We start from the raw sequence: 56,471 nt of genomic DNA on the forward strand, positions 1-56,471 counted from the left end.
CCCATCATCATGACGGGCGGCGCGCTCGGCTCGCTGATTGCGCAATGCTTCAAAGTCACGTCCGCGGAACGCAAGACGCTGCTCGTGGCAGGCGCAGCAGCGGGCATGACCGCCGTGTTCGGCACGCCCGTGGCGGCGGTCTTGCTGGCCGTGGAATTACTGCTCTTCGAATGGCGGCCGCGCAGTTTTCTGCCCGTGGCCGTGGCCTGCGCGGTGGCCGGTTTCGCTCGCGCGGCGTTCTTCGGCACAGGTCCGTTGTTTCCGCTCGAAACAGCCGCGCCAGATGGGTGGTCGCTATTTTCTTGCCTGATTGCAGGGCTTTTGTCCGGCGCGCTCGCGTCGGGACTATCCGCCGCGCTCTACAAAACCGAAGACCTGTTCGGCAAGCTGCCAATCCACTGGATGTGGTGGCCCGCACTCGGTGGCGTCGTAGTGGGCATCGGCGGGTGGCTGGAGCCGCGAGCACTTGGTGTAGGTTACGACGTGATCGGCGACCTCCTGCATCAACACATTGCATTGCAGATCGCCATCGTGTTGCTCGCGGTGAAAGCCATCATGTGGGTCGTCGCGCTCGGATCGGGTACATCCGGTGGCGTGCTCGCCCCGCTGCTGATGCTCGGCGCGGGACTCGGCACCGTTCTCTCACACTGGCTGCCCGGCAATCAACCTGCACTATGGCCGCTCGTCTGTATGGCCGCAACGCTCGGCGCGACACTCGGTGCGCCGTTGACCGCCATCGTCTTTGCGTTCGGCCTCACGCACGACAGCAACGCGCTGTTGCCCTTGCTCACTGCTACGCTAGTCGCTCACGGCTTTGCCACGGTCACCATGCGCCGCTCGATCATGACGGAAAAAATCGCGCGACGCGGCTATCACATCTACCGCGAATACGGGGTGGACCCTCTCGAGCGCCATCATGTGGACGAGGTGATGACAACCTCCGTCGAGTCGATCGAAGCCGACATGACGGTCGGCGCGGCGCTCGACAGATTCTTCGGTGCAAAGCAGGCGCGTCGCGCGTACCCGGTGGTGCGTGGCGCCGTGGTAATCGGCGTGGCCGATCGCGCGCTGCTCGAACAGTTTCGCGACGAGGACCCGAACCTGCGGCCCGCCATGAGCGTCGCGGACGTCTTCGTTCAGCGTTCACTGGCGTTCGCGTTGCCCTCGGAGACCTGTCGTCTCGTAGCGACGAGACTGGCAGTGCACGACCTCGAACGATTGCCCGTTGTAGCCGATGCAAAGTCGATGCGTCTTGTCGGCATCGTCTCGCGCAGCGATCTCGTCAAGCCATCGCTCAGTCACTTTGAAGAAGAGCACAAGAAAGAGCGGTTCCGCCGTCTGACGCCGGCGCGTGGCAAACGGCGGTTTGCGCCCATCGGCAAAGCGGGCTAATTGAAACCGGTCCGCTTCAATGCTAAGCGGACTGCGCCGGATAGACGAGCAAACCGTCGGGCTGCACGCTGGCACCCGGCGTGATAGTCGCCGGGTTCACGTGATGCGCATCCATGATGTGCATTACCGTTTCACCGTGCATCAGCAGATAGTCCGTAATGATGCGCCGGTGACAACGCCACCACACTGCTTCCGAGCACATGATCGCGCAGCGCCTGCAATGTCCGAGTTCGCGAAGTTCTGCCAGGCCCTTTTGAAAAGGGTCCGTCATCGCGTAATCGGCATAGTTTCGAAACGCGGGGTGCGTCCAGTACCCGTTTGGAGACGGGCCCTCATCTTTGCGCCGGCCACGACGCCCTCCGAGTTCCGCCAGATGCAGGTACTTGATATGTGCCGGCGCCAACGACTCCGGTAGCGTATCGCGGTTGAACTGCGGGTTAGTGCGAGAACGTGGAATGCTGCGCACGTCGACTAATGTTTCGACTTCCGAAGTATTGAGCAAATCAATCAGTTCGGACAGCGTGCGCGTGGAGTGCCCAATTGTGAAGAACGGCCGTGCCATCATGACCTCGTCGGCTTCGTCGTGTCATCGGATTGTAGCGTTACCAAGGCGTAAGCCAACCGCCTTCCCGCCTGCACTTCCGCCACGCATTCTGCATGCCCGCACAATCTCAACCCACAGCGCACCGGTCACATAGCAGGTCAATTATTCGACGACACTGCCGTCACCGTTTCAGGAACGTCCCAGCCGCCGCCCAGCGAACGATATAAGGCAACGGCGGCAAGCGCATGCTCGCGCCTTGCCTGGTTCAGCGATTCGGCGTCGCGCAAGTACGCCTCCTGCGCAGCGAGGACATCGAGGAAACTGGACGCACCGCCTTTGTAAAGGTCACTCGACAAACGCAACGCCTGATTCGACGCATCCAGCGCGCCGCCGAGGCGCTCGACTTGTACAGTGCCATTCACCAGTTCGCTGCGCGTGTCTTCGATCTCTTTTAGCGCTTGCAGCATCGTCTGCTGCAGGCCAAGTTGCGATTCGCGCATGCGGCTCTCGCTCGCGTCGATATTCGCGGTGATTCGGCCGGCGTTGAAAATCGGGCTCGTCGCGCTCAATGCGGCGCTAAACAGGTTATCGGTCAGCGTGGGCAGCCCAAGGTACGAAGAGGCCAGCAAACCATCGGCGAGATTCAACCTGAACTTGGGGTAGCGCTCTGCTTTCGAAACGCCCACTTCTGCGGCGCGCCGCTCGACGGTGGCATACGCGGTGCGCACGTCGGGCCGCTGCAACAATGCTTCTGATGGCAGCACTTGCGGCACTCGTTGTGCAGGCACGGGAATGTCGCGCGCATCGGCGAGCAACAGGCTATCCACGCTCTCCGGTGTGCGTCCCGAGTAAACAGCGATCAAACTCAGTTGATGCTGCACGGCCGTCTGCATGCGTGGAATCTGCGCCTGCAAGTCCTGCAACTGGTTCTGCGCGCGCGCAACGTCGAGTTGTGACGACAGGCCGTAATGCAGACGCTGCTGCGTGAGCTTCAGCGCACGAGCGCGTATCTGCTCGTTCTCGTTGAGAATCTGCAACTGCGCCTGAGCCCAACGCAGATCGATATAGGCTGCTGCCGCATTGGCGGCGAGCGCAAGCCGTACCTCGTTCAACGCCGACTGCCGGCCCGACACCTGTGCTTGCGCCGCCAGAACGGCCAGACGCTCGCCGCCGAATACATCGGGCGCCCAGCTGGCCGTGAGGCCGGCACCCGCCTGGCGCACGTATCCGAGCGGCGGCGGCGTGTTTTGACGCGAATACGAGGCGTTGGCGCCGGCATTCAACTCAGGGAGCAAAGCAGCGCGATTCTGCGTGACCAGGTCCTGCGCCTGCCTGACGCGCTCCACTGCCGCCTGCACATCGAGATTGCCGGTCAATACCGACTCGACCAGCCGATGCATGACAGGGTCGCCAAACTGGTCCCACCACACGTTGGCACTCACGCTGTCTTGCGGCGCGTCCACGCTCCATGCTTGCGGCGCGAGCACGCTCACCGTCTGCGGCAGATCCGCGTGCGTCGCCGGCTGCACGGCGCACGCGGCAAGCGCCAACGTTAGAGCGCTTGTCAGTACTTTGAGAGCGGTCGTTTTCATCATCAGGTCCTCAATGAGCATCGGGCGGGGGCGCGGCATTTCCGAATGGGCGCGAGAAAAACACGCTCAGCAAGCCCACGACAAAACACAGCGACACGGCGAGAAAAGTGTCGGAGAAAGTGAGCACCAAGGCTTCTCGCATCAGAACCGCATGCAATGCGCCGAGCCCTGCATTGGCTGCATTCAACGCGTTTCCACCGAGTGCCGCGAAATGCGCGGCTTGCTGTTGCAAGATCGATTCGACTACCGGACGACCCGCCGTCAAGTGTTCGTCGAGCCGCTCGTAGTGCAAATTGAGCCGGTCGTTCAGCATCGTGCTGCTCACTGCAATGCCGATTGCGCCACCCAGATTACGCATCAGATTGAAGAGGCCGCTCGCGGACCGAAGTCTCGACGGCGGTAGTGAGCCGAGCGCCATCGTGACGATTGGGGGAATGCAGAACTGTTGACCGATGCCCCGCAGCGCCTGCGGAATCAGCAACTCCTGCCAGCCCCATTCATGAGTGAGCGGCACATACAGATAGCAACCAAGGCCGAACAACACGAGACCAAACACCATCAGGAGGCGCATATCGACAAAGCGCGCGAGCGTCGAGTACGCGACGAGCGCCAGCAACTGGAAACAGCCTACCGACAACAACGCAAGGCCGATCTGCAGCGAGTCGAAACCGCGAACGCGCGACAGGAATACCGGCGTCAGGAAAACGGTGCAGAAGATCCCAATGCCCGTGATAAACGACAGCAAACTGCCGATGCCGAAATTGCGAACCGCCAACGCGCGCAAATCGACAATCGGTTCCTTTGCGGTAAACGCATGCACCAGGAAAAGAAATCCGCAGATAGCCGATATCCATGTGCACAGAACGATTACGTCGTCGCCGAACCAGTTCTTGCGCGGCCCTTCTTCGAGCACATATTCGAGGCAGCCGAGAAAGCCGGACATGAGCGCTATGCCAAGGTAGTCGCCTTTTTTCAACAGCGACAAATCGGCTTTGTCGACATGCACGTACTTCGGCACCGTCAACGCGACGACAAGACCGGGCGCCAGGTTCAAATAGAACAGCCAGTGCCACGACCATTGCGACGTTATCCATCCGCCGATTACAGGCCCCACAGTCGGCGCGAGCGACGCAAGCGCGCCGATCGTGGTCGACGCGATCAGGCGTTGTTTGCCCGGAAACAACACGAACGCCGTCGTGAATACGGTCGGAATCATCGCTGCGCCGAGCGCACCTTGCAGGCCGCGGAACAGGATCATCGAATTGATGTCCCATGCGAGTCCGCACAACATGCTCGTGACAGTGAAGCCAAGTGCCGAGAACGCGAAGAGCCAGCGCGTGGAAAACACGCGCGTAAGCCAGCCGGACATCGGAATCACGAGAATTTCAGCGATCAGATACGACGTCTGCACCCACGACAGTTCGTCCTGACTAGCGGACAAGCCGCCGCCGATATCCTTGAGCGACGACGCGACGATCTGGATATCGAGCGTCGCCATGAAAAAGCCGAGGCACATCAGCGCGAACGCAAAAACCTTCGTGCGCGTCGGCTGGTCGGCGGGATTCGCGAAAGCGTCGGTCATGATGGTTTATCCGCGAGCCGGTGCGTTTTGCGCGCCGGCGTGATCGACGTGGTCCACGTGGTCGAGGTGAACCTTTACCGTCGCCGAGAGGCCGGGACGCAGCACGCCTTGCATGTTCTGCGGCACGGCCAGGCGCACTCTCACCGGCACGCGCTGCACGATCTTCGTGAAGTTGCCAGTCGCATTCTCGGCGGGCAGCACACTGAAGGTTGCGCCGGTTGCCGGAGCGAGGCTATCCACCACGCCGCGAATGCGTGTGCTGGAAGCATCCAGATCGACATCGACCGTGTCGCCGACGCTCATCTTCTTCAGCTGGTCTTCCTTGAAGTTCGCGTCGATCCACAATCCGCTCGCGGGCACCACCGTCAGCAGCGAAACGCCGGTGTTTGCGAGCAGTCCGACGCGCGCGGTGCGGTTGCCTACGTAGCCGTCGATCGGGGAACGAATGGTGGTGTACTCGACGTTCAACGCCGCCACGCGCTGCGCCGCTTCCGCAGTGGCAATGCGGGCCAGTGCGTCGCCGATCTGCGCGTCGAGCACGGTTATTTGCCGCTGCGCCGCGATCAACGACGCGCCGCTGCGATCCGCCGCGGCATGCGCCTTGGTGAGATCCGCATTAGCACGCTCCACCACCTGATTCGATACCGCGTCGTCTTTCACGAGTTCGCGATAGCGAGCCTGATCCGCTGCGCTGCGCGTCAGTTCTGCACCGTTGGCGCGAACTTCCGCCTTCTGTTCGTCGATCGTTGCAAGCTGCAAGGATTTCTTCGCCTGCAATTCGGTCACGGCGGCCTGGGCGCTGCGGACCTCTGCCGTGGCTTGCGCGAGGCGTGCGTCGTAGTCCCGCGAGTCCAGCTTCACGAGTACTTGCCCCGCGTGCACGAACTGGTTGTCCTTCACTAGCACGTCAGCCACGAATCCATTCACCTTCGGCGCCATGACCGTGACGTCGCCGCCCACGTAGGCATCGTCCGTCGTTTCGACGAAGCGTCCCACGAAGAACCAGTACGACGCGGCGAGCGCCAGCACGGCAAGCACCGTGATGATCGCGAGCAGCATCCACGGAACGCGCCTGGCCGGTTTGGCGGCCTGCGCGGCGCCCGCTGGCGCAACAGTCGAAGGTGTAGTGGACATGATGGTTATATGTGTGCGTATGCACTGGTGAAGTTGAAAAAATAGCGCCGATTCATGGCGCCCGTTCATTGCGTTCATTGCGTTGATTGCTATCGGCCGGTCATGGCTCTGTGCTCAATTCACAAGTGGCCGGTGATCGCGAACAATTCGCCGCGCAACGCTTGCGCACGTTGCCCGCCAAAGCTGTGCTCGAATTCAGCCTGCGCGGCGTGCCAGTGCTTACGCCCCGCCTCGAGCCGTGCCTCACCTTCTGGTGTGAGCGTGACCGACAGCGCTCGTGCGTCTGGGCCGTGTGCCTCGCTCAACAGCAGCCCGCTGCGGCGTAGCGGCTGGATCGTGCGGACCAGCGTGGTGCGCTGCATTCGCATGGCTTCAGCCAGTTGCTTCATCGTCATTGGGCCAGTGCGCTTGAGGCGGCCAAGCAAGGAGAACTGTGTGATCGTCAAGCCCACGCTTGCCAGATGGCGATCGTAGATCTGCGAGACATAACGCGCCGCCTGGCGGATCGCGAAACAATCGTCGTCGAATGGCTCTTCCATCGCTGCAACTCCAATGAGTGCATACGCACACACGTAGCTATAAAAAAGCTCGCAAACGACAACTATTTGCGAGCCATGCTTCGGCCTTAGCCGGTAATTGTGAACAACTCGGCGCGTAATGCTTTGGCGCGATCGCGTCCGAACTTCTCTTCGAACTCAGTTTGCGCGGCACGCCATGCGATAGCCGCCTGATCGAAAGTCTTCTCGCCTTTCTCCGTCAGGCTGAACAGATACGTTCTGCCGTCGTGTTCAGCCGATTCAGCAACCACCAGCCCGTCTCGTTGCAGCGGTTTCATGGCGCGCACGAGCGTGGTGCGCTCCATCACCATTGCGTCTGCCAGATCCAGGATCGGCAAGTTCGGCGTGCGCGCGAGTTTCGCGAGAATGGTGAATTGCGCTGCCGTGACCCCCACCGTGCTGAGATGGCGCTCGTACAGCTGCGTGATGTGCCGCGCCGCCTGGCGCAGCGCAAAGCAATTGCATTCGTCGTAAGAGAGAGGACGGTTCATGCTTCGCAGTCTAGGTGTGCATATGCACTTCGTCAAGTACTTTTACGCAGCAGAGGCCCGGTGTTAAAGCCCGAGAACCGTCACGCCCACTTCGACGCGATGCGCGCCCCCACCGAGGATCATGCCGCGCAATAACGACACGTCGCTGTAATCGCGGCCAATAGCGAGCGTGACATGGTCGGTATCGGCGAGCACGTCGTTGGTTGGGTCAAGGTCGATCCAGCCGCTGCCGGGACAATGCACCGACACCCAGGCATGCGACGCATCCGCGCCGATCAGCCGCGGCTGCCCCGCTGGCGGATCATTTCGCAGATAGCCGCTCACGTAGCGCGCGGGCAAACCAAGCGAGCGCAAGCAGCCGATCATCACCTGTGCGAAGTCCTGGCACACGCCGCTCTTCAATTCGAACGCACGCTCGGCCGGCGTATCGAACATGGTCGCCGAAGGCTTGTACGCGAAGTCCTCGTGAATGCGGTGCATCAGATCGATCGCACCGGCGGCAACCGGCGTGCCGGGCGCAAAACTCGGCAACGCATAATCGCGCAGCGACGGCCGCGGCACGATATTTGGCGACGCGAAACAGAACTCCGCCTCGGCCCGAAACTCTCCGCCCACGCGAAATTCGAGCGCGTCGGCCACTTCTTCCCACGCCGGTGTGGCCTGAGGATCGAGATCGGCCCAGCGCGGCGTGAGCGCCACGGTCGTTTCGCTGACGAGTTGCAGCCGCTCATGCGGCGTGTCGAGCGCGAAATAGAGAACGTCGTTGCCAAACGCATCGATACGGCTATTCAGATACGAAGGCCGCGGCTCGATGCGTTCGTCGTGCGACACGACCCGCTGCCAGGCGCAGACAATAGGCCGGATAGTCGCAAGATGCTGCGCGGTCTCGACATAGGTTGAGTAGTGATACGTGGTGCGGTGCGAAACCGACAGCACGACCGGCGCGTTTTTCATGACCACACCTGCGAAGCGACCGTGCTGGCGTGGCTGAAATAGCGCGCGCTGATTTCATGCGCCGCCGCGCCGACGAACCCGCCGATCTGATCGCATACCGCAGTCAGACTGCAATATTCGCCTTCCCGGTCAACCTCGCACAGCGACGCAAGCGTAGGCAACGACGCGGCAGGCGGCATCAATTCCGCAAACGGACGATGCCGCGTGCTGCCCGCAGCCACCGCGATTTCGTCGAGCTTCTTGCGCAACCGCTCGTACACACCATAAATTCCGCGCGGATTGGTCGGCTCGATTACAAGCAGATCGAGCAGAGCCGGCACTTCAAAGCGTCCCGGATAAAGCGAGCGGTAGGTGAGCGTGCTGTCGAACAATTGCAGCAGCAGATCGAAACCGGCCGGCGTTGCCAGTTGGCCTTTGTCGGCGGCCACGCGCACAAACGTGGTCATGGCCGACACGCGTTCGATATGCCGCCCGACGAACAGGAGCCGCCACGCCTCGTCGCGTGTCATACGGTCGCCCTGCGCGCCGCTGATCGCCGACAATTGCACCGACAGCCGTTCGAGCGCGTTCATCAGCGTGACGCGGTCGTAACGGCTGCTGCCATTCGTAGCACGGCCGTTCAGCGCTGCTGGTGGAGAAGCGTCGCTGATACCGGCAGCCGGCATCAGCGTCTGCAATGCGTCGCGGAAGTCGTTGCGCGCGGCAAGAATGATGCGCCAATGATCGTTCGACAACCGCCCGCGCACTTCGCCATTCGAGCGAGCCTGACAGTTCAGGTTCTGGCCGATGCTCGCGGCGCCCGTGCTCTCGCTCAGGTTGGCGACCAGCGCGCGCTCGAATGCTTGCGGCGTGTGCGGCACAGTGATGTCGCCTGCCTGCAGGAGTCCGCAGTGCAGCGCAAGTTCGACGAGTGTCGAGAGCATCGTGTCGGCATCGCTGCCTTCGAGCGAGCCCAGAATGAAGCGCAGCAAACGCACGTTGTTTTCCGCGCGTTCGCCGTAACGTCCGGCCCAGAAGAGGTTCTCCGCAGCGCGGCTCGACACGGTGCGATGCTTGCGCGCGAGGTCCGCAGGCTGCATCGGCGAAGGCAGCAGCGTAAAGGTCGACGTGGGCTGGCTGGACAGCACCCACGTGTCGACGCTGCTGCCGCCGTACTGCATGGATACCGTGGCCTGCCGCTCGGCGCCCATGCGTGTGAAGCCGCCGGGCATGACGTGCCAGCCGCCGTTTGCATCGGCGATCGCATACGCGCGCAACACGGAAGGACGCCCGCCAATCGTGCCGTCCTCGTAACGCGGCGTGCAGGAAAGACGCTGCGCCTGCTGGATCGTGAAGTTGCCGGGCGTCGCCTCGATACGCTCGCGCCACGCCGACAGCCGCTGCCTGCCCTGCTCGACGCCCGGCGGCGCATCGCGGGCCGCAACCGGCCACGTGGGCACGATAAAGGCTTCTTCGAGATGCGCGAACGCGTGCTCGCGCGCCGCCTGTTCGCCGCACCACCAGGTGGCTACACTCGGCAAAACGAGGTCTTCGTCGAACAGCGTTTCGGCTATGCCGGGCAAAAATCCGTGCAAGGCGGGCGACTCGACAAAGCCGGAGCCCGGCACGTTCGAAACGATCACGTTGCCGGCACGCATGACCTGCAGCAGGCCCGGCACGCCGATGGTCGAGTCGGCTCGTAATTCCACGGGATCGCAAAACGCATCGTCCAGACGGCGCAGCACGACATGCACGCGTTCCAGACCGGCGAGCGTCTTCAGATAAAGCATGTCGCCGCGCACCGTGAGGTCCTTGCCTTCCACCAGCGTGACGCCCAGGTAGCGCGCGAGAAACACGTGCTCGAAGTAAGTCTCGCTGAAGGGCCCCGGCGTGAGCAACGCAATATGAGGCGAAGCATCGGCGCGAGGCGAATCGTGACGCATGGTCGCCTGCGCCGCCTGAACCAGCGTCGACATCAACTGCGAATAGGTCGGCGCGAGGCGGCTTACATGCATCGAACGGAACGGATCGGCAAATAGCGCCGAAACGATCAGCCGGTTTTCCAGCGCATAGCCGAGGCCGGAGGGCGCTTCGGTGCGATGCGCCATCACCGTCCACTCGCCGTTGGGCGCGCGCGCGAGGTCCACTGCGACCACTTGCAGGAACTGCCCGCCAGGCGGCGCATAGCCCTTCACGGGGCGCAGATAGCCGGGATGACCGAACACCAGCGCGGGAGGCAACTGTCCGCGCTGGAGCAAGGTTTGCGACCCATAGATGTCGGCGACAATCGCATTGAGCAGATGCGCGCGCTGTATGACGCCTCGCTCGATATGCGCCCACTCGGCTTCGCTGATCAGGAACGGCAGCAGATCGAGCGCCCACGCGCGCGGCTCGCCGTTATCCGCGTACACGTTGTAGCTGATGTCGTTGTCGCGGATCTGCTGCGCGACCGAAGCGCGGTGACCTTCGAGCCGCGCGATGCCGTCTTCGCCGAGCCGTTCGAAGAACTGCCGCCACGGGGCGCGCAGCGCGCCGGACGCGTCGCGCAACTCGTCCCAGTGTCCCTCGTGAGCGGGTAAAAGCCGCAACAGGGACGAAGCGTCCGCGCGGGTCGCGGACGTTTCGAAGGGAAAAGTCGATTGAAAAGCCAAGGTCGTGTCGTTATTGAAGGTGAGCTGTCTTACCAGTAGCGCAGATCGAGCGTGAACGGAAATTCGAGGCTGCGTTGCGGCGCATCGACTGCAAGCGGCCCCGGCGTATGGCCCGACGCGAAGAACCGTGCGCGCCGCCGGCTTTCGGCTTCGTAGGCGTTCACGGGGAACGTCTCGTAGTTGCGCCCGCCCGGATGTGCGACATGATACTGGCATCCGCCCACCGAGCGGCCATTCCATGTATCGACCAGATCGAACGTGAGCGGCGCGTCCACGCCGATGGTCGGATGCAACGCCGAAGGCTGCGACCACGCGCGAAACCGCACGCCCGCCACATATTCGCTGACGCGGCCGGTCGGCTGCAACGGCACGGGCACGCCGTTGACCGTCAGCACATGGCGGTTCTCGTTAAGCCCCAGCGCGCGCACCTCGAGACGCTCCACCGACGAATCCACATAACGCACCGTGCCGCCCGGCGAGCCCTCCTCGCCCATCACATGCCATGGTTCGAGCGCATTGCGAATGGTCAGCGACACGCCGCTCACCGTGGTCTCGCCGACCAGCGGAAAGCGGAACTCGAAGTGCGGTGCGAACCAGCTGCTGTCGAACGCGAAACCCGCGCGGTTCAGTTCGTCCAGCACGTCGTCGAAATCCATCTTCACGAAGGTGCCGAGCAGGAACCGGTCATGCAGTTCCGTGCCCCAGCGCGTGAGCCGCTGCGTGTACGGCGTGTGCCAGAAACGGGCGACGAGCGCGCGCAGCAGCAACTGCTGCACGAGGCTCATGCGCGCGTGCGGCGGCATTTCGAAACCGCGCAATTCGAGCAGGCCGAGGCGCCCCGTGGGTCCATCGGGCGAGTACAGCTTGTCGATGCAAAATTCCGCGCGATGCGTATTGCCCGTAACGTCGATCAGAATGTTGCGCAACGAGCGGTCGATCATCCACGCGGGCAGATTCGCACTGTCGCGTCCGCCGAGCAGATCGATCTGCCGCTGCAATTCGCGCAACGCCACTTCGAGTTCATAGACCTGATCGTTGCGCGCTTCGTCGATGCGCGGCGCCTGGCTCGTCGGGCCAATAAAAAGCCCTGAAAACAGGTACGAAAGCGACGGATGGTTATGCCAGTACGCGATCAGACTCGCGAGCAGATCCGGACGCCGCAGGAACGGACTGTCGGCGGGCGTCGCGCCGCCGAGCACGAGGTGATTGCCGCCGCCGGTGCCGGTGTGGCGCCCGTCGGTCATGAACTTCTCGCTGCTCAGATAGCTCTGCGCCGCCGACTGATAGAGATATTCGGTGTGATCGACCAGTTGATCCCAGTCCGCTGCCGGATGAATGTTCACCTCGATCACGCCCGGGTCGGGCGTGACCTGCAACATCTTCAGGCGAGCATCGCGCGGCGGCGGATAGCCTTCGAGCACGACCTGCATGCGCAATTCAGAAGCCGTTGCTTCGACGGCGGCCAGCAGATCGAGATAGTCGTCCAGTTCGGTGAGCGGCGGCATGAACACGTGCAGGAGCGAGCGGCCGCTGCCGAGCCCATCGGCTTCCGCTTTGGGACCGGCCGCGCGCTTCGGATCGCGCGCCTCGACGCAAATCGCGGTGCGAAGCGTTTCCTTCGACGACTCGCCGCGCGCGGGCGCAACAGACGCGCCGGTATCGCCACGCTGCGGCGCATACGCGAGGACGGCACTGCCGGGCATGCCGCTCAACAGATCGCCGGCCGACGACGACAACGCCGCAGCGCGCCGCGCGTCAGCACCAGTCATTTCGTGCCGCTCGCCGTCGTACTGCATGCGCAACTGCGCGGCCGAACGCAACGGCACCGGCGGCGCGAACGGATCGTGTGCGTGCTGATACGGATAGTCGGTCTTCGACACCCACGGCAGCGAATCGAGCGGCAGGCGATAACCCATCGGCGAATCGCCCGGAATCAGATACATGCGTTCGTCGCGAAAGAACCAGCGGCCGCTGACCCACTTCGGCGCCTCGTGCGGCACATCGCGCTCGCGCGCAAGCGGCAGCACATAGCCGGTCGCGCCGCCGAGTCCCGCGTCGAACACGCGGCGCAAACGCACGCGTTCGAGTTCGTCGTCGAGTCGCGCATCGAGTGGATCGACGTTGACGGGCAGACGCCGCTCGCGCCACAGGTAGTACCAGACATCTTCGAAGCCGGGCAGGATGCAGTCTTCGTCGAGCGACAGCTTCGTGGCGAGGTGCGTGAGAAAGCGTTGCGCGTCGGCGGCCGTGTAGGTGCCGGGTTCGCGTTCGTCGGCGAACAGCTCGGGGTTCTGCCAGCACGGCTCGCCGTCGGCACGCCAGTACAACGACATTGCCCAGCGCGGCAACTGCTCGCCCGGATACCACTTGCCCTGGCCGATATGCAGGAAGCCGTTCGCGCCGTAGCGTGAGCGCAGCTTGTCCATCAACGCGACGGCGTAGCCGCGTTTGGTCGGGCCGAGCGCGTCCGTGTTCCATTCGGCGGCGTCGCGGTCACGCACCGACACGAACGTCGGCTCGCCGCCCATCGTGAGGCGCACGTCCATGTCCGTGAGTCGACGGTCGACGTGCGCGCCCATGGCGAGGACGTCGCTCCAGACTTCGTCGCTATAGGGCTTGGTCACACGCGGCGTTTCGAGCACGCGGCTGATCGACATGGTGTGACTGAACTCGACCTCGGATTCGTCCACCGCGCCCGAAATCGGCGCGGCGCTGCCGGGTTCCGGTGTGCAGGCGACCGGAATGTGACCTTCGCCCGCAAGCAGACCCGAAGTCGGGTCGAGCCCGATCCAGCCGGCGCCTGGCAGATAGACCTCGCACCATGCGTGCAGGTCGGTGAAGTCGACTTCAGTGCCGCTCGGGCCGTCGATCGATTTGATATCGGGAGCAAGCTGCAGCAGATAGCCCGACACGAAGCGCGCTGCAAGGCCCAGCTGGCGCAACGTCTCGACTAGCAGCCAGCCCGAATCGCGGCACGATCCGGCGGCGCTCACGAGCGTTTCCTCGGGCGTCTGGACGCCGGGCTCCATCCGGATCAGGTAGCGGATTTCGCGTTGCAGCCGTTGATTCAACGCGACGAGGAAGTCCGCGGTCGCGGTCGGCGCGCGGTCGATACTTTCAACGAACTCGGCGAAGCGCGGCGTCATGGGGCGCTTCACGCGATACGGCGCGAGTTCGAGAGCGAGGTCAGGCGAATAGTCGAACGGAAATTTTTCGGCCGACGGCTCGAGAAAGAAATCGAACGGATTGTAGACGGCCATTTCGGCGACCAGATCGACAGTCACCTTGAACTCACGCGTCTTCTCCGGGAAAACGAGCCGCGCCTGATAGTTGGCGAACGCGTCCTGCTGCCAGTTGATGAAGTGTTGCGCCGGCTCGACCCGCATCGAATAAGAAAGGATCGGAGTCCGGCAATGCGGCGCAGGCTTCAGACGCACGACCTGGGGCGACAGCGCAACCAGCCTGTCGTAACGGTAATGTGTGACGTGGTTCAACGCGACGCGTATGGACACACCGGACTCCTGGTCTATGGTTGGCAGCCCGCCAAAAGCAAGCTTTATGCCGTTCGTCTGAAAGCCGCATGCGGCCACGGTACTGCTGTTGGCAGCGCCGTGCACCAAATAGAGGCGGCGCCGATGCACGATCATGCCCATACTGTGCGTTAAAGCGGTGACGTCTGGCAAATGCGGCATGAACATTGCGCGACGTCCACGCTCCTTACCGTCACTCACCGCTCAGGCTTCGTCCATGAAAACGTTCCACTGCAATCGCTGCTCGCACCTCGTGTTCTTCGAGAACGTCCTGTGCGAGCGCTGCGAGGCGCTACTCGGCTATGTGCCGGAACTGCGTGAGATCAGCGCTTTCGAAGACGCGGGCGAAAGGCGCTGGCGCAGCCTGCACCCGGAAGCGGACGGCGCGCTTTACCGGCAATGCCATAACTACTCCGTTGAAAACGTCTGTAACTGGATGATCCCCGCCGATTCGGAGGACACGTTGTGCCAGTCATGCCAGCTGACACACACCATTCCCAATCTCGGCGAGCCCGATAACCGGCTTTACTGGTATCGGCTGGAAGTGGCGAAACGCCGGCTGTTGTACACGCTGGCCGAATTTGGCCTCGATATCGAGTCGCGCCAGGAAGATCCCGAGCACGGTCTCGCGTTCGAATTTCTGGAGGACGGCGGCGACGGTTCACGTGTGATGACCGGGCATGACAACGGACTCATCACGCTGAATATCGCCGAGGCCGACGACGCCCACCGCGAAAAAGTGCGCACCGCGATGGGCGAGCCGTACCGCACGCTGCTCGGCCACTTCCGCCACGAAATCGGCCACTACTACTTCAGTCAACTGGTGGAGAACAACCCGCGTTGGCTCGAACCGTTCCGCAAGCTTTTTGGCGACGAACGCGCCGATTATGGCGAAGCACTCGACGCGTACTATCGCGACGGCGCGCCGGCCGACTGGCAGGCGTCGTACATCAGCGCGTATGCGACGATGCATCCGTGGGAAGACTGGGCGGAGACGTGGGCGCACTACATGTTGATCGTCGACGTGCTGGACACATCGACCTCGTACGGCGTCGCGCTGCTACCTGACGATCCCAGCGAACCGACGCTGACCGACCGCACGCCGGTTGAAGACGCAAGCTTCGATAATCTGATGAAGCGCTGGTATCCGCTCACCTACGCATTGAACAGCCTGAACCGCAGCCTCGGCATGGCAGACGGTTATCCGTTCACTTTGGCCGTGCCCGTAGTGGACAAACTGCGCTTCGTGCATCGCGTGATTGCGGACGCGGGCAATAAATCGTCGACTTCGCAAAGCTCGAAAAGTCCGGCGAAGGAAGCGGCGTCGAAGCAGGCAACGTAGAAGCGTGCGCTGACGCACATTGCGCCGCATTCGGGGCGGCCTCAAAACAAGAAAAAGCCGCGAACGGCTCGACGGAATCCGACGGCCATTCGCGGCATTGGCGCTGTGCAACACCTGCCGCAGAGAAGAGATTCAGCACTCTTGCGCGTTACTTCTTCGGCTGTTGCTGTTGCAGAAGCGAGCGCAATTCCTGCACGTTTTCTTCCACGCGCTTGGCGATCACCGCATACGACTCGGCTTGCGTCTGATACGCCGCCTGTGCGAGCTGCTGCATATCCGCGAGCGACTTGTGCAAGCTTTGCTGGATCAGCTCGGCTGTCTTCGCCGAAGGCGTGGAACCGCTCGCCGCCAGCTGCCCCGTTAGCGACTGCAACTCGGTGAGCGTCGTGCGCAGCATCTCGGCCTGTTTCTGCGCGAGCGACTGCATGCCCTGGAACGCTGTCTGATTCGCCTGAACCAGTGCTTCGACGTCCTTGCGCCGTGCTTCCATGATGGCGGGCACGTCGAAACCGGGCAGCTTGAACTGCTCCAGCATTTTGGTGAAATCGCCAAACGGATTGGCGGTATCAGGTCGGTCCATGCGAAATCCTCCTTTACGGTTGAACAATCGCCACGGGCGCCTCGCCGCAAGGTTCACGCGATGCAGGCGCCCGCGGTATCCGGTGCGCCGCGCCCCGCCACAGCGTTGCGCGGTTGTGGGGTCGGACGGCACATTGCGTCAATCATGCGCCATCCCACGCTATTGCGCCAGCGCATGCGCCATTCCCGCACGCCGCGCGACGCGAATCGCTCGCCTGGCGAAAGGCATGGGCGCAAGACTTCGTAAGCGTCGAGAAGCCAGTGTGTAACCCGGCACAACGGCGTCTCGTCTATCGTTAGGATGAGTCGGCGCACTGTCGCGCCGGCGCTCTGTCGATAGGAGCGACCTCATGAAAAAACAGATTTTTGGCGCGGCGGTGGCCGCCGTGCTGACCGTGGCCGCAATGGCCGCCTATGCGGAAGACAATCTGCCGGCGCCGCCTACCTTTCATCATGGCGAAGCGCCACATAGCGACGGCGCGCGAGAACCGCATGACGCTATGGGTCCGATGGGGCCGATGGGTCCAATGCCTCCCATCGGCCCCGGTTTCGCCGTGATCAACGACCTCGAACAGTTGCGCCGACTGTACGCGCTGAGCGGACGCCCGGGCGACATCGTCGCCGTGTATCACGACGTGCTCAACAGGACGCAGGACCCGATGCTGCGTCACTACGTGTACGACTCGCTCGCCCGCGAACAGTTGAAGCCCGCCAATCCCGACCAGGCGATCGCGACGTTGCGCACGAGCCTGTCGGAAGACCTCGCCGCGGCCAGCAAGCCGCCGCGCATGTTATTCGAAAACGCGCCGCAGACGAAGCCGCAGCAACCCTCGCAGTAACGTTATTCCCACTGGAAGCGCTGCCGCGAACAGGCCCTCGCCGACGTTCGTCGCGCAGCGTTAGTTCTCGCACATTGCCGCTAACTGGCCGCTTTTTCGTCTTCCGTCAGGTGATTACGATAAAGGCTGTCTAAACGCCCGTGCGAGTGAAGATGCGTTATCCAGTCGATGTGGCCGTTGCCGCCGCTTTGCTTGTGTTCGTGCTCTGCTGCATCGTGACGCTTGCGTTGAACTGAACCCTTCTGCACGTTGCGCCGACCATGTCCGCGCGACGCTTCTCAGCCGTCCACGGTGCATTGCTCCCACGCAAAAACGCCCGCCTGGCGCGTGACATTGCGCGAAATAATTGTTCGATGGAGTTGGACAAGCGCCTCCCCCATACTTCGTTTCGCTGCCGGTGCGTACGAAACAGAACGCAAGCGATCAAGAGTGCTTTACGTGCGATACCTGTCGCCGATGATCACGATCCCCCGGTTGCCGGTCATCGGAAGATAGGTTCGAACACTACGGCACCGCGTGCCGACAACGAGACAACCATGCTCAATTCAATCAAGCTCATCAAGAAGAACACTGCCCGTGTTGCCTGCATCGCACTTGTCAGCGTCAGCGCGTTGCTGACGGGCTGCGCGGGCGGCAGCGTCACCAATACGAGCGCAGCGACCGCGCAGCCGACCGTGCGTCCGGACAACATCTACGTCTACACGTTCGATACGCAAGCCGACCAGGTGAAGCTCGACGGCGGCATGCTGCAGAAACTGAAGACGCATATTGGCGGTTCATCGGCAGCGCAAGAGCAAGCCAACGACGCAACCGAAGTTCGCGAGCAGGTCGCGAACGAAATCGTGCACCAGTTGCAGTCGATGGGCCTGCGCGCGATCCGCTCCGACATACCCGCGCCCGCCGATCAGAACGTGCTGATGGTGCAAGGCAGCTTCGATAAGATCGACGCGGGAAACCGCCGCCGTCGGACACTGATCGGTCTCGGGGCCGGCAAGAGCGAGGTGAGCAGTTCGGTGCAGATCTTCTATAAGCCCGCAGGCGGCGCGCCGCGGCTGGTGCAAACCTTCGACGCAAGCGCCGACAGCGGCAAGACGCCTGGCATGGCCGAGACGGCGGGCGTGGGCGCGGCGGCGGGAGGTATCGTGACGTCGGCGGCCGTGGGCGGCGGTTTGCACGCGGTCTCCGAAACGAAGCGCGCTGGCGTGTCCGCCGACGCAACGCGGCTGGCCGATGCGGTGGCGAAGCAGATCGCGCAGATCGGCGTGAGCGGCGGCTGGCTCTCGAGCAGCCACGTCAAAGGCTGACGAAGGCCGTGCGGCTCGCGCATCAACCGGGCCGCACGAACTGCATGGGCAGCGCTCTCATCTTTATCGGTCGCGCGCCCTCAAAAACCGCAACGGCCGCTTCACCAAAGACAACTAATTTGTCTCTCGCCAGAGAATTCGCATCAGCGCAAGCAAAGCGGTCGGCGCGGTGCCCTTCCGGCAGTAGCCGTCGAAATTGTGACGGCCACGCCCGGTTTCCCGTACATGGTCTTCGTCGAGCGAGGTAAATGCGACAATGCCAAGACTCGGCGTGGGCAGATAGGTGCGCAGCGCGCTTGCCGTTTCATAGCCGTCGCGCTCCGGCATCATGATGTCTAGCACCACCACGTCGGGCACCCAGTCTTTCACGCAGCGCAGCGCCTCATTACAACCAATCGCCGCACGCGCTTCTACACCCTCGTACGAAAGATAGGTAGCAAGCGCTTCCGCGGCGCCCGCGTTGTCGTCGACCACGAGGACGCGCGGCACCTCGTGCAATACCCGCACCTGGCGGGCGCTCCATCTCTGGCAGCTACTCGTTGTCTGGGACATGTGTCACGATTTGCAATAAAAAACTATCGCAGCGCAGCAAGTCGCATTCCACGGCGGGCTTGCAGGAGGGTCGTCGCGTCGCTCTCCTGCGTCGCGCCGCGCAGGCAGGGACAGCGTGCCGCACTTGCCTGTCCCGGCCGGCTCCGCACGCGAACTCCGGTTGTGCTAGCCGAATGTAAATGCGTACGCGCTCACCCCTGAATCGAGAAACTGGATCTCGAACGTTCGGTCCTGAACCGGCCCGCTTTGCCGCACGAGCTGATAAAGCCGGTCTTCATTGACAACGCCGACGCCGTTCGCGTCCGTGTCCGCGCCATGCGAAGCGCCCGGCGGTTTCCCGTCGATCGTGACTTTGAACCTCACCGGCTTGCCGTCCGCCATCGGCCCCAGCACAAGATGCAGGTCGCGCGCGTGGAACCGGTAGGCGATCTTTCCACCGCTTTTGGCCAATTGCGCGCGCTCGCCGCCGACATTCCACTCGCCGTCGAGGCTCCAGCTTCCGGAAGGCAGTCGTGCGGGCGACGTGTAAGTGCGAAGCACGTCCGGCGCGAGCGTTTCCGGCGACGCAAAACCTTCCGCCTGCCGATAACCGACGTAGGTCTCGCCGGAGCGCAAATCGCGCGGGTCGGCGGCAGCTTCGATTCCCGTCGCCTTCGCCGCACCCGCCGGCGCCGGCAACTTCGTATGCCCCGCGTCCGCCAGCAATTGACGGATGACTTCTTCCGACTGCTCGTACCCGCCCTCTCCGAAATGGTGATAGCGAATGTCGCCGTGCGCATCGACGATATAAAAGGCCGGCCAATACTGATTGTCGAACGCCTGCCACACGGCGAGCTTGTTATCGATCGCGATCGGATAATCGACACCCAGATCCGCCGCGGCTCGCTTCACGTTCGCAATGTTGTGTTCGAACGCGAATTCCGGTGCGTGCACACCGATGACCACGAGCCCCTGATCGCGGTAACGGCTCGACCACGTCTTCAGATACGGCAACGTACGCAGACAGTTGATGCACGAATAGGTCCAGAAATTGACGATCACCACTTTGCCACGCAGATCGGCCGTTTTCAGCGGGGGCGAATTCAGCCAGTCCACCGCGCCCGACAGCGACGGCATTGCGCCTTCGACAGGCAGCGCAAGCGGCGCGGCACCCCGCATCGGATTAGATACTTCGCTGCCCTCAGCGCTCGCGCTGACCTTCAGCAACGCGCCGTGGTCCGGGCGCTGCGCACTCGCCCTGGGGGACCAGCGCTGAACCAGTTTTCCTTCGATGCCGGTGGTATTCAGCAAAGGCACATAGGCCAACGCGCGCGTATCCACGCCGAGCGCAATTGCCCCAGCGGAAACGAGCACCGCCACGCCGAGCACCTGGCGCACGCGCTCGCTCACTCCGTACGAGCGCTTGAGCGTGGTGAGCAGCCGCCCGCCGATTGCGAGGACGATGGCAAGCGAAGTCGCCGCGCCCGCTGCGAACGCGAGCAACGGCAAGACACTCGCTCCGCCTGGCCGATGCAGAATTACGCCGGTCATCACGAGACCGAGAATCGGGCCCGCGCACGGAGCCCACAGCAGCCCGGTCGCGACGCCAAGCAGCACCGACGACACCACGCGAGGTTCGCCGCCGTCGCGGCGCAGCGCGCCGTCGAGACGATTGCCGGCACTGACGAGCGGATGCGTGAGCCGCTCGGCCAGCGTCGGGAACAGCAGCGCAGCGCCGAATACGCCAAAGAACGCGAGCGCGATCCACCGGCCGTATTCGTTGACGTGTGCGACCCAGGTGCCCCCGGCCACGGCGAGACTCGCGACGGCCGCGAAGGTCAGCGCCATGCCGGCCAGCAGCGACAACCCGTGCCGGACGAATGACTGATCGACGCGCGCAAACACGAGGGGCACGACCGGGAGAATGCACGGACTGAGAATGGTGAGCATGCCGCCGGCAAAGGCGAGAAGTATGAGCAGCATAACGATGTCCTTTCGTTCAATGAGTTCGTCGGCCAGGTCAGCAGACCAAGGCGGAACGCTTACATGCATTGAACTACCGGCACGTATCGGGCTTGTGTCGGCGCACGCGGCGAAGTGCAAGCTCATGTATCGGCGGCTGCCTGGATACAGTGCGACACAAAAGTCGTTGGGCCTCGCGGGACGGGCGTGACTTTGTATCTCAGCGTATCGGGCGGCAGTGCTGACACAAAACATTGCGCACGAGCTCGGGCAGCGACACATGCCAGATACGTCGGCGGCGCCTAATGACGTCATGTCTACCGATCAACCCTTGCGCGCAACCTGCGTCTTCTAAAAGGACATTCGATCATGCACGCCCGACTCAAAACGATCGCCACTGCCGGCTCATTTATCGCGCTTGCGCTGCTTGCCAGTCTGCTTGCGACGCGCGGCAGCGCGCTTACCGCCGCCGAACGCAATCCACCGGCCGCGCCTCAGATAACCGGCATCGACAAGTGGCTCAACAGCCCGCCGCTCACACTGCCGCAACTGCGCGGCAAGGTCGTGCTGGTGGACTTCTGGACGTATTCATGTATCAACTGCGTCAACACGCTGCCGTACGTGAAGAGCTGGTACAAGCAATACGGCAATCAGGGACTGGAAGTGATCGGCGTTCACACTCCGGAATACCCGTTCGAACGCGACGCCGGGCACGTGAGCGCGGCACTCAAGAAGTTCGACATTCAATATCCGGTGGCGCTCGACAACCAGTACGCAACGTGGAATGCCTTCAATAACCAGTACTGGCCCGCGCTGTACCTGTTCGACAAGACAGGTCACGTCGTCTACAGCCACTTCGGCGAAGGCGATTATGCACAGACGGAGGCAAAGATTCGCGAGTTGCTGGCGCAACCGGGTTGACGTCATGCGGCGCCGCCGCATTCCGGTATTGACGACGTCAGGTCGGCCTGCCAGCATGCGTCAATCTTAACCAATCAGGCTTGGCGACGGCCCATGCGAGCACCCAATCATCTGAATGCACTGCGCGCTTTCGAGGCGGTCGGCCGGCATCTGAGTTATGTCGCCGCTGCGGAAGAACTGCACGTGACGCCCGCCGCGATCGGCCAGATGATTCGCGGGCTGGAGGAAACGTTGGAAATCGAGCTGTTTCATCGCTCGACGTCGGGCGCGTCGCGGCTCATGCTGACCGACGCGGCCCGCGCGGCCATGCCCGAACTGCAGGCGGGTTTTGAATTGCTCGCGACGGCTGTAGAGCGTTTGAAGGCCAGCAAGGAGCGCATCACGGTGACGGTCACCGTGCCGCCAGCTCTCGCCGACAAGTGGTTCTTGCATCGCGTGGAACGATTTCAGCGCAACTATCCGCGCTACGATCTGCGTATCGACCTGTCGCTCAAACTCGTCGACTTCACCGCCGACAGAGTGGATGCCGGCATTCGCTACGGCACCGGCCAGTGGCCGGAGCTTACCGCGACGTTCCTGATGCGCGACGAGTTCTTCCCGGTGTGCAGCCCCGCGCTACTCGCGGGTGAACATCCGCTTAAGACACCCGCCGATCTGAATTACCACCCGTTGATACACGACATATCGATGCGCATGGCTCCCACCTTCCCCACCTGGCGTTCCTGGGTGCAGAAGACCGGTAATGCGGGCGTCGTCGACTGCGACCGCGGGCTGCAAATCAACGACTCGGCCGCAGCGATCCACACCGCAATTTCAGGCAATGGCGTGGCACTCGGCAGAACCTGTCTGGTGGAACGCGACATCGCGGAGGGCCGTCTCGTCCGGCCATTTCCGGAGGCGCAGACTTGCGAACTCGCCTACTACGTGGTCCACCGAAAGGACAACGGCAACGAGCCCGCGGTGGTCGCATTCAAGGAGTGGCTTCTTGCGGAAGCCAGCGCGCGGTAGCCGCGCGGCTCAATCGGTCTTGCCGCTCTCGCCGCTTTTCAGCGCTTTCTGCTTGCGGTATTCCTGAACCGGCAAGCCGCCCCAACCCCAGTTTTCCATGTCCACTTCTTCGATCACGACGAACGTTGCTTCGAGCGGCTTGTTCAGCACGTCGAGCAACACGTGGCTGACACCGCTGATCAAGCGCGCTTTCTCGTCGGCGGTGACCGACGATGCGCCAGGCTTCGTTCCCTCGCGCGTAACCTGAATCGTGACGATAGGCATGTCGTCCTCCATGGTAAAGCGGGCGCCGCCAATCGGCGCCCGGTGATTTTCGATGGGTTTAGTGACCGGCGCTCTGGCCGCCGTCCACGTGGAGGATTTCGCCCGTCACGAACGGCGCCGCGTCGAGATACAGCACGGCCTGAACGATGTCGTCCATTTCGCCCATGTGGCCGACCGGGTGCAGCGCACCAAGCGCTGCGTGCGTTTCGACCGCATGCATCGGCGATTTGATGATGCCAGGCGACACTGCGTTGGCGCGAATCCCTGCTTTTGCGTATTCAATGGCGATCGACTTCGTCGCTGAGTTCAGGCCGCCTTTCGTCAACGATGCAAGCACCGAAGGTACGCCGCTAACAGCATGATCCGTGAGGCTCGTCGTAATGGTAACGATGTGCCCGCTTTGGCGCTTTTCCATCTCGGCGATGGCGAGTTGGGTAATGTTGAAAAAGCCGTCGAGGTTCACGCCTTTCACCAATGCGTAGTCTTCTGCCGTATAGCTGGTGAAAGGCTTCGCGAGGAAGACGCCCGCGTTGTTGACGAGCGTATCGATCCGGCCGAAACGCGCGACACCTTCTGCGATCACGCGCCGCGCGGTGGCCGGGTCGGCGATGTCGCCGGCGACCGTGGCGATGTTCGGGTCGTCGAACGGGGTAATGCCGCGCGCCGTTGCGACCACTCGATAACCGCGTTGACGGAAAGCCTTAACCAATTCGGCGCCGATGCCTTGCGATGCGCCCGTCACCACTGCGACTTTTTCCGACGTATTCATGTTGTGCTCCAAAGTATTTAGATTCAGATATGAGAGCGCGCTGCCTGGCGTGTTGCCTGGCCGGGTGCCGCTTGCTGAGGGGGTTTTGCAGTGCGCCCTCGGTGACTGAACTATCGGCTTTGAGCGGCCATTGGACAAACGAGAAGATCTGCTGCGGCGGAAAAGAAAAACTACGGCGGCCGCGCGCGTTTCGATGAGGCGCTAGTCGACATCGGACAGCATCGAGGGGCCAGCCGCGGCGGCCGGGGTCGATACCGACGCTGACAGCCTCGGCTTGCGTGGGCGGGCAGGCACAAGGGATGCGCAGTGCAATCCAGCGCTGCGGCCCGCCGGGCGGGCTTAGCCGCCGGTTAACCGGAGCCGCGGAGCGTCATCAAGTTCAATGGCGAGGCGTATATGAACAAGATCTCATCCCGCGCGGCGGTGTCGAAAAACCACGGATGGTTGCGTAACGCTATCACCGTCGGCGTCAACGCAGGCAAGCGTTTCATGTCGGACCGCTGCCCGATGATGGCCGCCAGCGTCGGCTTCTATTCGGCTTTCTCGCTGGCGCCCACGCTCCTCATGGTGCTCGCGGTCGCCGGCTGGTTCTTCGGTGAAGATGCGGCACGCGGACGTCTGTTCGATCAGATGCGCGGCATTCTCGGCAAAGACGCGGCCGAGGCGATGCAGACCATCGTCGAGCACGCGCATCGGGCGAGCGGCGGGGGCATCGCCGCAGTGGTGTCCCTCGTGCTGCTGATCGTCGGCGCATCAGCGACTTTCACTTCATTGAACACCGCGCTCGATGTCGTCCTCGAAGCTGCGAAAGACGCCAAAAGCAAGGGCAGCATCACCTGGCTCGTGCGGACACGGCTGGTGTCGGTCGGCATGGTGCTCGGCCTCGGCTTTCTGCTTGTCGTGTCCCTCGTGCTCGACACCGCGATCACGTATGCGGGCCATGCGATTTTCGGCGATTCGCCATTGGTCGTCGTCACCGCGATCCTGCAAACAGTAATCGGACTTATTGTGCTGGGCGCCGCATTCACCGCGCTCCTCAGATGGATGTCGGACGCGCACGTGGGCTTCATGCACGCCGCGATTGGAGGGATGACGGCAGCAGTTCTGTTCTCGGTCGGCCGGCACCTGTTCGGCCTTTACCTCACGCATGCGGGCACAGCCAGTTCTTTCGGTGCAGCGGGCTCGCTCGCGGTGTTGATGATGTGGCTTTACTTCTCCGCAGCGGTGTTTCTGTTCGGCGCGGAAACGACGGCCGAACTCGCAGGACGTAACGAAGTGAAGGACGAAGAGAAAGACCGGCCGTTGTCGGTGGGTGCGGCACGGTCGCGCGGGTGATGGTGCGGTTGCGTCAGTACTTTACTGCGCCGCTGCGCTGGTGCCCGGATCGGTTTGCCGCGAAGCACCTGGCGGCGTGCGTGCCGTATGCCCAGCGGCCGCAGCGCCCGCAACTACTGCTGCACCCCCCAGCGCCGCACCGTAACCCGCTCCAGCGTATCGAACACCAAATGCTCGACCAGCAGTCCGATCACGATCACCGCGGCGAGCCCCGCGAAAACGCGGTCCGTGTACAACTCGTTGCGGTTCTGAAAGATGTACCAGCCAAGTCCGCCGTTGCCCGAACTCGCGCCAAACACGAGTTCTGCCGCGATCAGCGTGCGCCAGGCAAATGCCCAGCCCACACGCAAGCCCGCGAGAATCGACGGCAATGCGGCCGGCACCAGAATCAGCAATACATGGCGCATTCCCGTGAGACCATAGTTGCGTCCGGTCATGCGCAGCGTGGCGGGCACCGATTGAAAGCCGGAATACGTGTTGAGCGCCAGCGGCCACAGCACCGAGTGCACGAGCACGAACAACAGGCTGCCCGTGCCGAGTCCGAACCATAACAACGCAATCGGCAACAACGCGATGGAAGGCAACGGGTTGAACATCGCCGTCAGCATCGACAGTAAATCGCGCCCCACACGTGTGGACACCGCAAGCGATGTCAGCACGAACGCCAGCGCCGCGCCCAGCAGATAACCGCGCAGCAGTACCGACATCGACACGGCCGTCTTTTGCAGCAATTCGCCGGACCACACGCCCTGCACGAAGGCGCTGAACGTCGCGCCGAACGTGGGCAGCAGCAGATCGTTGTTGACCACGCGCGCCGCAATTTCCCATGCAGCGATCAGCACTAGCGCAATCAGCGTTTTTCGCAGCCAGCTCTGCGCGAAAATGCGCCTCGTCAGCGGCAACGGCGCCTCAATGACGAGTTCGCCGAGCGGTTCCAGAGGGCGCTCGTATTCTTCGCGAACCGGCGGCAGTAATGTGGCGGGCGAACTCATTGCACGGCCTCCGTCTCGTCGAACAACAGATGATGGATACGTGCGACGCTGCGCTGGAAATCGCTGCGCCCAAAGCTGTCCTGCGAGAACTGATGACTGTTCAATTCCGCACGCACACGGCCTGGATGCGGCGACAGCAACAGTATGCGGTTGCCCACCACGAGCGCCTCTTCGATTGAATGCGTGACGAAGAGCAGCGTGAAATTCACTTCTTCCCACAGGCGCAGCAGTTCCTCCTGCATTTTGCGGCGCGTCAATGCGTCGAGCGCGGCGAACGGTTCGTCCATCAGCAGCACGCGCGGCTGCATGGAGAGTGCCCGCGCGATGGCCACGCGCTGCTTCATTCCACCCGACAACGTATGCGGATAAGCGTTCGCAAACGCAGCGAGGCCGACTTTCTCCAGATAATGCAGAGCACGCTCATTGGCCTCCGCGCGAGAAAGCTTCTTCGCAACGCGCAGCGGAAAGGCTACGTTTTGCAGCACTGTCTTCCACGGCGGCAACTGGTCGAACTCCTGGAACACGACAATGCGGTCGGCGCCTGGGCCGCGCACAATCTGACCATCGAGCGAAATGGTGCCCGACACCGGCTCGATGAAGCCGCCCACCGCCTTGAGCAGCGTCGACTTGCCGCAACCGGACGGTCCGAGCAGCACGAAGCGGTCGCCGCCGAAGACGTCGAAGCTGACGTCGTGCGTCGCGCGGACAATGCGCTCGCGCGTCCGGTATTCCAGGCTGACGTTCTCCACCGCGAGCAGCTTTTCGCTGACGGCGGGCCCGCTGCGCGCCGTGCGCTCGGTGTTGCCTGGAAAGAGAAGCGTAGGATTAGCCACCATCGGATCGCTCCCGAGATATGGATTGCGCGGAACCGTCAGGCACTCGCTGCATTCCGTCGATGTTAAAAACGCGGCGCGTCATGCTCAACTGCCGGCGGCCGTTGCGGGGTCGTCGAAGAAATAGTCTTTCCACGACTTCGGTTCGTTTTTGATCGCACCCACGCGATACATGAATTGCGCGAGCCCCAATGTGTTTTGCGGCGCAATCTTGAACTCAACCTGCGGATTCCTGATGATCTTCAGCAGCAGCGCTCGGTCGATTTTCGATTTGTTCGTGCGCACATAAATGTCGGCCGCAGCTTCCGGATTGGCGGCGATGAACTTCGACGCGTCCGCCAGTGCATCGACAAAAGCGCGGTAAGTCTTTGGATTGCCGTCGCGGAATTTTTCCGTCGCGTAGAGCACCGTTGCCGAACTTGGGCCGCCGAGCACATCGTACGAATTCAACACAATATGCGCCTTCGGGTTCGCTGCGAGTTCCTGATCCTGAAACGGCGGATTGCCGAAATGCCCGCTGATCTCGGTGCCGCCCGCAATGATCGCCGCCGCCGCGTCAGGATGCGGCAGTGCCTGTGTGTATTTGTCGAGGCGGTTGTATTCCTTGTCGCCCCACCGCTTCGCCGCGGCATATTGCAATACCCGCGACTGGACCGACACATTCGCTGCGGGAACGGCGATTCGGTCTTTAGCGCTGAAATCGGCGATGCTCCTGACGTCCGGATTGTTACTCACCAGGTAGTACGGCAGATTGCCGAGCGAAGCCACGCCCTTCACATTCTGCTTGCCATGCGTGCGGTCCCAGATAGTCAGCAACGGACCCACACCGGCGCCTGCAATGTCCACCGCGCCCGACAGCAATGCGTCGTTGACGGCTGCCCCGCCGGAGAGTTGCACCCAATCCACTTTGATATCGAGACCTTGCTTGCGGCCCTCTTTCTCGATGAACTGCTGATCGCGCGCAACGTTCAAGAGCAGATAGACAATGCCGAATTGCTCGGCGATACGGATCTGTCCTTCGGCTCGCGCAGACGCGGCAGCGCTCATGCCCGCCGCGCCGACAGAGACGGCGATCAACGTGGCAACGAAACGGCGGGCAAGCAACGACCGCACAGCGGTCGAATGAAACCTGGCAAACATCGGAACTCCGGTCGGCGAGAGGTGTGAATTGTTTGAGTTGTCTGAGATGTCAGCTGTAGCAGCACGCTCGGCGCACGAGGCGTAATCAGAACGGCACATCGCCTTCAATCGTCGTGCGATAAAGCTTGCGGCGCAGATGGTCAGGCGTGCCCGCCGCAAGGTGCATCAACGAGCGGTTGTCCCAGAACACCATGTCGTGCTCGGCCCAGCGGTGCCGGTACACATGCTCGGCACGCACGCTATGCGCGAAGATTTCGTCGAGTAATTGCCTGCTCTCGTCTTCCGGCAAACCGATCACGCGCGTCGTGAAATGTTCGCTCACGAACAGCGCCTTGCGCCCGGTCTCAGGGTGCGTGCGCACAATTGGATGGACCACCGGCTTTACCTGCGCAATCTGCTCCGCTGAGAGATTCGGCCGCCACGGGCTGCGTTTTTGCAACTCGGCGTATTTGGCGAGATAGGTGTGCTCGGCGGACCGGCCTTCTACCGCGTTGCGCAGATGCGCGGGCAATGTGTCCCACGCAAGGTGCATGTTGGCGAACAGCGTGTCGCCGCCTTCGGCCGGCAATTCCTGCGCGTGCAACAACGAACCGAGGCTCGGTTTTTCCTTGTACGACAGATCCGAATGCCAGTAGTGACCGGCATCGCCAAGACCGATTGGCTGCCCGTTTTCGACGATATTCGACACCACCAGAACTTCGGGATAGCCAGGCAACTGGAACTGGTGCAGCACGTGAATCTGCAACGGACCAAAGCGGCGGCTAAATGCGATCTGCTCGTCCGGCGTGATGCGCTGATCGCGGAACACCAGCACATGATGGTCGAGATGCGCGCGGTGAATGCGCGCGAAGTTTTGCGGGCTGAGCGGCTTGCTGAGATCGAGCCCGAGCACTTCGGCTCCGACGGGGCCGTCGAAAGCGCGAATCTCGATGTGCTGATCGGCGATGGCGCCGCCGGCGTCGCGCGCGGAGTTGGGAGCAAAGGCTGTCGTCACGGGAAACTCTTCGTCGTATCTGTTCGCGGAGCGCCGTTCCGGCGCAGTCAGATGAATGTACCGGCGCACACGCGCGAGGACAACGAAGCAAATCCGATACGGATATCTGCTGGAGTGATAAACCCGATGTTTCAACGCGCGAGCGCCGCGCGCGAGCCTTTGTTTGCGCGGTGCGTCACAGTCGTCCGGGACGCGGGTCGGGCACGAATCCGTCGCGATTGGGCATGGCGACACGCGGCAGCGACGCTGCGTCCAGCCGCGTATCGGCGGGAACGATGCCGTTTTGGTTCAGCAGGAAAGCGCTGAGCGCATAGACCTCGTCGGCGGAAAGGGATTGGGGCGCGTTGTAGGGCATCGCGCGGCGGATATAGTCGAAGAGTGTCGTTGCATACGGCCAGTAGCTGCCTACGGTGCGCTTGGGCTTTGCGCTCGACAATGTGCCCTGGCCGCCCACCAGCGGATCGCCGAGACCGCCTTCGCCGTGCGCACCGTGGCACGCCGCACATTTCGCGGCGAACACGTGCGCGCCCGTCGCAACATCGCCGCTGCCCGCCGGCAGGCCGCGGCCGTCGGGCGCGACGTCGAGGTTCCATGCGGCGATAGCCTGCTCCGTGAGCGGCGCGCCGATATCGTGCGGCACGCTTACATTGCGGGCATCGGGAGCAACCGTTGAACATGCAACGAGCGCCATGATCGACACCAGCGCGACGCACGCTGAACGGACGGAACTACCGGTTGAACGGCGCTCACGCATTGCGCACCTCGCCGCTGGCATCGACGCGCCATTGCTGGATCGCGTTGTAGTGGTACTGCGAATTCAGGCCGCGCGCGGCGACCAGTTCCGCACGCGTGGGTTGCACGTAGCCCGTGGAATCGGTGGCACGAGAAACGATCGCGGACGGCGCGCCGTCCCAGCGCCAATCCGCCTCGAAGCGCGTCAGCGCGCGATCGCGTGCGACGCTCTCCAGACGCGCGAGCCGCCATGACGCGCCGCCATCGGTCGACACTTCGACCTTGCGAATGGTGCCGCGCCCCGACCACGCAATGCCGCTGATCGGGTAATAACCATGCGTGGTGAGGCGATGCCCCGGCGACGGCCGGGTAATGACAGACTTCGCGTCCATTTCGAACACGAACTGGCGCGCGCTGCCGTCCGCCAGCAGATTCGTGTATTTGGACGTCTCCTCGCGCGTTTGCAGCGGCGCGTCGACCACTTTCAGCCGCCGCAGCCATTTGACGTTCGTATTGCCTTCGAATCCCGGAACGATCAGCCGCAGCGGATAGCCGTTCTCGGGCCGCAAGCGTTCGCCGTTTTGCGCGTAGACCACGAGCGCCCGATCGAGTATGCGATGGAGCGGCAGGCTGCGGGTCATCGCGGCGGCGTCCGCGCCTTCAGCGAGCAGCCATGGGCCGTCTTTGGTCTTGCCTTGCGTCGACACGCCGCCTACCTCTTCCAGCAACGTGGAAAGACGCACGCCCGTCCATTCGCAACACGACAACAGGCCGTGAGTCAGTTGTACGGGCAGACCGCTCGGACCGTTCCACTCGCTGCCGGTGTTGCCCGAACATTCGAGAAAGTGGATTCGCGACTCCGCAGGCAGACGCAGCAGATCGTCCATTGTGAACAGCTTCGGCGTGCGCACGAGGCCATGAATCGCGAGGCGGTGCTGATCGGAATCGATGTCGGGCACGCCGCCATGATGACGTTCGTAGACGAGCCCGTTTGGCGTAATGGTGCCGAAAAGATCGGCGAGCGGCGTCATCGACGAGGCCGCGCCGGGCAGCGGCCATGCGCGTGCGCTGCGGCGCACCACATCGGCCTCGCGCGGCGACGGCACGCCATAGGGATGATCGAGTACGGGCGCGCCGGGCGTGCGGCTAGACGGTGCGACTTCGAGCGGCCGCAGCAGTTCGCCAGCGGCCGCAGCTTGCGACGCAACCAGGCCGCCTGCGGCGAGACGGCCCAGCAGCCGGCGGCGGCTACGCGATGGCGGCAGATCGGGCGACGTTTTGCTTGGGGTCATTGCGGCAGCGGCGCTTCATGAAGAAGTCGACGATGCTAGCAATGCACGCCGCCGCGGCCAAACGATCAATCGTGATATGCATTGCAGCGAACGCTGCCGTGGCCGCTCTACGCCACCGCGGCAGGCGACGCCATCACGAGATTGCGCAATGTGAGCCTCGCCTCCAGCCCGCCGCCAGCGCGATTATGGAGTTCAAGCGTTGCGTCCATGGCGAGCGCCAGTTGGCGCGCAATTGCGAGGCCAAGCCCGGTTCCGCCGGTCTGACGGTTACGCGACGCTTCGAGACGGTAGAACGGCTGGAATACATCTTCGAGCGAATCGGCCGGAATGCCAGGGCCGCGGTCGAGCACGGCAACGCTCGCCTGTCCACCGGGCAACATCGTCACGTCGATCTCCGCGCTGCCGCCGAACTTCAGAGCGTTGTCCACCAGATTGCCGACGATACGCCGCAGCGCCTGTGGGCGCGTCATGAGCGGCATGCCGAAGCGGCCCTGCAACGACACCGCCTGACCGGCATCGACATAATCGCAAACCAGACTGTCGAACAGTGCATCCGGGTCGATACGGCACGGCAATTCCGTTGCGCCGTGCAAGGTGCGTGCATAGGTGACGCCCTCTTTCACGAGCGCTTCCATTTCCTGCAAATCCTGGCGCAGTTTGATGCCTTCAGATTCAGCGTCCATCATGTCGACGCGCAAACGCATGCGCGTAATCGGCGTTTGCAGATCGTGCGAAATGGCCGCGAGAATCTGCATGCGCTCGGTGACGTACATCGCAATGCGTTCCTGCATCGCATTGAATGCACGCGCCGCGCGCGCGACCTCGGACGGCCCGCTTTCGCTCAGACGCGCAGCCTTGAGATCCGGGCCGAGCGCGTCGGCGGCGACGGCCAGATCGTGCAGCGGGCGGGTGGCCGTGCGCACAGCCAGCCAGCAGCAGCCAAGCAGCACGACGAGTTGCAGCAGCAGCACGAGCGGCAACCAGCGCGATAACGGCGCGCCGGACATAGGGCGCATGTCGATGGTGAGCGGCGTGCCGTCGGTGAGCTTCAAGTGAACCTGCAGCCGTTCACGGTCGCCCGGGACCGCATTCACCGTGAGCGGATAATTCGTGCCAATGCCTTCGTCGATAGACCGTGCGACACGCGCCGACAGATTGGCGTCCACCGGTCCACCGCTCACGCCCGGCCCGAGCATGAATTCGTAGCTGCGCCGCGCGAGACGCGGCAGCCACTGCGCACGTTCGTTAGCGGGCAGATGGTCGAGCAGCGCGACGGAACTCGCGACCTCACGCTCGATGTAGCCCATCATCACGTTCGTCATGGTCTGGTCGCGCTCGGTCATGGTGAGCCAGAACGACAACGCCTGCGCAGAGGCGAGCCCAAAGAACAGGATCACCGTCAACCTTGCGAAGAGCGTGCGCGGCCAGTGCAGCGACGAAATAAGGCTCATTGCTGATCCTCGATCGCACTGACGGACGCCGAGAACACATAGCCCTCGCTGCGCAGCGTCTTGATGTAACGCGGTTCGCGCGCGACGTCGCGCAAGCGCTGACGCAGGCGGCTCACCATCAGGTCGATCGAGCGGTCGAACTGATCTGCCTGACGGCCTTGCGTCAGATTGAGCAACTGGTCGCGCGTCAACACGCGCTGTGGATTATCCAGAAACACGCGCAGCAGACGGTATTCGGCGCCGCTTAGCGCGACCATCGTGCCCTCGGAGTCGAGCAGATGACGCGCCGTGGTATCGAGCCGCCAGTCGCCGAATTCCAGCATTTGCGCAGTTTCCGTTACCTGCATGCCGGGCGGCAGCATGCGCGCGCGGCGCAGCACGGCGCGAATGCGCGCGAGCAGTTCGCGCACGGCAAACGGCTTCGGCAGATAGTCGTCGGCGCCCATTTCCAGACCCAGGATGCGGTCCGCTTCCTCGTTGCGCGCTGTCAGCATCAGCACGGGCACCGTGCGGAACTTGCTCGCGCGCAACTCGCGGCACAGCACGAGGCCGTCTTCGCCGGGCATCATCAGATCGAGCACGATCAGGTCCGGCGCGCCTTGATCCAGCACGGCGCGCATCTGTCGTCCGTTGGCGGCAAGCGAAACGCGCATGCCGTTCTTTTCCAGGTAGCCGGCGATCAGTTCGCGGATTCCGCGATCGTCGTCGACGATCAGTACGTGGTCGATCGTGTCCATCAATGGATCATCTCTTTTGACGTTTCACCTGCACCCGGCTCGCACACAGCAATGAACACTGCACCGGATGCGCCCATTCCGCAGCCATGCCGCCCGCGATAAACGCGATGATTGCCAGCAGCCGCCTCATGCGTCCTCCACGACGGAAAGACTGGCGCCGTCGGAAAGACCGGCATCCAGCGTATACGGATCGACGCCTTCCAGGCAACCGATATTGACGCGCCAGAGCTTCGGATCCTTGCGCGTTTGATGAAACGGATAAATACCGCAGTGCTTGCAGAAGAAATGCTTCGCCACGCGCGTGTTGAACTGGTACAGCGTCAGCGCATCCTCGCCTTGCTTGATCGTCAGCTGGTCAGCCGTGAACGGCGGGGTCATCAGCGCGCCCTTGCGCCGGCACAAGCTGCAATTGCAGCGCGCCGCGGGCGCGACAGGCGTGTTCACTTCGAATTTGACGGCCCCGCAGTGGCAGCTTCCTTTCAGCAAATGGGTGTTCATGCGGACTCTCCTGATAGTGCGATGTCTGCTTTATAGCGCGCGGAGAGCGGCGATTTATGTCGCAATGTATCCGGGCTACCGCCTGACACATAACATTGCACCAAGGCCCGTGGCGGCCCCGCGGCGTCGCGGTTCGGTCAGACAAAAAGCTCATCCACGGGCGCATCCGCGAACAGGTCAGAGAGCCGGGAAATCGCCAGATAGCGTCATGCGCTGACTCTCACTGCACGGGCGGCGGCTTTGTATCGCAGTGTATATGCGGCTTCACGCGATACACAGCATTGCAATACGCCGCTTTGCTGACACAAGCCAGATACCCGTCGCCGTTCTAATGCCTCAACGACGGAACACGGGCAGCGCTCCTGACGCAGTCTTGCCGGCATTGCCGGAACTGCGGCGCGCTCCCTGGTCCACGGACGCTTTTTACTTTATCTCTTACGGAGCACGACATGAAAGTATCCACGATCGCTGTGGCTTTGGCCCTTTCGGCTACCACTCTTTCCGCTTTTGCCGCCAATCCTTCTACGGTTGCGATGAGCAATGTGGACACGCAGCAAACGCACCAGTGGGCGCCGACGCAAACTGCGGCGAAAAGCCGTGCCGAAGTGCGTCAGGAACTGGCTCGCGCGACGAAAAGCGGTGAGATCGCGTCACTGAACAAGCTTTATCAGGGCAGCTAAGCGTCAGACTCGAAATTAACCTGTTCCCACCACCTATTAAGCGAACTTCAATCATGAACTCATCAACCAAGGTGCTGTACACCGGCAAAACGCATACCACCGGCGGACGCGATGGCGCATCGCGCAGCTCGGACGGCAGACTCGACGTCAAGCTCGGCTCGCCCGGCGCGTCGGCGACCGGCACGAATCCGGAGCAGATGCTGGCTGCCGGATGGTCCGCGTGCTTCATCGGCGCAATGGGGCTCGCCGCGAAGAAGCTGCAAGTCGCACTGCCGGCAGACACCGCCGTCGACGCTGAAATCGATCTGGCGATGAACGACAGCGGCTATTTCCTGCAAGCGCGGCTGAACGTCAGCCTGCCCGGAATCGACCGCGAGACCGCGCAGGCGCTCACCGATGCCGCACATCAAACGTGTCCGTATTCGAAGGCGACTCGCGGCAATATCGACGTGGTAATCGCGATCGTTTGAAACTGCCCGCAGTAACGTAGCGCCGCGGCGCCGCCACTTTTACAGGTGCGGCGTCGCTATTTTTGCGCGGTCGTGAAGCGATAATGCTTGCACCATCACCTGGTCGAGCATGAGGGAATCGCCATGGACCGAATCGACGCGATGAAAGTTTTCATCGCCACGCTGGACGAAGGCAGTCTTGCGGGCGCGGCCCGCCGGCTAGGCCGCTCGCCCGCGGCCGTGAGCCGTGCGATTGCGTTCCTCGAAGCACATACGGACACTGCGCTGCTTCATCGTACGACGCGCAGCATCAAGCTCAGCGAAGCGGGCAAGCGTTATGCGTCCGCCTGCCGGCGCATCCTGACCGACCTGGAAGAAGCGGACATGCTCGTCGCGCACGAACGCTCGGCGCCGCGCGGTCTGCTGACGGTGACCGCGCCCGTCGCCGCGGGCGAAGAGTTGCTGCGGCCAATCGTCGACGAATTCATCGAACGCTTTCCCGCCGTATCGATCCGGCTTCAGTTGCTCGACCGGCCGGTGAGCCTGATCGACGAAGGCATCGACGTGGCGCTGCGCATCGCGCATCTTGCCGACTCGACGCTCGTCGCGGTGCCCGTGGGTGAAGTCAGACGCGTCGTTGCCGCTTCGCCCAGGTACCTCGCAAAGCATCCGCGCATCAAGGTCCCCGCCGATCTCGCACAGCATCAGATCATTTCAATGACGCACTTCGGCGTGGACTCATGGACCTTCCCCACGTCGAGCGGCTCGCCGATACCGCAGGTCGTTCAGTTCACGCCGCGCTTCATCGTCAATACGATTCGTGCGGCCGTCGCGTCGGCGGCGGCCGGTCACGGCGTCACGCGGATGTTCCTGTATCACGTCGCCGAGGAAGTCAAAAAGGGATCGCTGAAAATCGTTTTGCCCGACAGCGAACAGGCGCCGCTGCCGGTTCATCTGCTCACACCGCATGGGCGGCTTTCGGTTCCCAAGGTGCGTGCATTCGTCGACTTTGCTGCGCCACGTCTGCGCAAGCACTTCAAGGTACTCGGCAGTATCACCGGCCTGGATTAAACCGCGTGGCGGCAGAATATCTTCCGGGTGCCGTGGATTCTCGCGCGATGCGATGCAATCTAGACTGACTGGACTCACACAGGTCGGATCATCGCGCAGAGGACGACATGAACCAGACAGCCAGTTCCCCATTCCCTTCCGGACTGCAGTCCGCGCGGCCGGGTTATGCCGAACGCAACGAAAACTACTGGCGGCGCAATCTGGTTGTCTGCGTGTTCGGATCGTTCACCACGCTCGTGAGCTTGAGCATGTTGCTGCCGTTCCTGCCGCTGTATGTGCAGCAACTCGGCGTGTCGTCGCAGTCGGCAATCATCGAATGGTCGGGCATCGCGTTCGGCGCGACGTTCCTCGGAACCGCCGTTACCGCGCCGCTGTGGGGGCGGCTTGCCGACCGCTATGGTCGCAAGCCCATGCTGGTCCGCGCGGCTGTAGGCATGGCCGTGGTCATGTCGCTGATCGGCGTCGCGCATACCGTGCATCAACTGGTCGCGCTGAGGCTGATTGCGGGACTCGTCGGCGGTTATGCGTCCGCGTCTACCGTTATGGTCGGCACTCAGGTGCCGCGCGAGCGCGCGGGCTGGGCGCTCGGCATCTTGTCGACCGGCGCGCTGGCCGGCAGTCTGATCGGCCCTCTGGTCGGCGGCGTGTTGCCGGCGTGGCTCGGCATTCGCGGCACGTTTTTCGCGGGAGGAGCCATGATCGCGGTCGCGGCCCTGCTGACCATTTTCGTCGTCAAGGAAGATTTTCATCCTGCCGACGCCGCCGCCCGCAAGACCACCAGCGCGGCGCCGCCTGCCCGTCGCACGAACTACGCGATCGTCACCGCGCTGCTCGCCACCGCGATGATGGTGCTGCTCGCCAACATGTCCATCGAACCGATCATCACCGTCTACATTGGCGGGCTCGGCGTGGCCCCTGGGAACATTACTCGTATCGCCGGTGTGGTCATGGCGTGTTCCGCGCTGGGCAGCATATTGACGGCGGCCCGGCTTGGCGCACTCGCCGACCGCATCGGCAGTTGGAACGTGATTGTCGCGTGCCTGGTCGTGACCGGTATCGCGATGATTCCGCAAGCCTTCGTCACGCAATGGTGGCAACTCGCCGGCTTGCGATTGCTGATGGGTATGAGCCTCGCCGGTCTGCTGCCAGCCATCTCAAAGCTTGCAAGGCACTCCGTCGACGAAAGCAAAACCGGTCAGATGCTCGGCTATCTGCAATCCGCGCAATTCAGCGGCCAGGTGATCGGGCCGGTGATCGGCGGGCAGATCGGTGTGGCCCTGGGATTGCATTCGGTGTTCTTCGTCACGGGCAGCTTGCTGATTGCCTGCGCCGGTCTCGCGCAATGGGCGCGCAAGCAGCAACACGGCTGAATGCCAACGCGGTAGCCGGACGGCTAACGTCCGTTTCGACACACTCACGAGAGCCGCATTGATCGCTGTGTCGCGATCAATGCGGCTCTTTAATTCGCGACCCCGCCGCTGTTCTCGTCTCCAACTACGCCGAATTCCACGGCTGTCTTCACGTAGAACAGATGCACGCCCTCGGCCCGCAGGCGTTCGAACAATCGGCCGGATTCTTCGGTCGTCACCGCCATCACGATGGACAAAGGCTGGTCCGCCAGTTCGAAAAAATGCGACGAGTGCACGCGGCGATGGTGGCCGATACCCTCGCTTGCCGGTATCACGGTCGCGCCGCGCAGGCCGAGTTCGCCGGCCAGATGGACGAGCCAGTCGGCAACCGGCTTGCCGCGATGACGGCGATCGTGCTGTGTGAAAAACGTGATCTGGTAACCGTTCATGTCGATGCCTCCCCGGCGCCGTGCGATACCGTTCAAGCCACTGCGAGCAAGCGATGCCGGCTGGCGTGTGCGCCGGCGCTCATCGGGCACGGACGCCGGTCGTCCGCGCCGCCTGTGCCGCCTGTGCCGCCTGTGCCGCCTGTGTCCATGGTCCCGACTGTGCCGCCCGCATCGCACTGAGCCGCATCCGGTCCGGGCCACGCGTCGGCGCCTACCAGCGGCACGAAACTTACCTCGCCGAGCGAACTGCTGCGATAGTCGTCTTCGCCGCGGCGAACCAGTTTGACGAGCCGTTGATAATGCAGCTCACGGCCAACCGGCATGACGATCCGGCCGCCGATAGCCAGCTGGTTGCGCCATGCAGCGGGAATATGCGGGCCGCCCGCCGCCGCGATAATCGCGTCGTACGGCGCGTGTTCCGCGAGGCCTGTCGTGGCGTCGCCAAGATGAACGGTGACGTTGGATATATTCAGCCGCGCGAGGATGTCGCGGGCCGTGGCAACAAGTTCCGCGTGTCGCTCGATCGAATAGACATGCGCGGCAATGGCCGCCGCGACGGCAGCCGCATAGCCGGAACCGGTGCCCACGTCGAGCACGATGTCGCCGGGCTGGAGTTCCGCGGCCTCGATCATCGTGGCGACAATGGCTGGCTGGGAAATGGTCTGCTCGTTGCCGATGGGCAGGGGTCTGTCTTCGTACGCCAGATCCCGAACATAATCGGGCACGAAAGCCTCGCGCGGTACAACGCGCATTGCGGCCAACACCTGCGGATCGCGAATGCCGCGCCGGACGATCTGCCGCTCGACCATCCGCTCGCGCGCCTCGTTGAAATCGGTCATCGCCACCTCCCGTCGTGAGCCGGCGCCCGCCTGGTCGTATGCCGCGTTGCAGCAGATCGCCGCTTTGCAGCACGCGTCCGCATGCAACGAACGACACGTTACAAGCGGATGCGGGACCTGTATTCAGTCTACGCGCAGATGGCGCCGGACAAAATCGGGTGTGTCGCTGGTCAGTCGGCGATCTCGGGTTCGACCAGTTTCGCGAGTTGCATCAGCGATTCCTGCCAGCCGAGGTAGCACATTTCAACGGGAATGACCTCGGGCACGCCTTCTTGCAGAATCGAGATCTCGGTCCCGCACGACACCGGGCGGAATGTGATCGTCGCGGACATCTTGCCCGGCAGGTTGGGGTCGTCGAAGTGATCCGTGTAGCGGATTTTCTCGGACGGCACGAGTTCGAGATACTCGCCGCCAAACGAGTGGCTATTGCCGCTGCCGAAATTGCGGAACGACATCTTGTAGGTACCGCCCACGCGCCCTTCGTAATGGTGGACCTGACAAGTAAAGCCATACGGAGGCAGCCATTTCGCCAGCGCGTCCGGTTCGAGGAACGCGCGATAGACGCGTTCCGCAGGCGCGCGCAATACACGGTGGAGTCGGATGGTTCCAGTAGTCATGGTCAGCCTTTCAGTTGAGAAGTTGGACACACCGATACGACGATCCGACTACTGGGAAATCGACATGACTCGATAAAGAACATGCAGCGGGCCCGCTGCAAGCCTGGCGCGCAACCAATCGTCGGACCATCGGCCGAGGTGGTGAATTGCGGTAGCCGACGAAGTGCAGCGAAAGCCGACCGCGCGCTAGATGCGCGGCAGGTCGTCAATGCATTTTTCGATGTGGCCGTCTGGAACGTCGGTGTCGATCCCGTCGTGCCCGCTGGTATGCGCGACGGCCACGATTTTCGGCCCGAGAAAGCGCGTGCCGCCGAGCGTAAAGAGAGACCAGACGGCGTCGCCGCGACGGATAGCGGCCACGACCTGAGGCACCTCGACAATCGAAGTGGGAGACAGCCAGCTACGTGTTGCCGGATCGACAGCCGCCCAGCGCACGTGCGTGATGCGGTCGGTCGAAGGGTCGATACGCACAGCGTCGATACCGAAAGTAGCCATGACATTTACCCCCACGCACACAGGTGAAGACCATCGCACCATCATCGTCCAACGCGTTGACCGACGCAAGCGGCAGCGCGCCGACCTCCCCGTACGCCGGATATCGACGCATCACCTGCAAGCCGTCGGATTTTCGCCCGTCTGCAGGCAGGTAAGCAGCACTCGCCGGTTCAGGCCGTGTCCGGCTGCCCGGCTCTCCTTCCGACGCAGCGGGAACGGTCGTTGCGTGACCAGCTGCATGACCGATCCCAAGGCGGCACCCTAAGCAGCAAATGCGCCGGTCGTGGCATCGAAAGGGTAAGATTGAGTGATCCCACCAGTCACGAAAGGCTCACGTGCTCAGCAAGCATGCATCCAATGTCAGCTTGGCGGAGCATCTGGCTTCGTTCGTACGGAAAGAAATCAATAAAGGCCGCTACGGCACCGTCAGTGAAGTCGTGGGTGTCGGTTTGTGCTTGCTGAACGAGGACGTTGCACGTCGTGCAGTGTCCGGCAGCGGCAAGGGCGCGGTGCGCACAACGCATAGCGAACGCACCCACGGCCGTAGCGAGGCATGAACCAAGGAGAAACAATGGCGCCAGCCACCGACTTCCCAATTGTCGGCGTGGGAGCCTCTGCTGGCGCAGTAGAGGCCCTGGAAGGCTTTTTTCGCGGACTGCCTCAAAAGCCGGGTCTCGCCTGCGTGATCGTCACGCACCTGAGCCCGGACCGCGAAAGCATGCTGCCTGAGATCGTGGCCCGCTTTACCGATATGCCGGTGCACGCCATCACCGACGGCATGCGAATCCAGACCGACAACGTCTACCTGCTGCCTAGCGATGCTGTCGTGAGCGTCGCAAATCGAACGCTTCATGTTCAGGAACAGGACAGGAGCCGGCGCGAGCGCAAACCCATCGACATTTTCCTGAGCACGCTCGCTGCCGACGTCGGCGAACTCTCTGCCGGCGTGATCCTTTCCGGCGCTGACACAGACGGCACACTGGGGATCAAGGCGATCAAGGAACGCGGCGGACTTACCCTTGCCCAGGCTAGCGACGGCTACGGTCCGCACCATGCGGACATGCCCAGAAGCGCTATCGCGACAGGCCTTGTCGATTTCGCGGTGCCTGCCGAACAAATGGGCGGCAAGCTCGTCAACTTCGCAGCGGGTGCCTTCATGCTCGACGGGCTCGACACGCTCGACGAACGCGCTGCAGGCCCGTCCGGCGAAGGCGACGCCAGCGACTTCAACGAAGCCCGCAACGCGATCTACGCGATCCTGCGCAATTAGGTGGGGCATGACTTCAGCGGCTATAAGATCAAGACGTTCTTGCGTCGCGTACAGCGGCGCATGCAGGTGCTCGAAATCGAGACTCCGGACGCCTATGTCGCGCGACTCACCGCGGACCCGGAAGAAGTCGCGGCGCTTTTTCGCGACCTGCTGATCAACGTCACCAGTTTCTTCCGCGATGCCCCGGCTTTCGAGACACTTGCCGACACGGTGCTTCCAAAGTTGCTCGACGGACGCGGCGCCGAGGATACCGTGCGCGTGTGGGTGCCAGGCTGTGCGACCGGCGAGGAAGTCTATTCGATCGCCATGCTTCTGCGCGAGCAGATGGAGGGCCGCACCGCCGCGCCGCAAGTGCAGATTTTCGCGACCGACATTGACGACGGCGCGCTCGGCGTCGCGCGCGCGGCACGCTATCCGCTTCCGCTGCTCGAAGGTGTCTCTGAAGAGCGGCGGCGGCGCTTCTTCGTTGAAGATGGCAGCAGCTACGTGCTTTCAAAGGAAGTGCGGGACATGTGTATTTTCTCGCCGCACAGCGTGATTCGCGACCCGCCTTTTTCGCGCATCGATCTGGTCTCGTGCCGCAACCTACTGATCTACTTCGGCAGTGAAATCCAGAACCAGGTGATCCCGACGTTCCACTACGCGTTGCGTCCGGACGGTTATCTGTTTCTGGGCACGTCGGAAAACGTCAGCCAGTTCGACGAACTCTTTACGCCCGTCGACAAGAAGCACCGGATTTTCCGGCGCAGGGCCGACGTCGCGCCGCAACTTCGTTTGCCCCTCACCATATCCGCGCTGAGGATCGGGCAGATTGCTTCACTCACGCCCACGCGCCCTTCGCTGGGTAGCGCGGGGCTGCGGCACGTGGTGGACAACCACATGCTCGAGCGGTTCACCCCGCCGCACGTGCTGGTCACGCGCGAGGGCGACGTCGTGTATTACTCGGGCCGCACGGGCAAGTACCTGGAGCCGGCCCCCGGCGTGCCGACGCGGCAACTGTTCGCCTTGGCGCGCAAGGGACTGAGCCTCGATCTGCGCTCGGTGTTCCGCGAAGCTGTCGAGTCGGGCCGCACGGTTACGCGCGCAGGCGTGGTGGTCGAGGGCGAAGGCGGTCGCGTGCAGATCATCAGCCTGACCGTTGAACCGCTGAGCGAGCAGGTGCATGGCGAGCACATGTATATCGTTGTCTTCGAGGACCAGGGCCCAGGGCTCGCGCGCGAGGAGGCGCTTGCGCGCGCTCAGTCCATGCATGACGGCACGGCCGTGCAGTTCGAAAAAGAGCTGCGCGACACGCGCGAACGCCTGCAATCGATGATCGAAGAGTATGAAACGGCGCTGGAGGAACTCAAATCGTCGAACGAGGAACTCGTATCGGTCAACGAGGAACTGCAGTCGTCGAACGAAGAGCTGGAGGCGTCGAAGGAAGAACTGGTTTCGCTCAACGAGGAGCTGCACACCGTCAATCTCGAACTGAACGGCAAGATCGACGCGCTCGACCGCTCCAACAGCGACCTGCAAAACCTGTTCGAGAGCACCTCGGTTGCGACCGTTTTTCTCGACCGCAATCTGGTCATTCGCTCGTTTACGCCGGCAATGGGCGGCATCTTTCATATTCGCCCCATTGACCGGGGGCGCCCTATCACGGAACTCGTCAGCCATCTCGATCTGCCCGGACTGGAACTCGATATCGAAGCTGTCTTCACTACGAACCAGCCGAGAGAGCGCCAGGTCAGCGGGAAAGACGGCCTTTCGCATTTTCTCGTGCGCCTCGCCCCCTATCGCAACGGCGACCGGCAAACCGACGGTGTGGTTATCGCCTTCGTCGAGATAACGGGCATGGTGCACGCGGAAGAACGTCAGGAGGTTCTGATTGCGGAGCTGCAGCACCGCACGCGTAATCTGCTGGCGGTCATCCAGTCAATCGCGCAACAAACGCTCGCAGGCGATTCGTCACTCGACACGTTCACGAGCCGCCTTGCGGCGCTTGGCCGTCTACAGGGGCTAATCGGCGACGCAAACGGTAATCTGATCGATCTGCGGGAGATCGTGCGCCTCGAACTGGATGCGCTCGGTGTGGCCGACAGCGAGCGCATCGAACTGCGCGGGCCCGTCGTGCCGCTGGGTTTCCGGAACGTGCAGACAATTGCACTGGTGCTGCACGAACTGGCGACAAACGCGGTGAAGTACGGCGCACTCAAGGACAAAGAGGCGCGGCTCGCGGTGCGCTGGCGCGTTGAAACGGAACTGCCCGGCGCTGCGTCGCTGGTGTTCGACTGGATCGAAAGCGGCTTGCGAGTCGCTCCGGACAGCACGCGGACCGGCTTCGGCCGGCAATTGATCGAAAAGGCGCTGCAGTTCACTCTCGGCGCAAAGACGGCGCTCCTGTTCAATGCGGACGGCGTCTCGTGTCATATCGAAATACCGATGCCTGCGGTTCATTAGCGGCAGCGGTCAAAAGGGGTTGAACATGGGGTTCGCAAACGTGCTCACAGGTCAAAGGATCATGGTAGTCGAAGACGACTACCTGGTCGCGCTTGCGCTCTCCACCGTGCTGGAAGGCGCTGGAGCAAGCGTTGTCGGACCGATTTCGGGAGCGCGCGAAGCTGTCACGTTGGTCGAGGAAGGCAACGAACACATCGACGCGGCGATTCTCGACGTCGATCTGAATGGTGAACCGTCCTATCCGGTGGCGGACGCGCTCGCATCGAGACATATACGGTTCGTTTTCGCCACAGGCTATGGAATCGACGCGGTGGATGCACGCTATCGTCACTATCCGCGCTGTCAGAAACCATTCGATCATCACGCGCTTTTCAAGGCGCTAAGCGCAAGCGGATGACTGCCCTCGCCTATCGCGGCCGGGCGCTAATGGCGGTGGCGGTGATGAATATCGGGAAAATGCGCATGCGAATGCGTGACCGGCAGATGGACGTGCGGGTGAGTATGCGGCTCGTCGCCGGAATAAGGAAAGTCGTGCTCATGCCGATGATGTTCGTCATGACGATGCCGGTGCGTGTGTTCGAGTCGCTCATGACTATGTCGATGCTCGTGCCTTTCCCGCACGTGGAGCCAGATTCCGAGCGCCATTAGAAGAGCGGCGGCTGAGAAAGACAGATCGGGCAGCGCAGGCCAGATGACGAGTGACAGCATCACGCCGAACAGCGGTGCGACCGAAAAGTAAGCGCCGGTACGCGCCGTACCGAGATGGCGCAGAGCGACGACGAACAACACGAGGCTAACGCCATAGCCGGCCAGGCCGGTCAGCATTGCCGCCGCCACGGTTCCAGCAGATGGAAGCGAAGCGCCGGCGGCGATCGCAATCGCGAGATTCACCGGACCGGCCACGAGGCCCTTGACGCACGCGATCACCATTGCGTCGTTTGCAGCGACCTTGCGCGTGAGATTGTTGTCGATAGCCCAGCACAGACACGCGCCGACAATCAGCAGCGCCCCGACAGGTATGCGCGTCGATCCCGGATGCCACGACAGAATCATGCCCCCCGCGACGATCGCCACCATGCCGAGGAAGACCTGAACGTCGACATTCTCGCGGAAAATCGCCCAGGCAATTACGGCGGTCAATACGCCTTCGAGGTTCAATAGCAATGAACTCGTGGCCGCCGGCGTGCTCGATAGCCCTAGCATCAGCAGCGCCGGACCCGCTACGCCGCCCGTAGCAATTGCCCCAAGGAGCCAAGGCAGCTCGCCTTTATTGATGCGATGGCCGGTGCTGGGTCGCGAGCCCGGCGACGTCAGTGAACGCCACGCGATACCCAGGCCGAGCCCGGCTCCGCTGCCCAGATAGAACAGTCCCGCCAGCATGAACGGATCGACTGATCCGAGCAACGCTTTGGCCAACGGCGTGGCGGCGCCGAATAGCGCAGCGGCGATGAGAGCGACGCATATCGCGCCTTGTCCGGATTTCACGATCTGACCTTTGAATCGTTGTGAAGCGCTGATGGGTTCGCACATGCAAAGCTGTTGCGAAAGCACCTGCATTCAGTGCGCCCCGTGCCTCCGATTATGCTGCGCTTCTCTGTGCGCAGCCAGGAGCGGGTACCCGCCCGCCGCATAGCAGTTGAGTTTTTCTCAAGCTCTCAAAAAAATCGTCAATTTCACTAACCGCTGCCGCGTGGCTAAATCGACGTTGCCGTTGTTTCGTCTCATCATGCCAAGGAACGCACACGCGATGACTACTCTCCTTCACATCACCGCCAGCGCGCGCAGTAGCCGTTCGCTCAGCCGCAAGCTGTCTGGCGCCTTCATCGACGCGTGGCAGGAAATCGAACCCGCAACCCGGATCATTACCCGCGACGTGGGAGCCAATCCACCGCCGGCCATTTCCGAGGACTGGATTGCTGCCGTTTTCACGCCTGCGGAGAACCTCACGCCGGCGCAGCGCGAAGCATTGCGGCTGTCCGACGAACTGATCGACGAACTGGACCGCGCCGACCTGATCGTGATCGGCACGCCGATGTACAACTATGGAATGCCAGCGGCATTGAAGTCATGGTTCGATATGGTCATTCGAATCGGCAAGACGTTCACGTTCGATCTTGCACGCGGAGACTTTCCGCTTGAACCAGTCATGCGCGGCAAAAAGCTCGTCATTCTGAGTTCGCACGGCGAATTTGGATTCGGCCCGGGCGGCGTGCGCGAAAAGATGAATCACCTCGAAACACACATTCTGACCTGCGCGAATTATCTTGGCGTCGAAGAAAGTCACGCAATCAGCATCAGCTACCAGGAGTTCGGCGACGCACGACACGAAGCATCGGTCGCAGATGCTTTCGCTGCGGTGCCGGTACTGGTGAGCCGACTCGCAACATGTCACAGCATCAACGGGTGATTGATTGATCACACCCGCACTATCAATGGCGCTAAAGGCGTTTCTGGACGAAAGCGTCGCGACGAGTGACAAGGGCGCACGGTTGCTTTCGGTAAAATGCATTCACCGTAACCGGCCCGCCTTCGCATGAAGGTATCTCGCCATGCGCAAGTTGCCACCGCTCAATTCAATCCGCGCATTCGAGGCTGCCGCCCGGCATCAGAGTTTTACCGAGGCCGCCGCTGAGCTGTCCGTGACTATCACGGCGGTGAGCCACCAGGTCCGGCAACTCGAGGCGCGCATCGGCCACAAACTGTTCCAGAGAACGGGCGGTGCGGTCACGCTTACGCCGGTGGGCAAAACGATCTATCCGCTCGCGAGAGATGGCTTCGACCAGATCGCTCAGGCGTTCGAGGCGGTCAATTCCCGCGTCGACGAAGATTCGATCCGGATCTCGGCCACCCGTGCATTCGCGCAGCGCTGGCTGATGCCCAGGCTGGCGCGGTTCAATGCGAGTCACCCAGACGTCACGGTGCATATCCATGGCTCCGAGAAATCCGTCGATCTGCGCGCGGACGAAATCGACCTAGCGATCCGCTATGGTCCCGTCGGCGCCGACGAGCAGAGTTCCGTGATCCTGGAGGACTGCTATTTCGCGGTCGCGGATCGCGGCATTTGCCCCGAAGATCGTCCGCCGGTCATCAAAGACTTCCGCAAACTTCCGTTTCTCGCGTACAGGTGGGAAAACGGCGCGCTGAACGCCCCGGACTGGTCCGCGTGGCTTGCGCTCGTCGAACACGATCAGACTGTGGAGTCGCGCATTTCCTGGTACAGCGACGAGATGCTCGCGCTCTACGCGGCGGAATGTGGCTTAGGTCCGTTGATGTGCAGCAGCGTGCTAATCGACGAAGAATTGCGCACCGGGCGCCTGCGCCGCATCGAAGGCCCGTCGCTGCCGGGGTTCTCATATCGCCTCGTGCAAACGGCGTCGACGCGTCCGAAAAAAGGACTTCGCCTTTTCACGAAATGGCTTTGCGAAGAAGCACAACTGTTTCGGGACAGGTCCGCCGCGACCCGCTAGTCAATCCGCTGCCGGGCAATGAAAGAACCGATTTCCGTTGGAACTTTGAAGTCTGGTACCCTGCGCCCTTTGCAACAGCTTGCATTCAATCTCGATGGAAAACCCTTTCAACGATCGCGGCGTGTCTGTCACGCGCAACGCGCTCTCATCCGCTGGCCAGGTCTTTCCGCTGCGCGACATCGTCAGCGTGCAGGTTGTCACCGTGGAGAAGAACAAGGTATTGCCCGTCACCATTTCGCTGCTGGGGCTCGTCGGCGGGATTGTTGGCGGCGTATTGCACGCACCGGTGGGCATCGTGTGTGGCGTGATGCTGGTGGTTGTCGGCTGGCTCACCTGGGTGACGCAGGACATCACGCATCGTCTGATGGTGCAAACGGCCAACGGCGAACGCGAGGCGCTTTCGAGCGTCGATCGCGAGTTCGTCGAGCGCGTCGGCGCGGCCGTGAACGAAGCTAAAGGCACAGCTGCGTCTGCGGCGCAGAAAGCCTGAGCAAGTCAAAGCGGGGCCCGCGCCCGCGGGCTCAAGCAACCAACGCCGGCAGTGCTCACAGCGCGGTATATCCATCGACGCAAAGAGACCCCGCTGCTGCCTGTCGAGCCACGCTCCAGGTCTTCACACATCTTTGCAAGTGCGCGCTGGTGCGCAGGTAGAGTCGCCGCTTCTGTTATCGCGCGTTCCCTGGCGCAGGCCTCGCGTTGCCGCACGAGCTGCATGTGCTGCGGCATCGGGGCACTCCGCTCGCACTGCTAGCAACCAGTAAGAGCCGGTCGCTTTGCTGGTGCGTTGTGCTGGTGCCTTGTGCTGGCGCCTTGCCGGTGCATCTCTTTCCGTAAAGCGGTCGTATGCATCGCCTTCGCCAGGGACCGCGCTTTTGCGAGCGTGCTCCATGTCCCTGCTTATTGTCGATGCCGCGTGCCGGCATCTGCACCGTCACTTTTCCCGTTTCACCGCTGCCGCGCTGGTCTCCGCCTGCGCGCTTTCGACGTTGAGCGGCTGCTCCGTCACTTTCCCGACGCCCACGCCGCCGGCTCCCACTGTTTCGCTGATCAACGGCGGCAAAGACGGCGTGCTGATTCCTCTCCATGTGGAACGCGCCGACGAGGATCATGCGCGTCTTGGCCTGCCGGTCGAACTGGACGGCAAACCCGTCTACGTCGCGCTCGATACGGGCACGCAAGGTGTGCGTGTATTGAAATCGGTGCTGCCGGGTTCCGACTATGCGGGCGCCGCGCCAGCCAGCACGCTGCTGCTCGCGAACGGCGCGCAGGTTTCCGGCGCGGCCGTGAAGTTGCCGCTGAGCGTCGCCGGATCGAAGGCCGTACAGATCGGCGCGCAAGCGGTCGACACCGTCAGTTGCCAGGCCACCTCGAGACATTGCGTTGCGATGGACGGCTACAGCGGCGAATTCGGCTGGGCCTTCTCGGGACTTTTCGGCGTGGGCGCAGCGCAACCGGGCGACGTCTGTTGCACACAGCCACTACGCGCATTGGCCGGCCACATCGGCGAGCGGTATCTCGTGCACTCGAACTTCGCGGAGCCGTATCTGCTATTGAGTCCGTCGAGCGCCATCACGAAGGACTACACAATCGTGCCGATGACCGTATCGAACGACGGCACGATGCAATGGCCGCGAGGCTGCATCAATGTCGGCGACAAGATGACGTTCTGCGCGCCGCTCGTGTTCGCCACGGCCACCACCGGCATGATCCGCATTGAAACGGATACCGCGCCGAACTGGACCGGCGACGACAGCGTGGGCAAAGTGCTGATACAGGGCAACTACAACACAGCGGTCGGCTCGGGCAACTGGGTGCACCGCTACGAAGACGCGCAAGTCACTATCGTCAAGGCGCAGCCCGGCGAGAACCGCATCGTGATCGGTCTGATGGGCATGCAGAATATCGACGTGCTGTTCGATTTTCCGCGCGCCCAGTTGGGTCTCTACGCGAATCGGGCAGTCGAAAACCTCACGCCGTAACAGAGCCCGACAAGAGAAGGCCGCGCGTCGTTCAACAGACGCGCGGCCTTTTTTTCGCCGCTGTGGAAGTCACGCGATCCGCAGCGGAGCAACGCAAACGCTCAGCCCAGATTGAGCGGATCGACGCGCCAGATCTCGCGTGCGTATTCGCTGATCGTTCGATCCGACGAAAACTGCCCCATGCCCGCCACGTTCTCGATCGCGCTCTCGGTCCAAGCGCGTTTGTCGACGAAACGCGCGTCCACTTCACTCTGCGCCTTCGCAAACGCGGCGAAATCGGCAAGCACCATGTAGTGATCGCCCCAGTCCACCAGCGTGTGGAAAATATCGGAGAAGCGCAGCGGATCGTCGGGCGAGAAATAACCGCTGCGGATCTGGTCGAGGGCCATGCGGAGTTCGGCGTTCTCCTCGTACACTTGCCGCGGCCGGTAGCCGCTTGCACGCAGGTCGTCCACTTCGTCCGCCGTGTGACCGAAGATGAAGATGTTGTCGCGGCCCACGGCGTCGCAGATTTCGATGTTCGCGCCGTCCATCGTGCCAATCGTCAACGCACCGTTGAGCGCGAGCTTCATATTGCCGGTGCCCGACGCTTCAGTGCCTGCCATCGAAATCTGTTCGGACAGATCGGCGGCGGGAATGATCAGTTCCGCCACGCTCACGCCATAGTTGGGCACGAACACCACTTTCAGGCGGTCGCCGATCAGCGGGTCGTGATTGACCTTCTGACTCACGTCGCCGATCAGTTTGATGATCGTCTTCGCCATCCGGTAAGCGGATGCCGCCTTGCCGGCGAACATCACGACGCGCGGTACCCAGTCGTGCTCCGGATTCGCGCGAATCTGGTTGTAGCGCACGATCACATGCAGCACGTTCAACAGCTGCCGCTTGTATTCGTGAATGCGCTTCACCTGCAGATCGAACAGCGCATCAGGATCGAAATGCAGCTTCGTGTGATGCGCGAGCCGCTGCACGAGGCGCAATTTATTCTGCCGCTTCGCTTCACGGAATGCTTCGACAAAGCCGCTATCGCTGCGTAGCTCGCGTAGCTGCTCGAGCTCGAACAGATTGCTGCGCCAATGCGTGCCGATCCGCTGATCGATCAGCGACGACAGCGACGGGCTCGCCTGCGACAGCCAGCGCCGCGGCGTAATGCCGTTGGTCACATTCGTAAAGCGGTCAGGATAAATGCGCGCGAAGTCGGCGAAGATGTCGCGCGTCATGAGCTGCGAATGCAGCTTCGACACGCCGTTCACCTTGTGGCTCGCGACAATCGCCAGATACGCCATGCGCACGCGCCGCTGACCGTATTCGTCGACGAGAGAAATACGGCGGATCATTTCGGCGTCATGGCCCGAACGCTCGCTGACATGCTTCAGAAAGCCGGCGTTGATCTCGAAGATGATCTCCAGATGCCGCGGCAGCAGCCTCGACAGCATCTCGACGTCCCACGTTTCGAGCGCTTCGGGCATCAGCGTGTGGTTCGTGTACGAGAAAATCTGCGTGACGTGTTTCCACGCCTTGTCCCACGGCAGATGATGCACGTCCACGAGCAGACGCATGAGCTCGGGAATCGCGAGCACGGGGTGCGTGTCGTTCAGATGCACCGCGACCTTTTCGGAGAAGCGCCCGAACGTGCTGTGCGTGCGCTGATAGCGGCGGATCAGATCCTGCATGGTCGCCGAGACGAAGAAGTATTCCTGACGCAGCCGCAGCTCACGACCGGCCGGCGTCGAGTCGTCCGGATAGAGAAGGCGCGACACGTTCTCCGACATGTTCTTCGTGTCCACCGCATTGCGGTAGTCGCCGCGGTTGAACGCGCCGAGGTCCAGTTCGTCGGTGGCACGCGCGGACCACAGTCTTAGCGTGTTGGTCGCGTCGGTCGCGTAGCCGGGAATCACCGTGTCGTATGCGGTTGCGTTCACATGCTCGGTGTCGATCCATTCGACCTGATCGCCGCGCTGCACGGTGCGGCCGCCGAAATGCACGGTGTACTTGATCTCGGGCCGCGGAAACTCCCACGGATTACCCGCGCGCAACCAGTAGTCGGGCGCCTCGACCTGCTCGCCGTTGACGATCTCCTGTCGGAACATGCCGTATTCATAACGGATGCCGTAGCCGAAGCCCGGAATGCCGAGTGTCGCCATCGAATCGAGAAAACATGCGGCGAGCCGGCCGAGACCGCCATTGCCGAGCGCGGCGTCAGGCTCTATGTCGATGAGCGCGTCCATGTCGACGCCGAGGCTCGCCAACGCCTCCTTCATCTGATCGTGAATGCCCAGCGCGAGCAACGCGTTGGTAAAGGTCCGGCCGATCAGGAACTCCATCGACAGGTAGTAGACGCGCTTCACATCCTGCTCGTATTGCAGGCGGGTGGTTTTCATCCAGCGTGCGACGAGCCGGTCGCGCACGGCGAGCGCCGCGGCGTGCAGCCAGTCATGCGGATGCGCGGTGACGGCATCCTTGCCGACGCCGTACATCATGCGATTGGAAATTGAGCGCCGTAGCGCGTCGACGGTACTGTTGAGCTGGTCGAATTCCAGATCGACGGCTGTCATCGAAGCCTCCGGGAAAAAACGCTGCGACATGCGCGAACCGCACAGATGACGGACGGGAGGCGCGTGCCGGTCAGGCGGGTTAAGAATCAGAGTAGGACATTTTACGACTCCCGGATGCCGGCGAGCGCGGGTGCTGGTCACGCACATGCCATGCCCGCCTGTCTGCGCGCCCACGTACAGAGCCGGCCACTTTTGCGCACGCGCACGGTGCAAGGCGCGCGTGAACGGGCACTGCGCGCGTGCATCGGTTGATCGGAGCAGTGATGCCAAAGTGTGAAGGTGTTCGCCGCAAGCGTGACAGGATGCGACGCAAATCACGTGACAGAAGCAATTATTTTTTTCGGCTCGTAACGTCCGGACGGCCGAAGAAGCGATTGAGTTTCAAGCTCTATCTGGCTGATGCTGGCGACAAGCGTATCGAGCGTGTGACGGCTGGCGGTGCCGTGCGCAACAGGCGACGGCGCACAACCAGCGACGGCGCGCGTCAACTCGAAGGCGCGCCGCGGGGCTGACAGTTAGTTGCATACACATTCGATTTTCATCCACCTTACAGCGCCCGCGTGCGCTGCAGGATTTCCCGGGCTCTGTAACAATCGCTACATTCGCCGCGCGGCGGCCTTGGGCTTCGCCCAACAAGCCCGCGCCTTGCGTTACGCACAACCTTGCCACTCGCGCGCCGCATGTTCAGATTCCTGCAGCGTCGACACGCACACCCGACGAGCCATGCCTTGTCCGACAAGCTGAGCGCGGCGTCCGCGCCGCCCTTTCCCGCGGATGCTCCCATGTCCGCCGCCAACCGCCGTGCGATGGCGGCGATCATGCTTGCCGTCGCGCTCGCGACGCTCGACACGGCGATCGCCAACACCGCACTGCCCGCGATCGCCGCCGATCTGCACGCGGCGCCCGCTGCATCGGTGTGGATCATCAACGCTTATCAGCTCGCAATGGTCGCGACGCTGCTGCCGCTGGCCGCGCTCGGCGACATCATTGGGCATCGGCGGATTTATATCGGCGGCATTGCGCTGTTCACCATCGCGTCGCTCGCCTGTTCGATGGCGCCGACCCTGCCGATGCTTGCGGGCGCACGCGTGCTGCAAGGCTTGGGGGCGAGCGCGATCATGAGCGTCAATACCGCGCTGATCCGCTTTCTGTATCCGCCGCACCGGCTCGGACGCGGGCTCGGCATGAACGCGCTGATCGTCGGCGTGTCGTTTGCGGTGGGTCCCACGGTCGCGTCGGTGATTCTCTCGGTCGCTTCCTGGCCGTGGCTGTTCGCCGTCAATGTGCCGCTCGGCGTGCTGGCGCTGGCTTTCGCATGGCCTGCGCTGCCGCACACGGAGCGCGGCGCGCACAACTTCGATCCGCTCGCCGCGCTGCTGAACGTGGTGACGTTCGCCGCACTGATCTTTGCGCTGGGCGAAGCGGCGCAGCGCGCATCGACGCAACTCGTGTTGAGCGCCGCTGCCGTCGCGGTGATTTTTGGCCTGCTGCTGATTCGCCGTGAAGCCGGGCACCCGGCGCCCATGCTGCCGGTCGATCTTTTCAAGCGGCCCGTGTTCGCGCTGTCGGCAGTGACCGCCGTGTGCTCGTTCGCCGCGCAAGGCCTGGCGTTCGTCTCACTGCCCTTTTATTTCGAGGATGTACTGCACCGCAGCCAGGTTGAAACCGGCTTTCTGATGACGCCGTGGCCGGTCGTCGTCGCGTTGGCGGCGCCGCTCGCGGGCAGCTTGTCCGACCGCTATCCGCCCGGCCTGCTCGGCGCCGTCGGGCTCGCGGTGATGTCGGCGGGAATGGCCTCGCTTGCGCTATTGCCTGTCCATCCGCACGTGCTCGACATCGGCATTCGCATGGCGATTTGCGGCGCGGGTTTCGGCTTTTTCCAGTCGCCGAATCTGAAAGCGCTGATGGCGAGCGCGCCGCCCGAGCGCAGCGGCGGAGCGAGCGGCATCGTCGCGACGGCGCGGCTGCTCGGCCAGACTACCGGCGCGGCGCTGGTCGCGTTGAGCTTCGGGATCGCGGGCCGGCACGGGCCGACGCTCGCGCTCGGCGCGGGCGCCTTCTTCGCGGGCGCGGCGAGTCTGGCGAGCGGATTGCGGCTCCTTGCACCGTCACATCGTGCGGGCGCGCACGCGAAAGCGTCGGGGAAATGAAAACGGGCGCGCTATTGGACAGCGCGCCCGTTCTCGTCAATTGATTACAGCTTGATATCCGCTCGATGGCCAGCGTGAGCACGGCCGGACGGGCACCGCGCGATGCCGGTTCGCTAAGAGGCAATCAATGCCTCACGTGACGCGTCTTGCTCGATCACCTCCCGAGCGGCACGCAATCAACGTGCGGCAAAGTACCCCTTCACTGCCGCGATGAACGTGTCGATGTCCTCACGCGACACGTCTTTGTGCGTAACGAATCTCGACGCGTACAACATCTGCGTAAGAATGCCGCGCTCTTTGAGCCAGGCTTCGAGCGGCGCGCAATGCTGCTGCGGAAACTGCGCGAACACCATGTTGGTTGCAACAGACTGCACCTTCACCTGGTCGATGGCTTCAAGACCCGCCGCCAGATGCGCGGCGTTCGCGTGGTCGTCGGCGAGACGCTCGACGTTGTGCTCCAGCGCATACAGGCAGGCCGCCGCCAGCACGCCCGCCTGGCGCATGCCGCCGCCGAGCACCTTGCGCCAGCGGTGAGCCACGTCGATCAGCGCCTGGCTGCCGACCAGAACCGAGCCGACCGGCGCGCCGAGGCCTTTCGAAAAGCAGATCGAAACCGAATCGAACGGCTCGCACAGCGCCGCAACCGGCTTGCCCGACGCGACCGCCGCGTTAAAGACGCGCGCGCCGTCCAGGTGGGCCGACAAACCGCGTTCGCGTGCAAGCCCCACTGCTTCGGCGACATAGCCCTCCGGCAGCACTTTCCCGCCGATGGTGTTTTCCAGCGCCAGCAGACGCGTGCGCGCAAAGTGGTTGTCGATCGATTTGATCGCAGCCGCGATCTTGTCGAGCGGGATCGAACCGTCTGCGGCATTTTCAAGCGGTTGCGGCTGAATGCTGCCGAGCACCGCCGCACCGCCGCCTTCGTATTTGTACGTGTGGGCCAACTGCCCGACGATGTATTCGTCGCCGCGCGCGCAGTGCGCCATCAACGCCGCGAGGTTGCTTTGCGTGCCGCTGGGGAAGAACAGACCGGCCTCTTTGCCGGTACGTTCGGCAAGCGTCGACTGCAGACGCAGCACGGTCGGGTCGTCGCCCCAGACGTCGTCGCCGACTTCGGCGGCCGACATGGCCGCGAGCATCGCCGGAGTCGGACGGGTTACGGTATCGCTGCGCAAATCGATCATTGTGTGTCCCTGTGCGTCTTTCGTGTGAGAGGCCATGACGGTCGGCCGGCTTGCCACGTCCGCGTGCAACGGTCGCAATGGTTGCAACCGCAGCAGCGGCGCCGGCTCGTGAGCCACACAGTGTATTCAATTCACGCGGCGCTCGCATGGCCGCGTGAAAGTCGGTTGAAGCGTGCCTGGCTCAGCCCGCACACAGGCAAGGCTCAAGCGAGGCTCAACTACATCTACCCGCCTGACTTAGGCAGCCAGGCGAGCGGATCGACCGGCTGGCCGTTCTGACGAACCTCGAACTGGATCGACGCGACACCGCGGCTATCCACGCCGACTTCGCTGATGGTCTGGCCTTGCGCAACCGCATCGCCTTCCTTGACGAGCAGCGTGCTGTTCTGGCCGTAAGCGGTGATCAAGGAGTCGTCGTGCTTGATGATGATAAGCGGCCCGTACGCCTCGATGCCCGAACCCGCGTAGACCACACGGCCGGTGGCGGCTGCCTTGACGGGGTCGCCTGGTCGTCCGCCGATCACGATGCCGTTCGACCTGCCTGCGGCGAAGGTCTTGAGGATCGGCCCGCGCAACGGCCATTGCAGCACGCCCTGCTGCGGCGCCGCCGCCGCCGTGGGTGCGGCTGGTGCTGAGGGCGCGGCCGGTGCTGCGGGCGTGCTCGGTGCCGCAGCGACGGGCGGCGCCGCGACGCTGCCGGACGCCATCGGCGGAGCAACGCGCAGCACCTGCCCGGGAGCAACGGCCGCGTTGACCGGCAGACCGTTCCAGGTCGCGATGTCCTGCGGCCTGTGCCCATAAGCCGATGCGACTCCGGCAAGCGTATCGCCGGGATTGACGCGATAGAAACCCGCCGGCACGGGCACCGTGCTGAGCGTGGTGGGTCGGGACTGTGTGTTGCCGTAGAACGGCGTGTTGTCCCACGGCGCGCTCACGCAGCCGTTGAGTATCACGCCTAGCGCGGCAGTCGCCAGCAAACGGGTCCCCTTCTGTTGCCATGGTCTCATCATGTGATTTGTCCTCGACATTTTTTGGATTCGAGCTTCTGATCGATCGTCTTGATCGATGCCCGTAGCAATTGCCGTACCGCTCGCGGGTCAGCACACTGCAACCTCGCACATCACCGCGCCTGAAAACCTAAACACTGCCCTCGGCTTCTACCACGAGAATGCGCGCCGGGCCGATCGGATGCGCCACGTGCTCGGTGCCCACGGACGCATAGAACACATCGCCCGTTTCAAGAATTGCCGCCTGCTCCACGCCGTCCTGGCGATAGCGCATCTCGACGCGACCATCCAGCACGGCGAACACTTCTTCGCCGTCGTTCACGTGCCACTTGTAGGGCTGATCCGTCCAATGCAGACGTGTCGTGATGCCGCCCATGTTGGCAATGTCGAGCGCGCCCCACGGGCGCGTCGCGGTGAAGCTCTTGCTGCGAATGATCTTCATGGTCGCTAACGCATTTGGTAGAGAGAGAGCCCTTTGCGCCAGTCGCAATCGGCCATGGACGCAGCGCACGCCGGGCGCTGCCGGGCAGCTTTTAGAA

52 protein-coding genes (1 of these 52 cut by a window edge) are annotated in these 56,471 nt (G+C 62.7%); 20 read left to right on the top strand and 32 right to left on the bottom strand.

Annotated elements, in window-relative coordinates:
* A protein-coding gene (locus J2W46_RS11610) for a chloride channel protein (RefSeq protein ID WP_310353791.1) crosses the window boundary here: on the top strand, positions 1 to 1,392 show its 3' portion. The gene continues 408 nt to the left of window position 1, outside the view; only the last 1,392 of its 1,800 coding nucleotides appear in the window; the start codon falls outside the window, past its left edge; its stop codon occupies positions 1,390 to 1,392.
* Between the two features lie 22 nt (positions 1,393 to 1,414).
* On the opposite strand, the gene J2W46_RS11615 is transcribed toward J2W46_RS11610, so the two are convergent.
* From J2W46_RS11615 to J2W46_RS11655, 9 genes are all read right to left on the bottom strand, one after another.
* Positions 1,415 to 1,954: a DUF488 domain-containing protein gene (locus J2W46_RS11615; protein WP_310354148.1), complete on the bottom strand. Its 540-nt coding sequence runs from the start codon at positions 1,952 to 1,954 to the stop codon at positions 1,415 to 1,417.
* Positions 1,955 to 2,094: 140 nt separating this feature from the next.
* Complete coding sequence (locus J2W46_RS11620; protein WP_310353794.1) at positions 2,095 to 3,528, bottom strand: efflux transporter outer membrane subunit; 1,434 nt, start codon at positions 3,526 to 3,528, stop codon at positions 2,095 to 2,097.
* Positions 3,529 to 3,538: 10 nt separating this feature from the next.
* Positions 3,539 to 5,110: a DHA2 family efflux MFS transporter permease subunit gene (locus tag J2W46_RS11625; RefSeq protein ID WP_020068135.1), complete on the bottom strand. Its 1,572-nt coding sequence runs from the start codon at positions 5,108 to 5,110 to the stop codon at positions 3,539 to 3,541.
* A gap of 6 nt (positions 5,111 to 5,116) precedes the next feature.
* Positions 5,117 to 6,244, bottom strand: coding sequence for an HlyD family secretion protein (locus J2W46_RS11630; RefSeq protein ID WP_310353797.1), 1,128 nt, complete (start codon positions 6,242 to 6,244; stop codon positions 5,117 to 5,119).
* A gap of 119 nt (positions 6,245 to 6,363) precedes the next feature.
* Positions 6,364 to 6,783 (bottom strand): MarR family winged helix-turn-helix transcriptional regulator, encoded by a 420-nt coding sequence (locus J2W46_RS11635; protein ID WP_020068133.1) that lies wholly within the window; start codon positions 6,781 to 6,783, stop codon positions 6,364 to 6,366.
* 86 nt (positions 6,784 to 6,869) lie between these two features.
* Positions 6,870 to 7,292, bottom strand: a complete 423-nt coding sequence (locus tag J2W46_RS11640; RefSeq protein ID WP_020068132.1) for a MarR family winged helix-turn-helix transcriptional regulator — start codon at positions 7,290 to 7,292, stop codon at positions 6,870 to 6,872.
* A 63-nt stretch (positions 7,293 to 7,355) separates the two neighbouring features.
* On the bottom strand, positions 7,356 to 8,246 hold the full coding sequence (locus tag J2W46_RS11645; RefSeq protein ID WP_310353810.1) for a transglutaminase family protein: 891 nt from the start codon (positions 8,244 to 8,246) through the stop codon (positions 7,356 to 7,358).
* The gene (locus J2W46_RS11650; RefSeq protein WP_310353812.1) at positions 8,243 to 10,876 is read right to left on the bottom strand and encodes a circularly permuted type 2 ATP-grasp protein; all 2,634 of its coding nucleotides are present in this window, start codon (positions 10,874 to 10,876) and stop codon (positions 8,243 to 8,245) included. The genes J2W46_RS11645 and J2W46_RS11650 overlap by 4 nt, the downstream gene beginning before the upstream one ends.
* A 29-nt stretch (positions 10,877 to 10,905) precedes the next feature.
* Entirely contained in the window at positions 10,906 to 14,388 is a 3,483-nt protein-coding gene (locus tag J2W46_RS11655; RefSeq protein ID WP_310353815.1) for a transglutaminase family protein, read from the bottom strand.
* Between the two features lie 235 nt (positions 14,389 to 14,623).
* Between J2W46_RS11655 and J2W46_RS11660 the strand changes: the two genes are divergently transcribed.
* On the top strand, positions 14,624 to 15,748 hold the full coding sequence (locus J2W46_RS11660; RefSeq protein WP_310353818.1) for a zinc-binding metallopeptidase family protein: 1,125 nt from the start codon (positions 14,624 to 14,626) through the stop codon (positions 15,746 to 15,748).
* Positions 15,749 to 15,896: 148 nt separating this feature from the next.
* Here the strand turns inward: J2W46_RS11660 and J2W46_RS11665 are convergent, their stop codons facing one another.
* A complete protein-coding gene (locus J2W46_RS11665; RefSeq protein ID WP_310068971.1) occupies positions 15,897 to 16,328 on the bottom strand; it encodes a phasin family protein in 432 nt (143 codons plus the stop codon).
* Positions 16,329 to 16,677: 349 nt separating this feature from the next.
* Between J2W46_RS11665 and J2W46_RS11670 the strand changes: the two genes are divergently transcribed.
* Positions 16,678 to 17,166, top strand: coding sequence for a hypothetical protein (locus tag J2W46_RS11670; RefSeq protein ID WP_310353820.1), 489 nt, complete (start codon positions 16,678 to 16,680; stop codon positions 17,164 to 17,166).
* 536 nt (positions 17,167 to 17,702) lie between these two features.
* Positions 17,703 to 18,470, top strand: a complete 768-nt coding sequence (locus J2W46_RS11675; RefSeq protein ID WP_131318893.1) for a DUF4410 domain-containing protein — start codon at positions 17,703 to 17,705, stop codon at positions 18,468 to 18,470.
* A 114-nt stretch (positions 18,471 to 18,584) separates the two neighbouring features.
* Here the strand turns inward: J2W46_RS11675 and J2W46_RS11680 are convergent, their stop codons facing one another.
* Together J2W46_RS11680 and J2W46_RS11685 are read right to left on the bottom strand one after the other, a co-directional pair.
* The gene (locus tag J2W46_RS11680; RefSeq protein WP_193610990.1) at positions 18,585 to 19,022 is read right to left on the bottom strand and encodes a response regulator; all 438 of its coding nucleotides are present in this window, start codon (positions 19,020 to 19,022) and stop codon (positions 18,585 to 18,587) included.
* Between the two features lie 165 nt (positions 19,023 to 19,187).
* Positions 19,188 to 20,984, bottom strand: coding sequence for a cytochrome c biogenesis protein DipZ (locus J2W46_RS11685; protein ID WP_310353825.1), 1,797 nt, complete (start codon positions 20,982 to 20,984; stop codon positions 19,188 to 19,190).
* A 348-nt stretch (positions 20,985 to 21,332) separates the two neighbouring features.
* Between J2W46_RS11685 and J2W46_RS11690 the strand changes: the two genes are divergently transcribed.
* Positions 21,333 to 21,884: a thioredoxin family protein gene (locus tag J2W46_RS11690; RefSeq protein ID WP_020068121.1), complete on the top strand. Its 552-nt coding sequence runs from the start codon at positions 21,333 to 21,335 to the stop codon at positions 21,882 to 21,884.
* A 93-nt stretch (positions 21,885 to 21,977) separates the two neighbouring features.
* Complete coding sequence (locus tag J2W46_RS11695; protein WP_020068120.1) at positions 21,978 to 22,892, top strand: LysR substrate-binding domain-containing protein; 915 nt, start codon at positions 21,978 to 21,980, stop codon at positions 22,890 to 22,892.
* Positions 22,893 to 22,901: 9 nt separating this feature from the next.
* Here the strand turns inward: J2W46_RS11695 and J2W46_RS11700 are convergent, their stop codons facing one another.
* Both J2W46_RS11700 and J2W46_RS11705 read right to left on the bottom strand, forming a co-directional pair.
* Positions 22,902 to 23,156, bottom strand: a complete 255-nt coding sequence (locus J2W46_RS11700) for a tautomerase family protein (protein WP_027777491.1) — start codon at positions 23,154 to 23,156, stop codon at positions 22,902 to 22,904.
* A gap of 58 nt (positions 23,157 to 23,214) precedes the next feature.
* Positions 23,215 to 23,925 (bottom strand): SDR family NAD(P)-dependent oxidoreductase, encoded by a 711-nt coding sequence (locus tag J2W46_RS11705; protein ID WP_027777490.1) that lies wholly within the window; start codon positions 23,923 to 23,925, stop codon positions 23,215 to 23,217.
* Between the two features lie 396 nt (positions 23,926 to 24,321).
* On the opposite strand from J2W46_RS11705, the gene J2W46_RS11710 reads away from it, so the two are divergent.
* A complete protein-coding gene (locus tag J2W46_RS11710) occupies positions 24,322 to 25,260 on the top strand; it encodes a YihY/virulence factor BrkB family protein (RefSeq protein WP_310353830.1) in 939 nt (312 codons plus the stop codon).
* Between the two features lie 113 nt (positions 25,261 to 25,373).
* Here the strand turns inward: J2W46_RS11710 and J2W46_RS11715 are convergent, their stop codons facing one another.
* The 9 genes from J2W46_RS11715 to J2W46_RS11755 all read right to left on the bottom strand — a co-directional run bounded on the left by J2W46_RS11715 (position 25,374) and on the right by J2W46_RS11755 (position 33,929).
* Positions 25,374 to 26,252, bottom strand: coding sequence for an ABC transporter permease (locus J2W46_RS11715; protein ID WP_087753952.1), 879 nt, complete (start codon positions 26,250 to 26,252; stop codon positions 25,374 to 25,376).
* Positions 26,249 to 27,088 (bottom strand): ABC transporter ATP-binding protein, encoded by an 840-nt coding sequence (locus J2W46_RS11720; RefSeq protein ID WP_310353833.1) that lies wholly within the window; start codon positions 27,086 to 27,088, stop codon positions 26,249 to 26,251. The genes J2W46_RS11715 and J2W46_RS11720 overlap by 4 nt, the downstream gene beginning before the upstream one ends.
* Before the next feature lie 84 nt (positions 27,089 to 27,172).
* A complete protein-coding gene (locus J2W46_RS11725; protein WP_310353836.1) occupies positions 27,173 to 28,225 on the bottom strand; it encodes an ABC transporter substrate-binding protein in 1,053 nt (350 codons plus the stop codon).
* 85 nt (positions 28,226 to 28,310) lie between these two features.
* Complete coding sequence (locus J2W46_RS11730; protein WP_310353839.1) at positions 28,311 to 29,219, bottom strand: TauD/TfdA dioxygenase family protein; 909 nt, start codon at positions 29,217 to 29,219, stop codon at positions 28,311 to 28,313.
* 175 nt (positions 29,220 to 29,394) lie between these two features.
* Positions 29,395 to 29,973, bottom strand: a complete 579-nt coding sequence (locus J2W46_RS11735) for a c-type cytochrome (protein WP_310353842.1) — start codon at positions 29,971 to 29,973, stop codon at positions 29,395 to 29,397.
* Entirely contained in the window at positions 29,966 to 31,243 is a 1,278-nt protein-coding gene (gene soxC, locus J2W46_RS11740) for a sulfite dehydrogenase (protein ID WP_310353845.1), read from the bottom strand. The genes J2W46_RS11735 and soxC overlap by 8 nt, the downstream gene beginning before the upstream one ends.
* Before the next feature lie 107 nt (positions 31,244 to 31,350).
* The gene (locus J2W46_RS11745) at positions 31,351 to 32,694 is read right to left on the bottom strand and encodes an ATP-binding protein (RefSeq protein ID WP_087753957.1); all 1,344 of its coding nucleotides are present in this window, start codon (positions 32,692 to 32,694) and stop codon (positions 31,351 to 31,353) included.
* Entirely contained in the window at positions 32,691 to 33,431 is a 741-nt protein-coding gene (locus J2W46_RS11750; RefSeq protein WP_020068109.1) for a response regulator, read from the bottom strand. The genes J2W46_RS11745 and J2W46_RS11750 overlap by 4 nt, the downstream gene beginning before the upstream one ends.
* 126 nt (positions 33,432 to 33,557) lie before the next feature.
* Positions 33,558 to 33,929: a GFA family protein gene (locus tag J2W46_RS11755; RefSeq protein WP_020068107.1), complete on the bottom strand. Its 372-nt coding sequence runs from the start codon at positions 33,927 to 33,929 to the stop codon at positions 33,558 to 33,560.
* 449 nt (positions 33,930 to 34,378) lie between these two features.
* Between J2W46_RS11755 and J2W46_RS11760 the strand changes: the two genes are divergently transcribed.
* The 4 genes from J2W46_RS11760 to J2W46_RS11775 all read left to right on the top strand — a co-directional run bounded on the left by J2W46_RS11760 (position 34,379) and on the right by J2W46_RS11775 (position 37,499).
* Positions 34,379 to 34,609 (top strand): DUF4148 domain-containing protein, encoded by a 231-nt coding sequence (locus J2W46_RS11760; protein WP_288828819.1) that lies wholly within the window; start codon positions 34,379 to 34,381, stop codon positions 34,607 to 34,609.
* A 53-nt stretch (positions 34,610 to 34,662) separates the two neighbouring features.
* On the top strand, positions 34,663 to 35,079 hold the full coding sequence (locus tag J2W46_RS11765) for an organic hydroperoxide resistance protein (protein WP_020068105.1): 417 nt from the start codon (positions 34,663 to 34,665) through the stop codon (positions 35,077 to 35,079).
* A 123-nt stretch (positions 35,080 to 35,202) separates the two neighbouring features.
* On the top strand, positions 35,203 to 36,129 hold the full coding sequence (locus J2W46_RS11770) for a LysR family transcriptional regulator (RefSeq protein WP_310353850.1): 927 nt from the start codon (positions 35,203 to 35,205) through the stop codon (positions 36,127 to 36,129).
* A 107-nt stretch (positions 36,130 to 36,236) separates the two neighbouring features.
* Positions 36,237 to 37,499: an MFS transporter gene (locus J2W46_RS11775; protein WP_310353854.1), complete on the top strand. Its 1,263-nt coding sequence runs from the start codon at positions 36,237 to 36,239 to the stop codon at positions 37,497 to 37,499.
* 89 nt (positions 37,500 to 37,588) lie between these two features.
* Here the strand turns inward: J2W46_RS11775 and J2W46_RS11780 are convergent, their stop codons facing one another.
* The 4 genes from J2W46_RS11780 to J2W46_RS11795 all read right to left on the bottom strand — a co-directional run bounded on the left by J2W46_RS11780 (position 37,589) and on the right by J2W46_RS11795 (position 39,878).
* Complete coding sequence (locus tag J2W46_RS11780; protein WP_020068102.1) at positions 37,589 to 37,927, bottom strand: DUF190 domain-containing protein; 339 nt, start codon at positions 37,925 to 37,927, stop codon at positions 37,589 to 37,591.
* A 32-nt stretch (positions 37,928 to 37,959) separates the two neighbouring features.
* Positions 37,960 to 38,766, bottom strand: coding sequence for a protein-L-isoaspartate(D-aspartate) O-methyltransferase (locus J2W46_RS11785; protein WP_310353858.1), 807 nt, complete (start codon positions 38,764 to 38,766; stop codon positions 37,960 to 37,962).
* 170 nt (positions 38,767 to 38,936) lie between these two features.
* Positions 38,937 to 39,383: an SRPBCC family protein gene (locus J2W46_RS11790; RefSeq protein ID WP_310068915.1), complete on the bottom strand. Its 447-nt coding sequence runs from the start codon at positions 39,381 to 39,383 to the stop codon at positions 38,937 to 38,939.
* Positions 39,384 to 39,569: 186 nt separating this feature from the next.
* Positions 39,570 to 39,878: a hypothetical protein gene (locus tag J2W46_RS11795; protein WP_020068099.1), complete on the bottom strand. Its 309-nt coding sequence runs from the start codon at positions 39,876 to 39,878 to the stop codon at positions 39,570 to 39,572.
* Positions 39,879 to 40,213: 335 nt separating this feature from the next.
* Here J2W46_RS11795 and J2W46_RS11800 point away from each other — a divergent pair, with 335 nt between their 5' ends.
* The 4 genes from J2W46_RS11800 to J2W46_RS11815 are packed head-to-tail and all read left to right on the top strand — an operon-like array spanning position 40,214 to position 43,987.
* Entirely contained in the window at positions 40,214 to 40,435 is a 222-nt protein-coding gene (locus J2W46_RS11800; protein ID WP_310353861.1) for a type II toxin-antitoxin system ParD family antitoxin, read from the top strand.
* A 14-nt stretch (positions 40,436 to 40,449) separates the two neighbouring features.
* The gene (locus J2W46_RS11805) at positions 40,450 to 41,148 is read left to right on the top strand and encodes a chemotaxis protein CheB (RefSeq protein ID WP_310353864.1); all 699 of its coding nucleotides are present in this window, start codon (positions 40,450 to 40,452) and stop codon (positions 41,146 to 41,148) included.
* On the top strand, positions 41,149 to 43,590 hold the full coding sequence (locus tag J2W46_RS11810; RefSeq protein ID WP_310353867.1) for a CheR family methyltransferase: 2,442 nt from the start codon (positions 41,149 to 41,151) through the stop codon (positions 43,588 to 43,590).
* 25 nt (positions 43,591 to 43,615) lie between these two features.
* Positions 43,616 to 43,987, top strand: a complete 372-nt coding sequence (locus tag J2W46_RS11815; RefSeq protein ID WP_020068096.1) for a response regulator — start codon at positions 43,616 to 43,618, stop codon at positions 43,985 to 43,987.
* Between the two features lie 26 nt (positions 43,988 to 44,013).
* Here the strand turns inward: J2W46_RS11815 and J2W46_RS11820 are convergent, their stop codons facing one another.
* Positions 44,014 to 45,075, bottom strand: a complete 1,062-nt coding sequence (locus J2W46_RS11820; protein ID WP_310353870.1) for a DMT family transporter — start codon at positions 45,073 to 45,075, stop codon at positions 44,014 to 44,016.
* Between the two features lie 262 nt (positions 45,076 to 45,337).
* On the opposite strand from J2W46_RS11820, the gene J2W46_RS11825 reads away from it, so the two are divergent.
* From J2W46_RS11825 to J2W46_RS11840, 4 genes are all read left to right on the top strand, one after another.
* Positions 45,338 to 45,997 carry an FMN-dependent NADH-azoreductase gene (locus J2W46_RS11825; RefSeq protein WP_204523053.1) on the top strand — a complete coding sequence of 220 codons (660 nt, stop codon included), beginning with the start codon at positions 45,338 to 45,340 and terminating at the stop codon, positions 45,995 to 45,997.
* Between the two features lie 142 nt (positions 45,998 to 46,139).
* Positions 46,140 to 47,057, top strand: a complete 918-nt coding sequence (locus tag J2W46_RS11830; protein ID WP_310353878.1) for a LysR substrate-binding domain-containing protein — start codon at positions 46,140 to 46,142, stop codon at positions 47,055 to 47,057.
* A gap of 94 nt (positions 47,058 to 47,151) precedes the next feature.
* Positions 47,152 to 47,547: a DUF6232 family protein gene (locus J2W46_RS11835; protein WP_310068904.1), complete on the top strand. Its 396-nt coding sequence runs from the start codon at positions 47,152 to 47,154 to the stop codon at positions 47,545 to 47,547.
* A 397-nt stretch (positions 47,548 to 47,944) separates the two neighbouring features.
* Entirely contained in the window at positions 47,945 to 49,036 is a 1,092-nt protein-coding gene (locus tag J2W46_RS11840) for a hypothetical protein (RefSeq protein ID WP_310353881.1), read from the top strand.
* Between the two features lie 101 nt (positions 49,037 to 49,137).
* On the opposite strand, the gene J2W46_RS11845 is transcribed toward J2W46_RS11840, so the two are convergent.
* Positions 49,138 to 51,591: a glycogen/starch/alpha-glucan phosphorylase gene (locus J2W46_RS11845; protein WP_310353884.1), complete on the bottom strand. Its 2,454-nt coding sequence runs from the start codon at positions 51,589 to 51,591 to the stop codon at positions 49,138 to 49,140.
* Between the two features lie 782 nt (positions 51,592 to 52,373).
* On the opposite strand from J2W46_RS11845, the gene J2W46_RS11850 reads away from it, so the two are divergent.
* The gene (locus tag J2W46_RS11850) at positions 52,374 to 53,741 is read left to right on the top strand and encodes an MFS transporter (protein ID WP_088175906.1); all 1,368 of its coding nucleotides are present in this window, start codon (positions 52,374 to 52,376) and stop codon (positions 53,739 to 53,741) included.
* Positions 53,742 to 53,917: 176 nt separating this feature from the next.
* On the opposite strand, the gene ltaE is transcribed toward J2W46_RS11850, so the two are convergent.
* The 3 genes from ltaE to J2W46_RS11865 all read right to left on the bottom strand — a co-directional run bounded on the left by ltaE (position 53,918) and on the right by J2W46_RS11865 (position 56,374).
* The gene (ltaE, locus tag J2W46_RS11855; RefSeq protein ID WP_310354150.1) at positions 53,918 to 54,925 is read right to left on the bottom strand and encodes a low-specificity L-threonine aldolase; all 1,008 of its coding nucleotides are present in this window, start codon (positions 54,923 to 54,925) and stop codon (positions 53,918 to 53,920) included.
* A gap of 224 nt (positions 54,926 to 55,149) precedes the next feature.
* Complete coding sequence (locus J2W46_RS11860) at positions 55,150 to 55,935, bottom strand: peptidoglycan DD-metalloendopeptidase family protein (protein WP_310353889.1); 786 nt, start codon at positions 55,933 to 55,935, stop codon at positions 55,150 to 55,152.
* Positions 55,936 to 56,062: 127 nt separating this feature from the next.
* Positions 56,063 to 56,374: a cupin domain-containing protein gene (locus J2W46_RS11865; protein WP_088175817.1), complete on the bottom strand. Its 312-nt coding sequence runs from the start codon at positions 56,372 to 56,374 to the stop codon at positions 56,063 to 56,065.
* Positions 56,375 to 56,471: the final 97 nt, after the last annotated feature.

It is taken from the genome of Paraburkholderia strydomiana (assembly GCF_031456815.1).
Taxonomy (GTDB): domain Bacteria; phylum Pseudomonadota; class Gammaproteobacteria; order Burkholderiales; family Burkholderiaceae; genus Paraburkholderia; species Paraburkholderia caledonica.

What these genes read in the sequence shown, in the direction of transcription:
- J2W46_RS11615 (WP_310354148.1), bottom strand. Translation starts at nt 1,954, where the DNA reads ATGGCACGGCCGTTCTTCACAATTGGGCACTCCACGCGCACGCTGTCC.
- J2W46_RS11620 (WP_310353794.1), bottom strand. Translation starts at nt 3,528, where the DNA reads ATGAAAACGACCGCTCTCAAAGTACTGACAAGCGCTCTAACGTTGGCG.
- J2W46_RS11625 (WP_020068135.1), bottom strand. Translation starts at nt 5,110, where the DNA reads ATGACCGACGCTTTCGCGAATCCCGCCGACCAGCCGACGCGCACGAAG.
- J2W46_RS11630 (WP_310353797.1), bottom strand. Translation starts at nt 6,244, where the DNA reads ATGTCCACTACACCTTCGACTGTTGCGCCAGCGGGCGCCGCGCAGGCC.
- J2W46_RS11635 (WP_020068133.1), bottom strand. Translation starts at nt 6,783, where the DNA reads ATGGAAGAGCCATTCGACGACGATTGTTTCGCGATCCGCCAGGCGGCG.
- J2W46_RS11640 (WP_020068132.1), bottom strand. Translation starts at nt 7,292, where the DNA reads ATGAACCGTCCTCTCTCTTACGACGAATGCAATTGCTTTGCGCTGCGC.
- J2W46_RS11645 (WP_310353810.1), bottom strand. Translation starts at nt 8,246, where the DNA reads ATGAAAAACGCGCCGGTCGTGCTGTCGGTTTCGCACCGCACCACGTAT.
- J2W46_RS11660 (WP_310353818.1), top strand. Translation starts at nt 14,624, where the DNA reads ATGAAAACGTTCCACTGCAATCGCTGCTCGCACCTCGTGTTCTTCGAG.
- J2W46_RS11665 (WP_310068971.1), bottom strand. Translation starts at nt 16,328, where the DNA reads ATGGACCGACCTGATACCGCCAATCCGTTTGGCGATTTCACCAAAATG.
- J2W46_RS11670 (WP_310353820.1), top strand. Translation starts at nt 16,678, where the DNA reads ATGAAAAAACAGATTTTTGGCGCGGCGGTGGCCGCCGTGCTGACCGTG.
- J2W46_RS11675 (WP_131318893.1), top strand. Translation starts at nt 17,703, where the DNA reads ATGCTCAATTCAATCAAGCTCATCAAGAAGAACACTGCCCGTGTTGCC.
- J2W46_RS11680 (WP_193610990.1), bottom strand. Translation starts at nt 19,022, where the DNA reads ATGTCCCAGACAACGAGTAGCTGCCAGAGATGGAGCGCCCGCCAGGTG.
- J2W46_RS11685 (WP_310353825.1), bottom strand. Translation starts at nt 20,984, where the DNA reads ATGCTGCTCATACTTCTCGCCTTTGCCGGCGGCATGCTCACCATTCTC.
- J2W46_RS11690 (WP_020068121.1), top strand. Translation starts at nt 21,333, where the DNA reads ATGCACGCCCGACTCAAAACGATCGCCACTGCCGGCTCATTTATCGCG.
- J2W46_RS11695 (WP_020068120.1), top strand. Translation starts at nt 21,978, where the DNA reads ATGCGAGCACCCAATCATCTGAATGCACTGCGCGCTTTCGAGGCGGTC.
- J2W46_RS11700 (WP_027777491.1), bottom strand. Translation starts at nt 23,156, where the DNA reads ATGCCTATCGTCACGATTCAGGTTACGCGCGAGGGAACGAAGCCTGGC.
- J2W46_RS11705 (WP_027777490.1), bottom strand. Translation starts at nt 23,925, where the DNA reads ATGAATACGTCGGAAAAAGTCGCAGTGGTGACGGGCGCATCGCAAGGC.
- J2W46_RS11710 (WP_310353830.1), top strand. Translation starts at nt 24,322, where the DNA reads ATGAACAAGATCTCATCCCGCGCGGCGGTGTCGAAAAACCACGGATGG.
- J2W46_RS11715 (WP_087753952.1), bottom strand. Translation starts at nt 26,252, where the DNA reads ATGAGTTCGCCCGCCACATTACTGCCGCCGGTTCGCGAAGAATACGAG.
- J2W46_RS11720 (WP_310353833.1), bottom strand. Translation starts at nt 27,088, where the DNA reads ATGGTGGCTAATCCTACGCTTCTCTTTCCAGGCAACACCGAGCGCACG.
- J2W46_RS11725 (WP_310353836.1), bottom strand. Translation starts at nt 28,225, where the DNA reads ATGTTTGCCAGGTTTCATTCGACCGCTGTGCGGTCGTTGCTTGCCCGC.
- J2W46_RS11735 (WP_310353842.1), bottom strand. Translation starts at nt 29,973, where the DNA reads ATGCGTGAGCGCCGTTCAACCGGTAGTTCCGTCCGTTCAGCGTGCGTC.
- soxC (WP_310353845.1), bottom strand. Translation starts at nt 31,243, where the DNA reads ATGACCCCAAGCAAAACGTCGCCCGATCTGCCGCCATCGCGTAGCCGC.
- J2W46_RS11745 (WP_087753957.1), bottom strand. Translation starts at nt 32,694, where the DNA reads ATGAGCCTTATTTCGTCGCTGCACTGGCCGCGCACGCTCTTCGCAAGG.
- J2W46_RS11750 (WP_020068109.1), bottom strand. Translation starts at nt 33,431, where the DNA reads ATGGACACGATCGACCACGTACTGATCGTCGACGACGATCGCGGAATC.
- J2W46_RS11755 (WP_020068107.1), bottom strand. Translation starts at nt 33,929, where the DNA reads ATGAACACCCATTTGCTGAAAGGAAGCTGCCACTGCGGGGCCGTCAAA.
- J2W46_RS11760 (WP_288828819.1), top strand. Translation starts at nt 34,379, where the DNA reads ATGAAAGTATCCACGATCGCTGTGGCTTTGGCCCTTTCGGCTACCACT.
- J2W46_RS11765 (WP_020068105.1), top strand. Translation starts at nt 34,663, where the DNA reads ATGAACTCATCAACCAAGGTGCTGTACACCGGCAAAACGCATACCACC.
- J2W46_RS11770 (WP_310353850.1), top strand. Translation starts at nt 35,203, where the DNA reads ATGGACCGAATCGACGCGATGAAAGTTTTCATCGCCACGCTGGACGAA.
- J2W46_RS11775 (WP_310353854.1), top strand. Translation starts at nt 36,237, where the DNA reads ATGAACCAGACAGCCAGTTCCCCATTCCCTTCCGGACTGCAGTCCGCG.
- J2W46_RS11780 (WP_020068102.1), bottom strand. Translation starts at nt 37,927, where the DNA reads ATGAACGGTTACCAGATCACGTTTTTCACACAGCACGATCGCCGTCAT.
- J2W46_RS11785 (WP_310353858.1), bottom strand. Translation starts at nt 38,766, where the DNA reads ATGACCGATTTCAACGAGGCGCGCGAGCGGATGGTCGAGCGGCAGATC.
- J2W46_RS11790 (WP_310068915.1), bottom strand. Translation starts at nt 39,383, where the DNA reads ATGACTACTGGAACCATCCGACTCCACCGTGTATTGCGCGCGCCTGCG.
- J2W46_RS11795 (WP_020068099.1), bottom strand. Translation starts at nt 39,878, where the DNA reads ATGGCTACTTTCGGTATCGACGCTGTGCGTATCGACCCTTCGACCGAC.
- J2W46_RS11805 (WP_310353864.1), top strand. Translation starts at nt 40,450, where the DNA reads ATGGCGCCAGCCACCGACTTCCCAATTGTCGGCGTGGGAGCCTCTGCT.
- J2W46_RS11815 (WP_020068096.1), top strand. Translation starts at nt 43,616, where the DNA reads ATGGGGTTCGCAAACGTGCTCACAGGTCAAAGGATCATGGTAGTCGAA.
- J2W46_RS11825 (WP_204523053.1), top strand. Translation starts at nt 45,338, where the DNA reads ATGACTACTCTCCTTCACATCACCGCCAGCGCGCGCAGTAGCCGTTCG.
- J2W46_RS11830 (WP_310353878.1), top strand. Translation starts at nt 46,140, where the DNA reads ATGCGCAAGTTGCCACCGCTCAATTCAATCCGCGCATTCGAGGCTGCC.
- J2W46_RS11835 (WP_310068904.1), top strand. Translation starts at nt 47,152, where the DNA reads ATGGAAAACCCTTTCAACGATCGCGGCGTGTCTGTCACGCGCAACGCG.
- J2W46_RS11840 (WP_310353881.1), top strand. Translation starts at nt 47,945, where the DNA reads ATGTCCCTGCTTATTGTCGATGCCGCGTGCCGGCATCTGCACCGTCAC.
- J2W46_RS11845 (WP_310353884.1), bottom strand. Translation starts at nt 51,591, where the DNA reads ATGACAGCCGTCGATCTGGAATTCGACCAGCTCAACAGTACCGTCGAC.
- J2W46_RS11850 (WP_088175906.1), top strand. Translation starts at nt 52,374, where the DNA reads ATGTCCGCCGCCAACCGCCGTGCGATGGCGGCGATCATGCTTGCCGTC.
- ltaE (WP_310354150.1), bottom strand. Translation starts at nt 54,925, where the DNA reads ATGATCGATTTGCGCAGCGATACCGTAACCCGTCCGACTCCGGCGATG.
- J2W46_RS11860 (WP_310353889.1), bottom strand. Translation starts at nt 55,935, where the DNA reads ATGATGAGACCATGGCAACAGAAGGGGACCCGTTTGCTGGCGACTGCC.
- J2W46_RS11865 (WP_088175817.1), bottom strand. Translation starts at nt 56,374, where the DNA reads ATGAAGATCATTCGCAGCAAGAGCTTCACCGCGACGCGCCCGTGGGGC.